Origin of the sequence: Dolichospermum sp. UHCC 0260, assembly GCF_009711985.1 — a bacterium.
In the GTDB taxonomy this organism is placed as follows: Bacteria; Cyanobacteriota; Cyanobacteriia; order Cyanobacteriales; family Nostocaceae; genus Dolichospermum; species Dolichospermum lemmermannii.
Genome location: NZ_VIKZ01000001.1, coordinates 1 through 56,429 on the forward strand (window position 1 = coordinate 1; position 56,429 = coordinate 56,429).

Here is a 56,429-nt window from a genome sequence, read left to right on the forward strand (position 1 = left end):
GAATCTGAAAATTTAGAATAAGCTTATTTACAGAAGAAATAGGCGCACCAGCGAAAACTAGAAAATAAAGAGGAGGAAGAAGGTAACCGTTCAGGGGGGTAGAAGAGCGATAGCGTAAGCGCTGCTGCAAGCAGTTCGTTAAAAATTACCTCCAAAATGTGATAAATTAAGTGACATGGAACTAAATCGCGTCAATCACTTAGAACAGATACCTCCAGAAGATTGGGGTAAGACTCCAGCCAGCGTCAAGAAACTGGTGGAGGAAATGGCGCAGGAAATAGAACAACAGTCAAAGAAACTAACGGAAGTCCTAACAGTTCAAGAACAGCTATTAGAAAAGATAAATAGGAGTTCCGTTAACTCATCATCACCACCATCAAGTGACCCACCGGGATTTGGAAAAAAGCCTGTCAAACAAAAAAGCAGCAAAAAAAGAGGGGGTCAAGCAGGTCATAAAGGAAATAGCCGAGACTTATACCCAATCGAAGAATGTAGGGAAGTCATAGAACATCATCCCGAAGAATGTGTAAATTGTGGAGCTACCCTGACGGGAGTTGATACAAACCCCTATCGTCACCAGATAGTAGAAATTCCACCCATCAGTCCCATAGTGATAGAGCATCGTCTACATCAATTGACCTGTAAAGGATGTGGCACAAAGACCCGTGGGACATTACCAGAAGACGTGAATCCAAGTGGTTACCGAGTCAGAGTTGTAGCTCTAGTGGCACTGCTAAGTGGAGTCTATCGCCACAGTCACAGAATGGTACAAAGTGCGATGGCAGAAGTGTTTGGAATTTCAATATCGTTGGCAACAGTCAACAAACTCAGACTAGAAGCAAGTAACGCAGTGGCAAGTTGTGTAGATGAAGCCAAAGAATATATCCAAAATGCCCAAGTTGTTGGAGCAGATGAAACCAGCTTTAATCAAGGAAACATTGACGGGTTTAATCCTGAACAGAGAAAAGCTTGGCTATGGGTTGCAGTCACACCTCTGGTAACATTTTTTGAAATTGCTCTGACTCGTTGCACCCAAGGGGCAAAGAATTTATTGGGTGAAAACTTCAGGGGCATTTTGAACTCCGACCGTCATGGTGCTTACAACTGGGTCAGCTTGGAACGTCGGCAATTATGTTGGGCGCATCTGCGACGGGAATTTATCAAAATCTCGGAACGAACTGGAGTATCGGCAGAATTGGGAACTGCACTGGTCAAACAGCAGGAGAAGTTGTTTGAACTTTGGCATCGAGTTAGAGATGGTACTTTAAGTCGGAGTAGGAAATACATTTTTAACAAAACTATTTTCTTAAATTCTCTCTGCGTCCTCTGTGCCTCTGCGGTTCGTTTTCCAAAATTAGATTAAATTACTCAATTACCGTGAAAACAGATACAATCTTCTATAGCTTATTTCAAGCATTTCCTAGCATCTTCTTTGAATTAATTAACCAACCTCCCACAGAAGCGGGTACGTATGAATTCACATCTCGTGAAGTCAAACAACTGGCTTTTCGTTTAGAAGCAAATTCAGGCTTTACAAAAAGAGCAATCTCAGGAATAAGGGAATTCTCTCGTTCCCATGCTCTGCGTGGGAATGCAGTTGAGAGGCTCTGCCTCTATTATAGGAGGTAGAACCTCTAAGATGGCATTCCCAGTCTGGAGACTGGGAACGAGAGAATAATGCTCTTTATCGGCACCCTCAACAGGTCTAGAATTAAAATTAACTTTGTTCTCTTATTTTACCCAATCCGTGACTACTACACCCCTCTCTCCGAATTTCTCACAAACTGCTTCAGTCCCCGATATTCTAGGACGTTTTGGCCGCTTTGGTGGTAAGTACGTTCCAGAAACCCTGATGCCGGCGTTAGCTGAACTAGAAACAGCATATCAGCAATATCGCAATGAACCTGGTTTTCAAGCCGAATTACAAGGTTTATTAAAAGATTATGTCGGACGAGCTACACCTTTATACTTTGCCGAACGCCTTACCGCTAATTATGCTCGTCCTGATGGTACAGGGGCGCAAATTTACTTAAAGCGGGAAGATTTAAATCATACTGGCGCACATAAAATTAATAATGCTCTCGGTCAGGTGTTATTAGCTAAACGCATGGGTAAAAAGCGGATTATTGCCGAAACCGGTGCAGGACAACATGGCGTAGCTACAGCCACGGTTTGCGCTCGGTTTGGTTTGGAATGTATTATTTACATGGGTGTTCACGACATGGAACGCCAATCTTTAAACGTCTTCAGAATGCGGCTGATGGGTGCGGAAGTTCGTCCAGTGTCTGCGGGTACGGGAACGCTGAAAGATGCCACTTCTGAAGCCATCCGGGACTGGGTAACGAATGTAGAAACTACCCATTACATCCTCGGTTCTGTGGCTGGTCCCCATCCTTATCCGATGATGGTTCGGGATTTTCACGCGGTGATTGGTGAAGAAACTCGCGTTCAAGCTCTGGAAAAATGGGGACGTTTACCTGATATCCTGGTGGCTTGTGTGGGTGGTGGTTCTAATGCTATGGGACTATTTCACGAATTTGTCAAAGAACCATCTGTGCGGTTAATTGGAGTAGAAGCTGCTGGTGAAGGTGTGAATACTGGCAAACACGCGGCCACTCTCACAAAAGGCCAGGTTGGTGTATTGCATGGTTCTATGAGTTATCTTTTACAAGATGATGATGGTCAAGTTATTGAACCCCATTCCATTAGTGCTGGTTTAGATTATCCTGGTGTGGGACCTGAACACAGTTATATGAAAGATATTGGCCGGGCTGAATATTACAGTGTGACGGACGCTGAGGCTTTGGACGCATTCCAACGACTATCGAAGTTAGAGGGAATTATACCAGCTTTGGAAACTTCTCATGCGATCGCTTACTTAGAAACTCTCTGTCCTCAACTTGCTGGTAGCCCCAAGGTGATCATTAACTGTTCTGGACGAGGTGACAAGGATGTACAAACAGCCGCTAAGTTCCTAATTCACTAAATTCTTGTAAAAAACACTTGCTTGCTAATAAATAGTATCCATGACATCTATCATTGGATACTGTTTATTAGTAATCATTTTGATTAATAATGTAGTGTAAATAACATCTACCAGTTTGATAGTCAGGGGTACTATAGCGGTATGCACTTGAGTAAAATTCTAATTTTAGAGAGGCTTATATCCAAAGGGGTGTCAAACTGTCAGCTAAATTCTGGACAAACCTACCCTTTCCTACTCTTTTTTGGGTAGGTTTTCTCTCGCCATACGTTCTATGACATCACTGATGCTTGATGCTTTTATATCTATTTGTTTTTGCTCAAGCCATTGAATAGCTGTTTGAGTCAAAGTCATTGTGAATCGTCTTTTTTCTTCTGCGTAAATTTTCTTTCTAGCCATGTTGTTATTTTTAAATACTTCATATATAATATGAGTGTAACAACATTTGAAAGGTCGAGTCAAATGCAATTAGTAGAAAAACACCTAATCAGTAAACAACATAAATTTTGGAAAGAATGTGATTATTTGGCTTTGCAATCTAAGCATCTTTACAATGCTGCTACTTATATTCAACGTCAATACTTCTTTGAAACTAATACGTATTACAACTCAATTGATATTTACCATCAAACCAAGAATATAGAAGCTTACCGATATCTTCCAACTAAGGTTAGTAAACAAATCGTACGGAGAGTTTCAGAGGCTTGGAAAGGTTGGTTAGCCGCATTAAAGGATTGGGCAAAACATCAGGGTAAATATCTTGGCCAACCGAAAATGCCCAGGTATAAGCATAAAGAGCGTGGTAGAAATATTGTAATCTATCCAATAGATGCAATATCAAAACCAGCGTTAACTAAAGGTATTGTGAGACTATCTCAGTCTAATATCCAAATACCTACTATTGCTGGTAATGTAGATCAAGTAAGGATTGTACCTAAGCTAAACTATTATGTTATTGAAGTAGTTTACACAGTAGATGAGCCTGTTAAATCAACCGATAAATACAGTGCTGGTATAGACCTTGGTCTAAATAATTTGATGGCTATAACTTCCAATCATTCCGGTATTAAACCGTTATTGATTAATGGTAGACCATTGAAAAGTATTAACCAATTCTTCAATAAAAGAGTAGCTAAAGCGCAATCAGTAGAAGCATGGAGACAAGTTAAAGAATTAAATAGTAAGCGTGACAGACGGGTTGATAATTATCTCCATACTGTTTCCCGTAGAGTAATTGATTGGTGTCAGTTAAATGATATTAGTCAATTAATCATTGGCAATAATTTAGGATGGAAGCAAGACATTAATATTGGGAAAAAGAACAACCAGCAATTTACCAAAATCCCTCATGCTAAATTAATCAGTTTATTGTCTTACAAGGCTAAGTTAGCAGGTATCGAAGTTGTAATTACTGAAGAAAGTTACACATCCATTGCTAGTGCTTTAGATGGTGACAATCTGCCTGTTTACCAGGATAAATCAGATAGTAAACCTACTTTTAGCGGTAAACGGATTAAAAGAGGTTTATATAAAACTTCCAGTGGTAAAATAATCAATGCTGATACCAATGGAAGCATGAATATAGCTAGAAAAGTAATCCCAAACTTTATGAATGGGATAGAGGGATTGCCGTTTATCCCTGTAGTCTTAGGTCTTTGGTCTAAGATTGCAAACGTAGTTGTCTAGTATTGTCTATCCTTAGGTAGCTTTGTCCAGATTTCTATGAGCGGTTTACTCCTGAATGCTGGAAGCTGCTATATCTAGACTGATTTAAATTGTGAAAATTTGATGATCTTTTAGTTCATAATTAGCAAATAGTATCCTGGTAAGTATTCTGATAATCAGAAGATAGGGTATATATTCAATAAATCCATACATTACTTAACTTAAACCTCTATGTTACGACAAACTGCTTTTGGCATTGCTTTAAGTACGCTTGTCCTTGCTAGTGGCTATATGACTGCTGCGAATCCAGATAATAGTTCTGCTAAACAAACTGGCCGATATCAGCATTCATCACTTGTGACAAGTCAAGCAAAAATATCTAATCTTACTTTTCAAACTACTAATTTAGAACTAGCTGTTTTTACTCAAATTAATCAATATCGGGCGAAACGGGGGCTAAAAAAATTAAATTTAAACGGAAAGATCAGTCAGCAAGCCAGAATTCACAGTCAAAATATGGCTAGTGGTAAAGTTCCTTTTAGTCATCAAGGATTTGAACAGCGGGTAATGACTATTCCTCTTAAATACAGTAGTGCGGCTGAAAATGTAGCTTATAATACGGGATATAGTAACCCTGCCAATGAGGCGGTTTCTGGCTGGTTAAAAAGCCCTGGTCATCTGAAAAATCTTCAGGGTAAATATAATTTAACTGGGGTTGGTGTGGCTGCTAATGAACAAGGAGAAGTTTATTTAACGCAAATATTTTTAAACACTAATACCAGCGGACAAAATTAAGAATTATGCCCTTTGTGATGAAGGGGCATAAATCAATTTTTTAATTTTTAATTTAGCATTTTTAATGAGGCGTTAGCGAGAGTCCTGTTGTCTGGCAAAATGAAGATAATTTATATTTGATAAGTTCATGACATTACCAGATTTTCAAGTTGGCGATGGCGATTTAAATGATGCAACTCTTTCTGAGTATTTAAAATCCCCAGCTATCGCTGTTGATACAGAAACAATGGGACTTTTACTTCAGCGCGATCGCTTGTGTCTGATTCAACTCTGTAACCCAGAAGGACAAGTTACTGCTATTCGGATTTCTAGGGGACAAACAGTAGCACCAAATTTGCAAATTCTCATGGAAGCAACCCATATTGTTAAAGTTTTTCACTTTGCTAGGTTTGATGTTGCCACTTTACGGCAGAATTTAGATATTGTTGTGCAACCGATTTTTTGTACTAAAATTGCTAGTAAGTTAGCCCGGACTTATACAAATCGTCACGGACTAAAAGATGTGGTTTTAGAATTAGAAAAGGTGGAGTTAGATAAAAGTTCCCAATGTTCTGATTGGGGTAATGCTAGTAATTTATCTGATGCACAATTAAGTTATGCGGCTAATGATGTCCGTTATTTGTTAAGTGTCCGAGAAAAGCTCACAGCTATGTTACAACGGGAAGAACGTTGGCAAGTTGCCCAAGAATGTTTTCAAGTTTTATCAACAATTGTTAGTTTAGATTTATTACAATTCAAGGACTTATTTGAACATTGAAATATCTAAATTTATAATTTGATTTGGAGTTAATTGACTTTTGGGCTGGGAATTAGCCAGCCTATTGTTTACTTAGAATTTACTAAAGTTAGTAATTGCTTCTGTGATTTTATCCGCAACCTCATCTACAATTATGACTCCCAACTCCCCCAGAAGCGCGGGTACGAATACTCAAACTGTTGGTTTCCACTTCCTTCGCACCAACCACGGCCATGACAGGGATTTTATCCTTTTTGGCGTTGCGAATCAACTTACCCAAGCATTACTGTGTTTAATCATTTATTTAAACTCCTATAAATCTTTTTCTACATCCAATATCCTTTTTCCGTAAATCACAGAGTTTATGGAAAATAACGATAAAATTCCCGACGGTGTAGAACGCGCATCACTTCTATTACATCTCCATTAACTTCTATGCCAACACGATAATCATTAATGCGAATGCGATAACGACCACTATAACCTCGCATAGCTTTAATATCAGGAATCTCTTCCAAAGAATTGATGTTTTCTAGAGTTGTAAATGCAATTACGTAGATGCGTTGGTATGATTCTGAACTCTTCAATTGTTTCAGGTCTTTTAAAAAAGCCTGACGGTATTGGACTTCCAAGATTATTCTTCCTCAAGATAAGCTAAGGCTTTACTACGATTTAGTAATGGGGTATTCATAGATTCATTCATAGCTTTGTTCATACAATAGTCTTCTACTGCTTCAGCAAGTTCATCCAAGGAAGCATCTTGTGTAGGTAGTAATTGTCTCCAGATGTCAATAGGAATTACCACTGCAATAGTATTTCCTTCTGTGTTGGTCAGATATTCAAGGTTTAGCATTTGTTACTCCAAAATTCATTCTACAAGGTTGGGTTTGAGTTTGTGGTACTGGGTTTCACAAACCTAAACTAATTTTATCCTTATACTTCCCTTCTTCTGTTGACAAAGTAGTTTTCCAGTTTTTAATTTGTTTATTTGCTTTCTTAATGTCCGATTGGTATCTACTCTCATTTGTACTCGTATCAATATGTTTGCACTCCACGGCTATGGGAATAGGATGTCCATGTATATCTATTTTAAAATCAGCCAAACCCTCATCTTCAGTTGCAGTTAATTGAAAACCTTGCTTACTTAAAAACCAAGCTCCAAAAGAAAGTTCTGTCATTAAGCTTGAAAAAGCATCTGTTTTTTCATTCTTTAACTGAGATTCTATGTTCTGTTTAACCTTTAAATCACCATAGTTTGCAAAATCTCCTAGTGAAAAATGGGTAGTATTCCCTCCACTAATTTTTGCAAAAATATAGTTATCAAGCAATATGGAAGTAAGTTCAGCTAGAATATCACTATTTTCAGGAAATTTAATAATTCCACCTTGTTCAATCATTTGTTGGCAAATTCGATACTTATTTACTGCTGGATGATTTGGCTGTCTTTGACATAGTTTTAGCCAATCTTCTTTAGCAAAAAGCTCTTTAATTAACCTTTGTTGAGAAGTAAAATGCTGAAGAGAATCTGACATATCATAGAATTGCACCATATATAGGATTCCTATTTGACTGGATTATAAGTTTACATTAGTTAATGCTTGATACAGCGGTTTCCGCTCTTATGAGGTACAAAGTTGAATCATGAAACTCTTGTAGTGCGGGCATACTATGGCTAACGCCACGCTGCGCTATCGACAAGCTCAGTACAAGTCTTGCCCGCTAGATATGTACCTCATAACACCGGGAAGTGCTGTATCTGAATTTTGCGGGTTGGATATTAACCAAACTAGACTTTTATAAAAGTTGTGGAAGACCAAACTACTTGATAAGCCATTTATTCAACCGTTCTTCTACTGCTAATTGTGAAATAGTTCCCTCTCTATCAGATACTTCTAAACCACGACTAACTTTTTCAATTACATATATTACATATAAATGATATTGAATATCTTCAATTGAACAATCATCTGGAAGTTGCTGTAAAAGAGATTGAACCTGATTTTTTGTGGTACTCATAATTTGATTTTGAGTTAATTTACTTTTGGGCTGGGAATGACCCAGCCTATTGTTTACTTAGAATTTACTAAAGTTAGTAATTGCTTCTGTGATTTTATCCACAACCTCATCTACAATTATGACTCCCAACTCCCCAGAAGCGCGGGTACGAATACTCAAACTGTTGGTTTCGACTTCCTTCGCACCAACCACCGCCATGACAGGGATTTTATCCTTTTCGGCGTTGCGAATCAACTTACCCAAGCGATCGCCACTGGTATCCACTTCTGCCCTAATACCCAACGCCACCATCTTAGCAGCCACCTCTTTGGTAAAATCTAACTGAAGATCACCGACAGGTAATAACCTGATTTGTACAGGTGCTAACCACAGAGGAAAATCACCCGCGTACTCTTCAATTAAAATTCCAATTAATCGTTCCAAAGAACCAAAGGGCGCGCGGTGAAGCATTACCGGACGTTGACGCGAACCATCTTCCGCCACATATTCTAAATCAAACCGTTCTGGTAAATTATAATCTACCTGCACAGTTCCCAATTGCCATTCCCGTTCTAAAGCATCACTGAAGATAAAATCCAGCTTGGGTCCATAAAAAGCCGCTTCCCCAATTCCTTCAAAATGCTCCATTCCCAATTGTTGCACAGCGCGACGAATTGCCCCCTCCGCTTTATCCCAAGCTTCATCAGAACCGATATACTTATCACTAGCTGGGTCACGGAAACTCAATCTAGCTTTAAAATTCTTCAATTGCAGACTTTTGAAAACGCTCAAAATCAAATCTACAACATTGAGAAATTCACTGTCTAGCTGTTCGGGAGTGACAAACAAATGAGAATCATCAACGGTAAAACCGCGTACCCTGGTTAAACCACCCAATTCTCCCGACTGTTCATAACGGTAAACTGTACCAAATTCTGCCAAGCGCATCGGTAATTCCCGATAAGAGCGCAATTCACTCTTGTATATTTGGATGTGGAAGGGGCAGTTCATCGGTTTGAGGACAAAACCCTGTTCTATGGCTCTTGCTTCCTCATCTTCAGCCATTAAAGGAAACATATCTTCCTTGTATTTCTGCCAGTGTCCTGATGTTTTAAATAAATCAACTCTGGCAATATGGGGAGTAACTACAGGTAAATAACCCCGTTTTAATTGTTCTTTTTTGAGGAAGTCTTCTAAAATCGTTCTTAACAAAGTCCCTTTGGGAGTCCACAAAGGTAAACCAGGACCAACTAAATCGGAAAAGATAAATAATCCCAGTTCTTTACCCAGTTTACGATGATCACGGCGCAGGGCTTCTTCTTTGCGGCGTTTATACTCTGCTAGTTGTTCGGGAGTTTCCCAAGCTGTGGCATAAATACGCTGTAATTGAGCTTTGTTTTCATCTCCGCGCCAATAAGCACCAGCAACGCTTTCTAATTCTATAGCTTTGGGATTAATTTCGCTGGTATTTTCGAGGTGAGGTCCAGCGCACAAATCCCACCATTGCTCTCCCAAATGGTAAATTGTGATGGGTTCTTGTTTGATATCTCCGAGAATTTCCAGTTTATAGGGTTCGTTAATGGCTTCAATGCGGCTTTGTGCTTCTTCGCGGCTGACTTCTTCCCGAATTAATGGTAATTTGCGATTAATAATCTTCACCATTTCTTTTTGAATGGTCTTTAAATCCTTATCGCTAAAGGGTTCTGGACTATCAAAGTCATAATAAAACCCATTTTCAATCCAAGGACCAATTGTGACTTGCACCTTGGGAAACAGCTTTTGTACTGCCATAGCCATGATATGGGAAGCTGTGTGACGAATCTTTTTTAGTGTTTCTGATTCGCTGGTTCGGGGTAAATAGATTTTTTCGACTGGTTGGGTTTCTTGATTTGGGGACATTGGCTATTAAACTTTTGACGAAGTGTTAAAAATAGAGTTGACGAAAAATATCTTTACAAAATAAATAATAGTCCACTGGCTATGGTTTTTCCTAATTTAGCCCAACTACAGGCTGCTGGTAAAAGCCATACAAGACAAAATTAAATTCAATCGAGTTGTCAGAGAACAGGGAACAGGGAACAGGGAATAGAAAAATTTTCTTCTTTCTTCTTTCTTCTTTCTTCTTTCTTCTTTCTTCTTTCTTCTTTCTTCTTTCTTCTTTCCTCCTGACTCCTGACTCCTGACTCCTGACTCCTGACTCCTGACTCGGTGACTCGGTGACTCCTGACTTCTTCCTTTAGAGGTATCCAGGTTTACTCCCAAGGAGCTTTACAAAACTATTGCCAAATTTATATAATCATGCTTCAGATACCAAGTTACATATTTTTTAAGTTTTTTTATGTAAAAAGTTATGAACTGATTGTTAAGGATCGTAAATAACGTTAATATAAATAGACAATTAAGAAATATGATTCTCATATATGGGGGACTCAAATCTACCAAACGCTGATTTACTAAAATCAGTCTTAGAACCGCTGTTAGAGGATTTTCAAGATTGGTTTGAGCGATATCGTCAAATTCTGGAAAATGAGAAAATCCAATTCATGAGTGAACAAGAGCAATTTGACTTACTAAAACGAGTTAAAAATGCACAAAATGAACTCAAAACGGCAAGAATGTTGTTTAAGGCAACTGATCAACAAGTCGGACTTGATATGGCAACGGTAATGCCTTGGCATCAATTAGTTACAGAATGTTGGAGTGTGGGAATGCGTTTAGGTCAGTCAAAGGAATAATCAACCTGTTGGCAAAATCTGAATCCAGTGGAAATTGTAAAAATATTAGACAATTCTTAACATTCTTTTCATAAAAAAATAATGTGCCTCGTGTTACCTTAATATCAATATAAGGATTGCACCATATAACATAAGCACATAAGTAAAGAATCTTACATTCTTTCCTACCGTAAATTATTTATTTGCGGAGTTTTAGGTTTTACATAGATAACATTTTTACCCTTTGCTGTTCTGGAGGAAAATTCAATGCTACACCTACTTTATATTTTAGCTTTCACCGTTTTGGCATTTATGGCTGTTGGTAATTTAATTCGCAATCTGATCATGTTCAGTTTTGACAGAGAACGAACTTATTCTAATAATCAATCATCACCAGGTGGCTTTGGTTATTATGCAGCTAGAAGGCAGTATGTCCCCCATCCTGAATTGTTAGATAGTGCAGGTAATATGATTAAAGAACCGCTGTTGGTCATGCGTTCAATTAATGTTGAAGATGCACGGGAACAGTTAGATGCTCTTTATGAATCCTCTCCTAGTCAAAAAATTGATCGCTCAGAAGGAGCATAATTGATAATTTGCAAAATTTTGAACTATATAGAGGTTTGGTAATACTAAACCTCTATAATTGTAGGGGCAACCCCTGTGGTTGCCTAGCCAATGTGGTTCAGCGGAGTCAGGAATTCAAAAAGCAGAAAGAATAATCTCAAACTTAAAAAAGTTGTCGAGTCTCCAATTCCTAATTTTCTAATTTAGATTCCAAAGCTTTTTTTTGCATTGTTTTGAAAATATTGTAAAACCCATTAGCGCGGGAAGGTGTCAAACTTACATTTAAGCCAGTTTCTTGAATAAAATCAGGAGTAAGTTGGATTATTTCTGTAGGTGTTGATCCATTTAATCCTTCTATTAATAATGCTAACAAGCCCTTAGTTAATTGGGAATCAGAATCACCCTGAAATATGACTTTACCGTCTTCTAATGATGCCGTAACATACACTTGAGAAACACAACCGGGAACTTTATTTTCTGGGAGTTTACCAGATTCAGGAAACTCTTGTAGCTTTTGAGCATACCAAATTAACTGCTCATAGCGTCGTTTTGGTTCTGTAGCGCGTTGAAAGCGGTGGACAATTTTATTTAGTGCAGGTGGTAAGGAATCAAGAGTTGAGGACATGATCAATCCAGGAAATAATTACTCTTATCTTAGCAATTACCAGCCCTTCTAGATACCATTTGGATCACAACAAATATCAAAAATTGCTATTAAGTATAGCACTTGTTCATATTGTCAAATGAAAACAAATGTTAAAATTTGCTACAAAGTAAGCAATGATATAGATTTTTATTAATCAATATTTAGATGATATTGACAAGCATCCGCAAATATCAGGAGTAAATTAGATGTTGACTTCAAGCTTACTAGCTACAGCTACCGCATCTCTAGAATGGAGTCCTAATATTAGCATAATTATGATTGTTGCCAATATTTTCGCTATTGCTGTAGGCAAATTTACGATTGAGCATCCTCATGCTAAACCAGAATTACCAGCACCTCAATTTTTCGGTGGTTTTGGTTTACCTGCGGTACTAGCAACTACTTCCTTTGGGCATATTTTAGGAGCAGGTATCATTTTAGGGCTACACAGTATTGGTAAAATCTAAATTTTACTGATTAAAAATTAGGGAGAGGAATTTATTTTTCTTCTCCCTTTTTTTATAAGGAAGAACGCCGAAAACCCTTGAAAATGTGGCTGACTCAGGAAGCCACATTTGGGCTTTAGACAAGGGATGAAGGCTAGAGGCTTTCCTTTATCCTGCATTGACGTTAATTTGAAAATTTGAAATAATTTCAAATTTTAACTTACCTTTGGGGGTTAAAGTCCCCTGCTTCTACAAGCAGCGGGTTTTGCGTCGGGGTAAAATCCCCGTTGCAAAACGTAATTCTAAATTCTAAATTCTGCATTCTTTTAATCCATATTCGTGATAGAATTAAATTGTCACTAAAGACATAAAAAGCTACCGAGGGACTCTCGGAAAGTTACGCTTGTCAGATATGATTTCGCCCGCCAGGGCAAACGAAATCAGGGCAAGAACCCAAATATTTAAGGAACCCTGCCTGAAACTGGGATAACTGAGGGATATAGACTGAAACTCTCTATAGAATCTCCGCGTCTTTAGACCGGAGAGTGTCAAGCTATAGAAATTAACTTTGCCTAGGCAGGAGTTAAAATAGGCGATTATGGTTTGTCTAAAGCATTTGATTTAGCCGGTTTAAGTGGACAAACTTTAAACAGGCGTTGTTAGATTGTATGTAAACCATCAAATAAAGAAGTTGTCAGTAACCCAGCCCTAAAGGGACTGAGTTTCCCGCTTACCGCGTGATCTTATGAGTACATTATCAAAAATACAAGAATTACCATCTCAATTGATTACACCAGAAAATTTTCAACCTTATGGACAGGTAATATATGCAAGTAAAGATGGGAAAAATTTTGATCAAGAAGATGCCCAGTTAAATTTACAAAATGGTATTCCTCATTTTTATATTATGCGGTTGCAGAAAAACGGACGGAAATTTCACCAAATTACTCGTCATGTCAAATGTACTCAATGTTTAGGTTCATTGGATAGTAAAGACTGGTTAATGGCAGTTTGTCCAGCTAATAATGATACGAATGCACCTGGGTTATCAGAACTTGCAGCTTTTCGGATTCCCGGAAATTGTTTTATTAAATTAGATATGGGAACTTGGCACGCAGGCCCATATTTTGATCATGATTTTGTAGATTTTTACAATTTAGAATTGAGTGATACAAATGTGGTAGATCATTTCACTCATAATTTTCTCAAAAGTCATAATTTAGCCTTTGAGATGATTTAAAATAAGATCCCCGACTTCTTAAACAAGTCAGGGATCTGGATATTTTGGATATGTGTCTATATCCATGAAGTTTGAATAATTCTTTTTAGTGAAGTTTCCTTGACTAATTCAGCAGCTTGGTTAACTTCTAACCATTTTCTTTCCCTTGCGGTAGCTTCTGGCCAATCTTCTAATACTGTTTCCACAGGTAATAAAAATAAATTTACTTGATAGGTATTCCCCCGTTTTCGATATTTATAATTACCTAACTCTTCAGTTGTGACTCTACCGACAACTCCGGCTTCTTCCCATGCCTCCTTCGCTGCTGAATCATGGGGACTCATACCTTTACAAAGTCCCCCTTTAGGAATTACCCAACCTTGACGGCTACGAGTAGTAATTAATAAAACTTCAACTTTTCCATCGTTGATTCGATAGGGAATAACTCCAGATTGTTGAAAAACTTTGTTGATTTTGCGAGTCATGGTGGTAGATTCCTTCTGAATGAGTATTTTTGATTTCCAATGTGTATTTGTTAATAATGTGCCACTAAGGCAACTTTCAAAATCATTAATCTGATTTTGAGTAATCTTAACTATAAATTCAACAACTTTCCTGAAAAATCCGGAGTATGATTTACCTCACGGTACTTACTTTTATGATTTCATGATCCAAAATACGTTAAAATTCAAGCAGAGTAAGCATTTTCTACTTAAATATCCTCATGCTAGAAACTCTAGAAACCCAAATTTATCAACTTGAGCAATTTGCCAACACCCTTGTTGCGAACCAACTCACCCACCTGAGTTTCGTGAGCATTGCCATTATTTTTGCGGCTGGCTTGCTGACCAGCCTTACGCCCTGTATGCTGTCTATGCTGCCCATTACCATTGGCTATATTGGCGGTTATGAAGCTAAAACTCGCTTACAAGCAGCAGCCCAATCAACTTGGTTTGCGTTGGGATTAGCAACTACATTAGCAGGAATGGGCATCGTCGCAGGTTTAGTTGGTAAAGTCTATGGACAGATAGGAATTGGTTTACCAATTATTGTCAGTATTATCGCTATTATTATGGGACTGAACTTATTAGAAGCATTACCCATCCAATTTCCTTCTTTGAATGAAACAAATTGGATTTCTCAAGACTTACCTCCCGGAGTCCGTTCATACTCTATCGGCTTAACATTTGGGTTAGTGGCTTCCCCCTGTAGCACACCAGTTTTAGCTAGTCTATTAGGTTGGGTTGCTAATACTCAAGATTTAGTTTTAGGTGCGGTTTTACTACTTGCTTATACAGCCGGATATGTAACTCCATTAATTTTAGCAGGTACGTTTACTGCTGCCATTAAAAAACTATTAGAATTGCGCCGTTGGTCTGGTTGGATAAATCCTATTAGCGGTGTATTATTAGTAGGCTTTGGTGTTTTTTCTTTACTTTCTCGGATTCCTATTGGTAGTTTCTAAGCAATGACTTCAGATCAGACAACATCCACAGAATTAAGTTGGTGGTTAATACCGGGGCGTTTTATCCGTCGGGAAGTTTTGCCTGTATTAACTGATTTACGTTTGGCAATTATTCTATTGTTAATTATTGCCTTATTTAGTGTGAGTGGTACGGTAATCGAACAGGGGCAATTGCCTGATTTTTACCAATCTAATTATCCAGAACATCCTGCTTTATTTGGTTTCCTTTCTTGGAAAGTTATTCAAGTAGTTGGGTTAGATCATGTATATAGAACTTGGTGGTTTTTGAGTTTATTAGTTTTATTTGGAACTAGTTTAACGGCTTGTACTTTTACTCGTCAATTACCAGCCCTCAAAGCTGCTCAAAAGTGGAAATATTACGAAGAACCTCGCAACTTCACAAAATTAGCTTTAAGTGCTGAATTGGAGGGTGTTTCTTTGCCATCAATTACGCCAATTTTGCAGCAAAAAAGTTATCGAATTTTTCAGGAAAAAGATAATATTCTTTATGCCCGCAAAGGTATAATTGGTAAATTGGGACCAATTATTGTCCACATTGGGATTGTCGCTATTTTGCTGGGGGGAATTTGGGGAGCAATGACGGGATTTATGGCTCAAGAAATGATTTCTAGTGGCGATACATTCCAGGTAAAAAATATTGTTGATGCTGGTGCTTGGTCTTCTCAAGATGTGTTGAAAGATTGGTCTGTGCGTGTCAATCGCTTTTGGATTGATTACACACCGACGGGAGGAATTGACCAATTTTATTCAGATATGTCTGTGCTGAATAATGAGGGCAAAGAAGTTAACCATGAGAAGATTTATGTTAACAAACCGCTGCGTTATCATGGTGTGGTTTTCTATCAAACAGATTGGGGAATTTCCAGCGTTCGGGTGAGATTAAATAAAAGCCCAATTTTCCAATTACCAATGGCACAATTAGACACCAAAGGTAAGGGTAGACTTTGGGGAACTTGGATTCCGACTAAACCAGATTTAAGTGAAGGTGTTTCCCTATTAGCCAAAGATTTGCAAGGCATGGTATTAATTTATGATGCTCAAGGTAAGTTAATAAATACTGTGCGGGCAGGAATGTCTATCCCTGTAAATGGGGTAAATTTGCAAATTTTTGATGTCATGGGTAGCACGGGTTTACAAATCAAATTTGATCCTGGTATTCCTATTGTTTATACTGGTTTTGCTTTATTAATGTTAGGTGTGGTGATGAGTTATTTTTCCCATTCTCAAATTTGGGCTTTACAAACAGGCGAAACTTTATATATTGGTGGAAAAACTAACCGCGCTCAAGTTGCATTTGAACAAGAAGTTTTGGAAATTTTAGACCAACTTAGTGCCGTCAAAAAGCCCTAAATTTAAGATCTCCGACTTCTTAGAGAAGTCGGAGATATAAGATTTAATTAAGCTGTGGTGAGCATTTCTGACCGCATTTGTGCAATTAATTTATCTAAATTACCTGTATTTAACCGATAACTTAAAGGGTGAACAATTAACCGGGCTGTACTTTCATACAAAGTCGCAATCTCAATTAAACCATTTTCCTTTAAAGTCTTTCCCGTCGAAACTATATCAACAATTGCTTCTGACATTCCCGTAATTGGACCTAATTCCACAGAACCATACAAAGGGACAATTTCTATCGGTAAATCCAAACCTTGGAAATATTCTCGCGCACAATTTACATATTTAGAAGCAACTCGACCATGGGCCGGTAAATCTAACGGGGATTTGTAGGAACTAGCCGCTTTTACAGCTACAGACATTCGACAATATCCAAATTTCAAATCCACTAATTGGGCAACTTGGGGCTGTTTTTCTCTGAGAACATCGTAGCCGACAATTCCCAATTGTGCTTGACCATATTCTACATAAACAGGCACATCTTGCGCTCGCACTAATAAGGCTTTCGCTTGTCCACTAGCATCAGTAATTTGTAATTGGCGGTTTCCTGATTCTAAGAAAGCACTAAAATCTAATCCTACAGATTGTAATATGCGGAGACTAGGTTCAAGTAGTCCCCCTTTTGGTATTGCAACAGTTAACATTCTTTTTTTTGGTATTCTTAATGTGTTTGCAGTTCACTATATTGAGAATATATCTATATTGCCATTAGCAACAGAATGAAAATTTTATTAGTTGATGATGAAGTTGAGCTAACTGACCCTTTAAGTCGTCTCTTGACCCGTGAAGGTTATAGTGTTGATGCTACTTATGATGGGACAAGTGGCAGTAATTTGGCAGAAATAGGCAGTTATGATTTACTGATTTTAGATTGGATGTTACCGGGAAAAACAGGGTTAGATATTTGTCAGGAATTACGCCGTCAAGGTAAAACAACTCCTGTACTATTTCTCACGGCAAAAGATACCCTAGATGACCGTGTACAAGGTTTGGACGCGGGCGCTGATGATTATTTAGTCAAACCTTTTGAATTGCGGGAATTACTGGCAAGAGTCCGGGCTTTGTTACGTCGTACTGGTACAGAATCTTATAGTAGCACCACAGGAAAGCTAGTTGTAGCCGATTTGGAACTTGATATAGAAAATCAAATAGCTTATCGTCATGGGAGAATCATAGAACTCTCTCAAAAAGAAAGTCAGTTGTTACAATACTTCATGGAAAATGCTGGAAAATTACTGACGCATGGTCAAATTTTGCAGCATTTATGGCAAAATGAGGAACAACCTAATAGTAATGTGATTGCGGCTTTAATTCGTCTGTTGCGTCGCAAGGTAGAAGGAGTGGGTAAAACACCAATGATTCATACTGTTTATGGTAAAGGTTATCGTTTTGGTTCGACTGGAATTGAATAAACCAGGACATAAATGATCACAATTTAATTCTGATTGATATACTAAATCTATCCAGAAATATGAACTACTAACTCTCTCATATTATTCTGTTGACGATGTTCCCAAACATAGATTCCTTGCCATGTTCCTAATACCAAATGACCACGATTAATGGGAATTTGTTCGGAGGTATGGGTTAAAACTGTACGGATATGTCCTGGCATATCGTCTGGTCCTTCAGCATCATGAATGTAATGGTTTCCTTCTGGGACTATTTTGGCCATGAAATTAGCTAAATCAACTAATACATCAGGATCAGCATTTTCTTGAATTACTAAACTAGCTGAGGTGTGACGTAAAAATAAACTACAAAGCCCAGTTTCTATACCAGATTCAGCAACAATAGCTTCAATTTTGGCGGTAATATTGTGAAATGATTTTCCATGGGTGGAAACTCTTAATAGTTTTTGGTAGTGGGTCATAATCCTCATGGTGTAATATCCCCGACTAATTTTTCAATGATATCAATAAATAATGAATCAATGGTAGAAGTAGGGGATCTGAATACTTACAAATAATCTATCACAGCTTTAGCTATTGTTTCATTGCCATTTTTATCAATGATTTTAGTTTGCTTCGGTGGTTGGGGTGACTGATAAAGAAAATCCCAATCTCCTTGAAAAAATTCCGGTACTGTGAGAATTTGATGATGATTGTAATTAGTAATTCCTGCTAACATAAAAGCAGCTTCGGCAAAATCATCACGAGGTATAGTTACCACTGGTACATCTAAAAGGGTGGCTTCTGAAAATGTCCCATAACCAGGTTTAGAAATAATTCTGCCACAAATTGGCATAAAATCTACAGGACGGTATTGACGATTTGTAACTTTAATTAAGTTAGGTAAATCTGGGGCTGAAGCATCAAAAGTAATAAATTGCCAATCGGGAAATTTGTTGATATTTGTATAGGGAATTGCTTGTAAACCTAAACCCCCAAATGTTAGTAAAATTGTTTTTTCTGGAGGTGTACTTATTCCCCAATTGGTGCGTAATTTATCAATAGAAAAATGGGGAAAACCACCAGTTAAGCCTACATCTGTAATGTTGGTAAATGCTGACATAGGTTCATGGAAAGGAAGACGAAATAAAAGGTCGCATTTTCCATACCAATCACTAATCCAATCAGCCATTTCTGTAAATTCTCCTCCCCAATCTCGATAGATAAAATCCCAACCAAAATTACTAATCATCCAACAGGGGATATTTGTAGCTTCAGCAAATCCGGCAGCGAGAAAAGGAATATCTGCCAAAATGAGATTAACGCGATTTTGACGAATAAAATTAACTTCTGAAGCAATTAAGGATTTGTGATTTTTTTTAATTTCTCGTAGTTTTTCCAAAGTTGCTGATTTATCCATTGTCAAACTATCAACTTGAACAACACCTAAATCAAACGCCCGTGGACGTAAAATGAAATCACCTTCTATATAAGATTCTAGTAACCAGCGAGGTGCAGTAGTAACTAGAATTAATAACGCTTCAGGACATAACTTTTGGATAGTGTTAGCTATGGAAGCTGTGCGGGTAGCATGACCAAAACCGTGATTGGTAATTGCTATATATATAATTGGTCGTTCCATGATTTCAAAAGAAAAAGGTTAAAAAGTATTCGTGTAGGTTAGGTTGATGCAAGAAAACCCAACATTAAAAATCATTTGTTTTGTTGGGTTTTCCCCAAAGCTATTACTCCGCGTTCACGCAGTGTCCCGCAGGGATACGTTCACGTTTCACAACCCAACCTACTTGATATTGCTGCTATTAATTGGTCAATTTCCGACTCTAAAGTTAGATAATGAACACTCACCCGAATGCAATTAGGATTGGCAATTGTTCGTGTTAAGATATTTTCAGACTCTAGAGATTGCACCAATTTAAAACTAGGTTGATTAGTTACTTGAAAAGAAACCAATCCACTTTCTGGAGGTGAATTTTTTAAACATTTGACATTGGGTAAAGAGTTTAATTTTTGCCAGAGATAATTACTATTTTGGCAAATTTGCTCATATCGTTCCTGTGCTGTTCCCCATTGTTCATGAATTGTAATTGCTTGCTTTAAACCCACATATAATGAAGTTGGTAAAGTGGATACTTCATATCTGCGTCCATCTGGTTGCCAACCCGTCGGTTGGGCTTGATTATTAGTAATTATCCCACTCAAACCAATAAAGGTAGGGTGCAAACTTTCCCTCGTTTCAGGACGCACATATAAACCACCCACACCCGCAGGACCACATAACCATTTGTGACCAGTAAAGGCATAAAAATCTACACCCAAAGCAGTTAAATCTAAAGGAATCACACCCACTGATTGAGCCGCATCTATCAATAACAGCGAATTATTACTTCTGCATACTTCGACAATCTTATCAATAGGTAAAACTTGACCAGTATTCCACAAAACATGACTTAAAACTACTAAGCGAGTTTTGGGACGGAGATTTTCAGCAATAATACTGATAGGATCACCTTCATTTAAAGTAGCCATTAAGGGACAAGTGGTAACTTCTACTCCAAACCTGCGGGCAATTTCCTGGGCTGTAGCAATTACTCCAGGGTGTTCGCAGTCGGAAAGAAGCAGATGATCACCTGCGTGCCAATCAATCCCCCACATCGCAATATTACAACCTATCGTGACATTACCTGTGAGAGTAATTGTGTTACTTGGTACATTTAATGTAGATGCAATAGCTTCCCGACTGGCTTGTATTTGCGGTGCGATCCAAGCATAAGCATCACTCCCAAAAGGACCTATACTTTGAATATGTGCCTGAGATTGGGTGATAGCATCCATAACCATTTGCGGCATTGGACCCTGTCCTCCGTAGTTAAAATAAAGCTTATTACTTAAAGCGGGAAATTGTGAGCGATGATGATGTAGGTTATTCATAAAATAGGTTTGCGGTTTTTGATCTAATCTATTGATATATACTTTTATCAACAATTAATCAACATTAACTTTTACATCAAAAACTATGAATTGGTGGCAACGACTCAACAAAAACCCTCTAGCACGAACTGGGGCAATTGTCCTCTTCTCTTTGTATTTAGCAGTAATTGGTGCTGATTTCATCGCTCCTTATAACCCTTATGATTCACAAACCAATGGTTCACTACTCCCACCGACTCAGATTCATTGGGTATCTCAATCAGGGCAGTTTATTGGACCCCACGTATATCCTACAACACAAGGCGATACTAACTTAGAAACTGGGGAAAGAAAAATAATTATAGATCAGACAAAACCTTCACCATTACGATTATTTGTGACTGGGACAAAATATCAATTATTTAATTTGAGTATTTCCCTACCTCCAAAATGGCAGGAAGTCACAATTATTCCGGGTATTTCTTTAAATTGGCATTTGTTTGGCGTTATTGGTGACGCAAAATTGAATATTTTGGGAACAGATGAACAAGGACGCGACCAATTTAGTCGCTTGTTACATGGTGGTCGAATTAGTATGTTTATTGGTATTTTCGGGATTATCATTACCTATCCATTGGCATTGCTTATTGGTGGTATTTCCGGCTATTTTGGCGGAATAATTGATAGTATCATCATGCGTTTAGCAGAAGTCTTGATGACCTTTCCGAGTATTTATTTATTAGTAGCATTATCAAGTATTTTGAGTCCAAAATTAACCAGCACTCAGCGATTTTTACTAATTATTTTGATTACTTCTGTAATTAGTTGGGCAGGTTTAGCGAGGATAATTCGCGGACAGGTATTATCAATCAAAGAACTCGAATTTGTGCAAGCAGCAAAGGTAATGGGTGGTAATCCTATTTATATTATTGTTCGTCATGTTTTACCACAAACTGCAACTTACATTATTATTTCTGCTACTTTAACAATTCCTAGTTTTATTGGAGCAGAAGCAGTATTAAGTTTAATTGGTTTAGGTATTCAACAACCAGATCCTTCCTGGGGAAATATGCTTTCTTTAGCTAGTAATGCTTCTATTTTAGTGTTACAACCTTGGCTAATTCTACCACCAGCAATTCTAATTATTATCACCGTTTTATCATTCAATGTATTAGGTGATGGTTTGAGAGATGCTCTTGACCCTCGTAGTGTGCAAAGATGATTATGAGTGGGTTAAGCGACAGCGCAACCCAACAAATGTTTTAATAATTTATGTTTAATAATGTTGGGTTTCCTTGCGTCAACCCAACCTACATAACTAATACCTAATTCTCGGATCTACATAAGCATTGAGAATATCAATTAAAATACTTGCACTCACCACAATTGCTCCAAAAAATACTAACACACCCTGAACTGTAGGATAATCTCGGTCGGAAATAGCTTGATATAAACGATTTGCTAACCCTGGCCAGGAAAATGTCACCTCTGTTAAAATTGCTCCACCTAATAAGGAAGCAAATGTTAATCCTAATACTGTAATTACAGGAATTAAGGCATTCTTTAAAGCATGGGAAACTAAAATCTTATTTTCAGAAATTCCCCGCGCTCTAGCCGCTTCTATATAATCAGCTTTTAAAGTTTGTTTTAAATTAACTCTGACAATGCGTTCAAAAATACCACTTAATAAAATTCCCAAAGTTAAACTTGGTAAAGCTAAATGATGTAAAGCTGTAAAAAATTGACTTAAATTCCCACTTAATAAACTATCAATTGTATATAAACCAGTAATATTTGTAGGTGCAGGAAGATTAGGAGGAAACCGATTAGAATTAGGAAACCAACCCAATTGAACTGAGAAAACTAATTGTAATAACATACCTGCCCAAAACATCGGTAGTGCATAGGTAATAATCCCGAATAACCGCCCCCCAATATCAAAAGCAGTTCCCGGACGAGAAGCGGAAATAGTTCCCACTAAAACGCCAACAATCAGCGCCACAGCCATACTCGCAAATGCTAATTCTACGGTTGCTGGAAAATATTGACCAATTATTTCACCTACATTTTGCCCGCGACTGGTTAAAGAAGTTCCTAAATCAAATTGCAGTAATTTACCTAAATAATTGAGATATTGTAACCAAATTGGTAAGTCCAAACCAAGTTGTTTTCTTAATTCTTCTTTCGCACTTTCTGGCGCTCTTCCTCCTAAAATAGCATCTGCGGGATCTCCTGGCGTAGCCCTAAGTAAAAGAAAAACAATGGTGATAATAGTGAATAGTTGCAATGGTGCAAATAGCAACCGGGAAAAAATGTAATACTGTAATGCTTTAGAACGAGACATATTTATTAATTAAAAATTTAAAATTCACAAAAACCTCGTTCCTTGTCTCTGACAAGGAATGCAGCCTTGAGGCTCTGCCTCATCTAATTAACAAGAGGCAGAGCCTCTAAATGGCATTCCCAGCCGGAGTCTGGGAACGAGAGAATGGCATTCCCAGCCGGAGTCTGGGAACGAGGAAGAACCGGAGTCTGGAAGGAATTACCAATACCTACTTTTTAATTGTTTTGTAAATTAGGTTTTGGGTAGGATCAAGATTGACATTGGCTACGCCTTTTTGAGCAAATACAAAATCTTTGCTTTGCCATAAAGGGATGTAGGGAACATCAGTTAATACTTGGGTTTGAATGTCGGCAAATATTTTTTTCCGGGCTTCAGGATTTTGTTCTTTGCGTTGTTGATCTATGAGTTTATTCATAGCTTCACTATAATAGAATGACCCCTGAGTTTGACTACCACCGGTTTCGCAACCTTTAGTAACTGAACCTTGTTCACAGGCTAAAAATGGCTGCACGTAGTTGTCTGGATCTAAAAAGTCTGGATACCAATTAGTTAAGGTGCTGGGATATAAACCTTTGGAAATTTCTTTATAGAAAGTTGCACCTTCTACGGTTTTAACTTCAAATTGCAAAATACCATCCATTTTAGTATCAGCCAGGGATTTTAAGGTTTGTGCAACTAAACTGCGAGTCATTGAACTTGCAGGATACCAGATTTGCACTTTTGCCGGATTTTCTTGGGAAAAACCAGCAGCGACTAAGGATTTTTTGGCTTCTGCAAATTTACCATCACCATATTTATCTTTAAACAATGGCTGGGAAACATTGAAAGTTGTGGGAATCATGCTATAAAGAGGATCAGCCTGTGATAATAATACCCGATCATTTAATAATTTACGATCAACTAATGATGCGATCGCTTGTCTTACCTCTACTTGATCTAAAGGTTTTTGATTGCGATTTAAAGTCAGATAAGTAACTACACTACCTTGAGCAGATATAGCTTGCCAATCTCCCTTTTTTGCACTTGCTTCTAAACTCTGAATTTGATCTGGTTGTAAGGATAGATAAGCCACATCTATCGCACCAGTTTTAAAGGCATTAAATAAGTTGACTGGACTGGTTTGAATTTGGACATTGACACCTTTGTTTTCTGGTTTTGTTCCCCAATATTTATCAAATACATCAAACTTTAAGGAATCAGTTCCATATTTGGCTAATTTATAAGCACCAGTTCCTACAAAAATATTTGGTTTAAATTTTCCCGCCCCAATTTCATAGGATTTTGGTGAAACCGCACAGACTCCAGAAAATGCTAACAATGAAGGAAAAGCTGCAAAGGGTTTCTTCAGTTTAATTGTTAACTCATACTCTCCTGTGGCTTTAATTGAAGCTACGGTATCGGAAAGTAGGAAGGATGGTTTACCTTTGTTTTCGATAAAGCGTTGCAGACTAAACTCCATTGCTTTGGCATTGAAGGGAGTATCATCATGAAATACTACTCCTTGGCGAATAGGAATAGTATAAGTTAAACCATCTGCACTCACTTTTGGTAATGCTGTGGCCAATTGTGGTTTAATTTCTGTACTACCTGGTTCGTAAGTGTACAGGCGATCGCTCATATTAAATACTAAACTCAAAGATCCCAATTCATACGCATCAGCAGGATCAAGAGTTCTTGGCTTTTCCGTTGTCCCTACGGTAATCCGACCATCACCCGCAGGAGCATTTATAGCATTAGGCTGTGGTGCATTTGTTTGCTGTTTAGGAGTACAACTAACAACCAATAATAGACAAAGACAGAACAAAGATAGGAGTTTTGTCATCCTACCCCATTGTTTAATTAGCAAGGAACACCAAGTGATCATTATTAAAATATTTTCAATCAACGGTCAGTCATTATAGCAGGGAAGAGGGAATATTGATCTTTTTCCCATAACTTAATTACATAACTCATAATATACTCAAATTTTTTAATAAGTTATGTATTTGAATTGGGTAATTTTCCTAAATCAAGATGGATTATTCTATTATTAGAAAAAACCCTGATCAAAACATTTAAAAAAATTATGGTTTTAACAGCTTCCACAATGTTGCCTCTAGGCACGAAAGCACCAGATTTTCATCTACCAGAAGTAGTATCTGGAAAAATAATTTCTCTTGATAATTTTGCCGATAAAAAAGCATTGTTAATCATGTTTATTTGTCGTCACTGCCCATTTGTTAAGCATATTCAACAAGAATTAGCCAGATTAGATCAAGATTACAATAATAGTGACTTAGGGATTATTGCCATTAGTGCTAATGATGCTAAAAATTATCCCAATGATGCCCCAGAATCATTAAAAGACATGGCTATAGAACTGGGGTTTGATTTTACCTTCTGTTACGACGAAACCCAAGAAACGGCAAAAGCATATACAGCAGCTTGTACACCAGATTTCTTTTTATTTGATAGCGATAGAAAACTCGTTTATCGTGGACAATTAGATGATAGTCGTCCTAGTAATAATCAACCTGTTACAGGTAAAGATCTAAGAGCAGCTATTACCGCAGTCTTAAATAATCAACCTGTAATAAGTGAACAAAAGCCCAGTATTGGTTGCAATATCAAATGGAAATCAGGTAATGATCCTAGTTATTAAGGGTAATTGGTGATTGGTAATTGGTAATTGGTAATTGGTAATTGGTGATTGGTAATTGGTAATTGGTGATTGGTGATTGGTAATTGGTAATTGGTGATTGGTAATTGGTGATTGGTGATTGGTAATTGGTGATTGGTGATTGGTAAAACTCTTACCTGTTCCCTGTTCCCTTTAATGCTGAATTTCCAAATTGAGAATATAACACCCTAATTGGATTTTTCCTGTCCACAATTCGTATTCTAAACGGAGATTCTCTGGAAAAGGATGCCCGCTAAGAGTAAAACTTTTGGTAAAATTACGCAAACGGATAGGTTGATGGGGTTGTAATGATTCATTTGGCAACCAGAAACGACTAATGCCATAAACACCTAATTCCCAAAAGTGACGGTAACTGACTTGTGCATTACCTTGCATTGTCATAATTAACCGCCGAGATGAAATTTCCAGCCATAAAATTCTGGGACTGCTAGGAGGAGAAAAATTGTTTTTAGTTGGGTGAATTGTATCTTCTGGATTGAAATAACTGCCTACCTCACAACTAATCAGAGGTGGTGCAGTTAATAGTAAATGAAATTTATCTGTATCCTTTTGAATTAAAGTTCCAGCAGTGTCAACCACAGACCAAATCGGTAAGTCCGTGGAAATCATTGATAAACATACGGGTTTGCGGTGGTGAGTTAGCATGAGAGTGTGAGGGATTAAAAATGAAGAGTAAAAGTTTAGCGATTTTCTAAATTGCCAGTTTTGCCTATTATTTAACGTTACGGCTGACGTTTTTGGTGAAAGCAACAAAACACAAGACATTTAAGCAAGATATCTAATAAATAGTAAAACCTGCTTCATCGTTAGCAAATATTTTGATTTGTTAATCTAAACCACTCAATATGGTATTACCTGTCACCTGCTATCTACCGAAAGAAGGATTATAGTTGCCAAAAAGCGGTAGGATACTAAATTGGAAGTGAATAGTGATAAACAAGTCGCTGTTTAGCTTTTATTCTATTCAAAAGTCATTGTATCCTAATGTCAGCTATTGTTATTAATTTAGAAACTCAAGCAAACTCTTCTGATCACTTAATTATTCAGCGCCCTGCCTCTGGATTGTCTTTGCAGGGACGTATCCGAATTCCTGGAGATAAGTCTATTTCTCATCGCGCTTTGATGTTGGGTGCGATCGCTGAAGGTGAAACTCAAATTCAAGGACTGCTGTTAGGTGAAGACCCCCGTAGCACTGCGGCTTGTTTTCGGGCTTTAGGTGCGGAAATTTCCGACTTAAACACAGAATTAGTCAAAGTCAAAGGCATCGGTTTAGGCAATTTTCAAGAGCCTATAAACGTCTTGGATGCGGGTAATTCTGGGACAACGATGCGGTTGATGTTGGGATTGTTAGCATCCCATCCAGGGCGATTTTTCACGGTGACTGGTGATAGTTCTTTGCGATCGCGTCCCATGTCTCGTGTTGTCAAGCCTTTGCAACAAATGGGGGCGCAAATTTGGGGACGTAAAGGAAATACCTTAGCGCCTCTAGCCATTCAAGGACAAGCCCTCCAACCCATTCATTATCATTCTCCCATTGCTTCGGCTCAAGTTAAATCCTGCATTCTCCTCGCGGGTTTAAACACCCAAGGACAAACCACCGTTACTGAACCCGCTTTATCACGGGATCACAGTGAACGAATGTTAAGGGCTTATGGAGCAGAATTAAGTATAGATCCAGACCGCAATAGCGTCACGATTACAGGTGGGGCGAAACTCTACGGACAAACTGTAATTGTGCCTGGTGATATCAGTTCAGCGGCTTTTTGGTTAGTGGCTGGGGCGATCGTTCCTGGTTCAGATTTGGTAGTGGAAAATGTCGGTGTGAATCCTACCCGTACTGGCATTTTAGAAGCATTAGAACTCATGGGGGCAGATATTCAACTAGAGAACCAACGGGAAGTTGCAGGAGAACCTGTGGCTGATATTCGCGTCCGTTCCGGTGGTTTAAAAAGCTGTACCATCGCTGGTGATATTATTCCCAGATTAATTGATGAAATTCCCATTTTGGCAGTTGCAGCGGCTTTTGCTGAGGGGACAACAATTATAAGAGATGCGGAGGAGTTAAGGGTCAAAGAGAGCGATCGCATTACCGTGATGGCACAACAACTCAATAAAATGGGGGCAAAAATCAGCGAACTACCCGACGGGATGGAAATCACCGGCGGTACTCCCTTAGTCGGTGCGGAAGTAGATAGCCATACAGATCATCGCATTGCCATGAGTTTAGCGATCGCAGCCCTTAACGCTACTGGTACAACTACCATTCACCGCGCTGAAGCTGCTGCTATTTCTTATCCCAACTTCACAAACACACTACGGGAAATTTGTCAATAATTTTTAGGGACAGGGAATAGAGGACTGGGGTATAATTAATAAACAACAAATATTCTTAATCAGCATTATGACTACAGTTGCCATTTTACCTATATCAAATGCCAGTGGTGAAAGGTCTTATCGTGCTATTGCTGGAGATAAACAGTCTGTTGGCAAAACTGCCGGTCAAGCTTTAGATGCTTTGACTACACAGTTAGGTGAAGTTGAATTTCGGGCATTATTAATTATTGATAACTTTCATCCTGATCAATTCTTCACTAGAGATCAACAAGAACGTTTATCCGAACTAATGACTATCTGGAGAATAGCACGAGATCAAGAACAGAAACTTCCGTCAGAAATACAAATTGAGTTAGATAATCTTGTTAATCTTGAACTCAATGCTGCTACTGCTAGAACCGCATCCTTAGCACAACAATGGAGTCAATGAATCAATTTTATCATCTTGTAGCAGATCGCGCCATAACTAATGAAATCTATAGATGAAATTCGTGAACAACTTAAGTCAGGAAATTTTGAATTTACTCGTCATGGATTAAAACGTTTAGTTGAAAGAAATATCAGTCGCTCGGAAATAATGGAAACAGGAGATAATGCAATTATTATTGAAGATTATCCAGATGATAAATACTCTCCTAGCTGTTTAATTTTGGGATTGACAATTAATAAACGTCCTTTACATTTACAGGTATCAAGACGAGAATCTGATATTTTAACTATTATTACTTTATATGATCCTGATCAAACTGAATGGATTGATTATTCCCAAAGGAGGTTATGATGGAAAGTTGTCATATTTGTGGTTCAGATAAATTTACTGAAGAATTAGTTAATGAAACTTTTGAAATCGAAGGTAAACTAATTTTAGTGGAGGGTATTCCAGCTAAGGTTTGTTCTCGTTGTGGAGAAATAACCTTTAGTAGTGAAACTGCTGAAAATATTCGTTTAATGTTGAATAGTAATCAAAAATCTCAGAGAAAAATTGAGATTGATGTTTTTGCTTTTTCTGCTTAACTGATAACTTGAATATTCTTGTATCATATGAAACTGAATCTGATTTCAATGATTATCTTTCTAATTTAGAAAATTATGAAGCTAGATTGGCTAAAGGAGAAATAAAATCATTTCGTTTCTTGTCTCCATGCTTCTTGACGAATGGACTCAGTAGTAATATTTCTATTTTCCCAGATTCCTGCCAAAGAAAAAAAATCTTGCTCATCATCAGATATATTTGTGTTATCTTCTATTACTTCTACAGAGTTAACAAAATCTAAAGCAGAAATAAGTTTTAATAGCATCTGTGCTTTTTCTTTATCAGCAATTTGAATGATTAGTTGTTGCATATTTGTTTTTTAGTATAAAACTATTGTAATTAGGCATCTCCGGTAATTAAATGTGCGTGGTTTGAAACCCTTGTAGAGACGTTCTATAGAACGTCTCTACATTCATTTTCGGAGATGTCTATTGTACAACTATTTTTGTTTAGTTTAGCGGAAATTATCAAAAATTATCAAATAATAAGCCAATGTTTGCGGTATTTGTTTAATTTGGCAATTTTAAATATCTGATGTATAATTTAGATATATCTTAGTGAAAATGACTCCATGTAATTAAATGCTATGGAAACAATAACCTTAAATTCTCATGTTGGTCAAGATGGAATATTACATTTAGATATTCCTGTAAATATTATTAATACTGATTTAACCATTACTATTATTTTAAAACCTAGTGATAATTTTCAACAGGACAATAAACAAAAGGGAAAAGGTTGGCCTGCTAATTTTTGTGAGGAAACTTCAGGATGTTTAAAAGATACTCCTTTAACTATAGATTCAGAATGTTGGGTTTCGTTTCCTCAACCCAACCTACAAAGACAGGGTTTTATTGTGGATTCATTTTAAATTGTTGTTCTTGAATAGAACGACAAGGACCAACTCTAGCCATATTAGCATTAGGAATAATACCGATTTTAGTACCATCTATGTCAAAACACTGTTTGACTCCACTAGGAGGTGTGGCTTTTAGTTCAAAACGATAATAACCATTACCATCATTAATTTGTCTAAATTGTTGTTCTTGAATAGGACGACAAGGACCAACTCTAGCCATATTAGCATTAGCAATAATGCCAATTTTAGTACCATCTATGTCAAAACACTGTTTAACTCCACTAGGAGGTGTGGCTTTTAGTTCAAAACGATAATAACCATTACCATCATCAATTTGTCTAAATTGTTGTTCTTGAATGGAACGACAAGGACCGACTCTAGCCATATTAGCATCAGCAATAATGCCAATTTTAGTACCATCTATGTCAAAACATTGTTTGACTCCACTAGGAGGTGTGGCTTTTAGCTCTAATTGGTAGAATCCTGAATTAATTGGTGGATTTGCTATACTTTTAATGCCAACCTACTTACATTAAACATGACAACAGAAACTCCACAAAAGTATCTGTTTTGTATTTTCTCATTTTTCTGTTGAGTCAACACATTTTTTGAGTTTTTTCATCGTAATTGAGGATAAACCTTTCAATGATTTTTAACTAAGTTTTCTATCAAAATAACCTCAGAACCAATAATTTCATACTTAGTCGTAAATATTTAACTGTATCTCTAACTTAATAGTAATCATTCCTATTTAGCTTCAACAAATTCTCTCAGCAGTTAGTTCTTATGTACTAAATACATCCGTTTCCTTGAGGTGTGACAGTTGTGGGTGCGGAATGTGGGATTTAAGCCAGGGATGTCGAAGTTTTATCAGGGAGTAAAATGTGGTAAAGGAGATGAATTAGGTTTATTTAGGGCTTGCTGTAATAAAATAGATCCCCGACTTCTCAAAGAAGTCGGGGATCTGAGTCTTACTTAATCACAAGTATTAAATTAAACAGCAGCTAATTCTGGACTCGGACGCTTACTGTTACGGATACTGGTAATCGCCTCAGCATAATCAGGAGCATTGAACACAGCCGAACCCGCTACAATAGCATTAGCTCCAGCTTCTAAAACTTGCCAAGTATTATTAGCTTTGAGTCCCCCGTCAACCTCAATCCAAGGATCTAAACCGCGTTCATCGCACATTTGACGCAACTTGCGGATTTTAGGAACTACGCTAGGAATAAAGCTTTGACCACCGAAACCGGGGTTAACGCTCATAATCAGCACTAAATCACACAATTCTAGGACATATTCAATTAACTCCAAAGGTGTACCCGGATTGAGTACAACTCCAGCTTTCTTACCGAGTTCTCTGATTTGTCCCAAGGTACGGTGCAAGTGCGGAGATGCGTTATGTTCTGCATGGACAGAAATAATATCAGCACCAGCTTTAGCAAAACCTTCTACATACTTTTCTGGTTCCACAATCATCAAGTGGACATCCAGCGGTTTGGTTGTAACTGGACGAATCGCCTCCACAATCAGAGGACCTATTGTAATATTAGGGACAAAACGTCCATCCATTACATCAACGTGAATCCAATCTGCTCCCGCTTTGTCTACGGCGCGAATATCGTCACCCAGACGACTAAAATCTGCTGATAGGATAGATGGAGCGATAACTATAGGTTTTTGAGATGAATTTTGGGTCATGGCTAGTGGGTTTTAAGCGTCTTCGTCTGTAAGTATCGTAACAAAATATGGAGAAATTATTAAAAATTAATTCAAAACTCAAATTTTTCAGAAAACTTCCCCCTCTTCCCTCAAAATATGCACAAAAATTGGATACTTTTTTGGAGTTTAGGTTTTTCTGGCTTGACTTTACCAGTCTTTGCTGGTGTCAAGGTTGCCAATTTTTTAGGTGCTAACGGCATTGATGCGCTGAAACTACATCAAGCTCCTTATAATTTGACTGGGCGGAAAATTGCTATTGGTCAAGTCGAAATTGGTCGTCCGGGGATGTTTGGCTGGGATAAAGCCGTATCTAAAAATCGGTCTGTATCGCCATTTGCAGTGTTTTCACGCAATGTTCCCGCCAAGTCGAATGTTGGTGTTGATCCTCATGCCTATAATGTTTCTGGTGTCATGGTGAGTCAAGATAAGGCTTTTCCTGGTGTCGCACCAAATGCTCGATTATATTCTTCTGCTGTCGGATCTACAAAAAAAATCGGTCAACCAGAGGAATGTTTATCAACACAACACATTGCATTACAAAATGGTGGTGATGTGCGGACGATTAATTTTAGTTTTGGTGAACCTCTGGAACGTGATCCCCGACCAGAAGCTATGTTAGATGGTAATGCTTTACTAACATTATGTATTGACTGGTCTAGCCGGGTTCATGATGTTGTATATTCAATTGCTGGCAATCAAGGCAAAGGCGGGATTCCCATTCCTACAGATAATTTTAACGCAATTAATGTGGCTTTTTCCTCAGAACGCGAGGGAATTTTTAATAAAGTTCACGTTTCTAATTTGGCGAGTATTAATCAAGGTATAGAAAATCGTTTAGCTGGGAAAGAATTTAATATTGGGGGGAGAAGTGCAATTAATATAGTTGCTCCTGGGACTAATATTCCTTTACTTAATCCTGATGGTAAGTTAAATAAATCTACAGGTACGAGTTTTGCCGCCCCACAAGTTACGGCTACGGTGGCATTATTACAGGAATTTGTGGATAGACAATTACGAACTAAACAACCAAATTGGACTATTGATGCTCGTCGTCATCAAGTCATGAAAGCAATATTACTCAATTCGGCGGACAAAATAAAGGACAGTGGTGATGGTTTACGGTTGGGAATGACGAGGACTTTAATTGATAAACAAAATCAAGATTGGTTAGCAACGGACGCTTATAAAAATCCTAAAATTCCCCTAGATGCTCAAATGGGAGCAGGTCATTTAAATGCCTTTCGAGCCTATCAACAATTGAATGGTGGTGAATGGAAACCTAATGCAACTGTTCCGCCTATTGGTTGGGATTATGGTATTGTTAATGCTAATTCTTCTAGGGAATATGCTCTACAAAAAGGTTTGAAACAAAATAGTTTTGTGGCTATTACTTTAATTTGGGATCGTTGGGTGGAGTTAAATGATAAAAATAATAATCAGGAATATGATATAGGGGAAACATTTATAGATAAAGGATTAAATAATCTTGATGTTTATTTAGTTAAGGAAAATGGGAAAAATAATGAAGTTGTGGTTTGTGATTCTGTGAGTGAGGTTGATAGTGTGGAACATATTTTTTGTCCAGTTCCTACTAGTGGGAATTATAAAATTCGGGTGCAATTTAAGAAGCAGGTAAATGAATCTACTCAACCTTATGCTTTGGCCTGGTGGACTGTAGGTGAAAAGTGATATAAGTAGTCGGGCAAAATTAATTGAACATTTTAAAAATCCCTAAACCAATTAATTTTGTAGGGGGACAACCCCCTGTGGTTGCCCCAAATACCGGGGTAGGCACGGGGGCGCTACCCCTACATTAAATCCAAATCTTTTATGCTTTAAATATGCTGTAAAAACTCAACTTCTGGTAATAAAGGATCATTAACAATGCCTACACCAGCAAAACTCCAACGTTTGATCAAACTACCTATTTGGGAACTAGCAAGAGATTCTACAGTCAACCGGCTGGCTAAATCAGCAGCATGAGTATTGAGATAACTCAAAGCCTCGAAATCTTCTTTAAATAATAATAAATATCCTGATGTAGCATCATCAACACGGGCTGTGAGATATTTACCATCTGTTCTTGAACGAATAATATAATAAACCATTTGACAACTAACAACTAACAACTAACCACTGACCACTGAAAACTGACAACTAACTAATTCAAATCTTCTAACTTAATTCGAGGATCTGCTGCTTTTAAAATTAAGTCAGCAATTAAATTACCAATAATCAATAATACTGCACTCATTACTAAACTCGCCATTACCAAATATTGGTCTTTAGCTAAAACAGCTTGTAAAGTTAACTTTCCTAAACCCGGCCAGTTAAAGAAATTCTCCGTAATAAATGCACCACCTAACAAACCTGCTAATTCAAAACCCAATAAAGTAATTAACGGATTAATAGCATTTCGCAAAGCATGAACATAAATCACCCGATTTTCTGGAAGTCCTTTAGCGCGAGCAGTTTGAATATAATCTTGGCGTAAAACATCCAATAATTGACCACGCATAATTCGTTGCAAACCCGCAAAACTGGTAATACTTAAAGCAATTAGTGGTAAAACTGAATGCCAAGCGATATCAAGAATTTTACCTAACCATGTCAGGTCTGCATGATTAATACTGGTCATATTACCCACCGGAAAAAGTGGAGTAGTCAGTTGAGCAAAGAATAGTAGAAATAAGACAGTAATAAAACTGGGAATACCTTGACCAGCATAACTGACTATCTGTAAAACTTGGTCAGTTCGGCGATTTTGTTTCACAGCAGCGAGAATACCTAAAGGAATGGCGATCGCCCATGTGATAATTAAAGAAGCGATCGCTAATAACAACGTGGCTGGAACTCGTTCCCATAGCAGCGATGATACAGAACGTTGATAAACAAAACTTGTACCAAAATCACCCCTTGTCAAAATTTGCTTTAACCAAAATCCAAACTGTTGTGGCCAAGATTTATCTAAACCAAATTGTCGCCTAATTTCTTCAATCCGTTCTGGTGAAATTTTCGGATTTTGCCGCAGGGTATCTACATAATCTCCCGGAGACAGCTTCATAATAAAAAATGACAAAGCAGACGCTAAAAAAATTGTCAAGAGCGCCTGTAAAAGCCGTTTTATCACATAAATAAAAGTTTCATCCGTAACTCGCCTAATTAGCCAGTCTCGACTTATATCCAAGGAAATTTTTGTATTTGTCATTAGTCATTAGTCAGTTGTCAATTATGTTTTCTAATATTGAACCAGCGAGATAATAGGGACATCAGGTAAATATTTCCGTCCTTGCAAATCCATTAGTTCGATGATAAACCCAAACCCTATCAGTTCACAGTCAATCTTTTGTACCAACTTAGCTGTTGCACTGGCAGTGCCACCAGTAGCAATCAAATCATCCACAATTAAAACTTTGCTACCTGGCACTAAAGCATCTTGATGTACTTCTAATGTATCTGTACCATACTCTAGTTGATATTCAATTGAGTGAACCGCTGCCGGTAATTTCCCTTTTTTCCGAACAGGAATAAAACCAGCACCTAATTTATAAGCAACAGGCGCACCAAAAATGAACCCTCTTGACTCCATACCAATAATATAATCTACTTGAAGTTCAATTTCAGAACATTTTTGTGCTAAAAAATCAATAGTATAACGCAATCCGTCCGGGTCGCTTAATAGAGTAGTGACATCTCGAAATAAAATTCCCGGCTTAGGAAAATCCGGTATATCACGAATCAGAGATTTTAAATCCATATTATTTACGTAAGTAGTTAGTGGTCAATGAAGAAACAAAGGGCAAGAAGCGAAAATTTTCCTAATCTCTGCCAAATCCTACCCTATAATGTCATTGACGATCACCAAGAATTTGAAAATTTAATGTATATGCAAATATTTGGGTAGAAAAACTAAGTAATGTATATAATTGAACTGCCATATCGCGCCAGCAATTAGCGGTGGACGGATAAGTAAATCAGTTTATTGGAAACGTATAAGGTATTTGATAGAATGAACGTCTCTGCTAGTGTCACATCTTTAAACATCCCAAAAGCTCAGGGAATGCCCATGATTTTGGATACTTTACCAGATCCAGCGATCGCTGGTCAGGTATGTCCAGCCAGAACTAGATTGCAAATAGATTTGATGTTACTAGCCATTGAAGCCTTAGAAATAGGCGGTTCTGAAGCCATTTTGTCCTTTGCTGAAGAATTAGACCTCCAAGGGATCATCAAAAATCGGGTAAACTTATGGCGGATGCGAGCATCTAACCCCATGCGGAGAGCGCATAGTCGCCGGCCTTTAGATATTTTAGAAGCCAAAGCGTTAGTAGTTATTGCCTGCTACATTTCTCGACGCTTAACAGTTGTGATCCGCCAACTACTAACCATATATCAACAATTGGCTGAGAAGCAGATTCCCCCAGAACAAAATTTAAGATTAGCTAATTACCTAGAAAGGTTTAGAGCGCATTTTAAAAGTCGGATGAATTCCCGTCGTTCCGGTGTCCTAGCATTAACTTCTAATGAAAAATTAGATGAACTAGCTATAGACTTATTAGGAAAATTACTATTTTGTACAGGTACAGCGGGAATGCAACGGTACTGGATTTCTCTTTTTGACGGTGAGGTAGAATAAATAGAAGTCAGTAACTCAGGGCTAAAGCCACTGAGCTTGTAAGAGTAATCAAGCAAGCTGTACTGACCAGACCACCCTGAGCGTAGTCGTTCGCGAAGCGTCCCGTAGGGTAGGGTAGCCGTTATTTGAGTCAAGACACCGGAGAATGCGACGCCCCTTCGGGGTTCAGCAGTCGCTCATGGGGGAAACCCCCAAGACCGCGCTGCTTCACTAGTTTTCCGCTCTGTCGTTTGTAATTAAACAGTTTTAAAGTCACTGAAACAGTGTTGCAAGCCTAAAAAGCTCAGATAACAAGGTCAAAGCGAACATCACCTGAGCAATCAGAGAGGCAGAAATGTCAAATTACACATTAGTTCTCGACACAAACAAACAACCTTTAAGCCCTTGTCATCCCTCGGTAGCAAGGAAATTATTAGATTCTGGAAAAGCTGCTTTATTTAGGAGGTATCCCTTTACTATCATCTTAAACAAGTCATGCTCAGATGTTGTTAACCAAGCGATAGAACTCAAAATAGACCCTGGTTCAAAAACTACGGGCATAGCATTGGTTCAGGGAGAGAAAATCATTTTTGGTGCAGAACTTTCTCATCGAGGAAGTGCAATTAAAGCTTCCCTAGAATCCCGTCGCTCACTCCGCAGGGGGAGACGAAACCGCCATACTCGCTATCGTCAAGCCAGATTCTTGAATAGAACTAGGACAGAAAATTGGTTAGCTCCAAGTTTGCAGCATCGAGTTGAGACTACCTTAACTTGGGTTAACAAACTCATTAAGTTTATTCCCATCACAAGGATATCTCAAGAGCTTGTCAGGTTTGACTTGCAACAAATAGACAATCCAGAAATATCAGGTATTGAATATCAGCAAGGCACTTTGTCCGGGTACGAAGTCCGTGAGTATCTACTTGAGAAATGGCAGAGAAAATGTGCTTACTGTGGGATTGAGAATGTTCCCTTGCAAGTTGAGCATATTCATCCTCAAGCCAGAGGTGGCACTAATCGGATTTCTAATCTTTGTCTTGCTTGCGAGAAGTGCAATATCAAAAAGGCACTCAGGATATTAAAGACTTCCTGGCTAAGAAACCGGATCTTCTCAAATGTATTCTGGCACAAGCAAAACGACCTTTAAAAGATGCGGCGGCTGTGAACTCTACCCGTTGGGCATTGTTTAGCCGACTTCAAGAAACTGGTTTACCCGTTTTCACTGGTTCTGGTGGTCAAACTAAGTTCAACCGAACTAGATTAAACTTTCCTAAAACTCATTGGCTAGATGCTGCTTGTGTTGGACAAATTGGAGAATTGGAAATTTTAACGAACAAGCCTTTGCTAATCAAAGCAACAGGGCATGGAACTCGTCAAATGTGTCGGACTGACAAGTTTGGTTTTCCATCTCGATATGTGCCGAGAATTAAATTTGTCAAAGGTTTTCAGACCGGTGATATTGTGAAAGCAATTGTTACTACTGGGAAGAAAATCGGTAAATATATTGGTCGTGTTGCAGTTAGAGCAACAGGTTCTTTCAATATTTCTGCATCAAAATTAGTTCAGGGTATTAGTTATAAATACTGCAAAATCATTCACCGCAAAGATGGCTATGATTACGCATTTTAAGATTGACGGGGATTAAAATCCCTTGAGTCGCGGCTGGTGAGCCATGTCGATAGCGTAGCGTGGCGTTAGCCATACTATCCCTCTGGTCCCTAAAGGGACTGAGTTTCCCACTTCCCACGAGGTTTTATGAATATCCAACGTAAATATAGTTTGCCTAATTGTACCCTGCTCCTAGAGGGGTTAAGTGACATGACACAGACTGCTAACTTTCAAGAACTGCGTCCCCAACTATCTATATTAGTGAATGCAGAATGCTATATATCTAGTTATACTCAACCCATTGTTGGTGGCAGGGAATTTTTTGAAAGCTTAGTTAGAGCAGTCAGCGCCTACGCCCAAGAAGTTTTAAGCAATATCCCCAACCCTCAAGTTCAGAATCATAATTCAGAGTTAGTTGAATTACAAAAAATTAACAGCAACAGCCACAGATTAACTGTTCACACTGAAATCACAGGAGACATGGGGGGAAACACCAGCGAAGGACAACCCATTCAAATTGTCCTGAACACAGTCCAATTATTTGATTTAGTTGAAGCCGTAGATCAGTTTTTTGCTGACAGCCAGACTTTACCAGAATTATCCCTAGAACTACACCCAGTTAATCGCAGTTATAGTGGTTCAAATCAAACCTTACTCAAACAGGCAATCCCGGCTACCATGGGCGTATCCAGTCTAGCCGTAGCTGCATTGGCTTTTAGCTTAATTCCTGCACCTCAAGTCAGTCCACCTCAAGTCAACCCAGAGGTTGAGTCCAGCACTTCTATTCCCACGCCCACAGTAGCAGTAACCCCTACAACTACACCCACAACTACACCCACAACATCAGCAACCCCTACCGCAGTTCAAGATTTAGAAACACTTTTAAAGACAGTTCCAGAAATAAAAGATCCATCTCAATTACGGGCATTAAATCGCCAAGTTTATAACCAAATTCATCCAGCTTGGGTAAATCGCTCAGAATTGCCAGAGGATTTAGTCTATCGTTTAGGTGTCGCCGCCGATGGTAGTATCGTTGGTTATAAAGCAGTCAATCAGAAAGCTAGTGACGCAATAGATAAAACACCACTACCTAAACTGCTCCATAATCCTGCTAATCGCGTCCCGAATGAACCTATTGCTCAATTCAAAGTCGTATTTACCCAAAAAAGGTTTTTAGAAATTAGTCCCTGGCTAGGATACGCCAAAACACCAGAAGTAACTGGCAAAAAAATTACTGACACCAGTAAAATCAAAGATCTAAATCAAAAGCTGTATAGTACAATTCGTCAAAATTGGAGTGTGACTCCCACCTTTGCCAGCAACTTGAAATATCGAGTAGCGGTGAATAAAGAAGGTGTGATTGCTGACTATGAACCACTCAACCAAGTTGCTTTTGACTACTTCCGGGAGACACCTTTACCCCAGATGTTCCAATCAGTTTATGGCTCAAATGTAGCTGCACCCGATAATAAAGAAGCACTAGCTCATTTTCGAGTAGTCTTTACCCCTAAAGGTAAATTAGAAGTCAAACCTTGGAAAGGATATAAGTAATTAAAAATGCAAAATTAAAAATTAAAAAAGAAGAATCCAATTTTTTAATTTTTAATTATTAATTTTTAATTATTTAGTAATTTTCCCCATATAATTACCCCAAAGTTGTGCCGCTTGGGCGCTGCTGCCAGATGTAGGGGAATTATTATCATTTCCTAGCCAAATGCCGGTGACAAGTTGACGACTGGGAATAAAACCAATGAACCAGAGATCAACATTATTATTCGTTGTCCCGGTTTTACCTGCTTCCCCTAAACCAATAGCGGCGCTACGACCTGTACCATTAGTAATTACTCCCCGCATCAAAGTAGTCATTTGATTGGCAACTTCTTTTTTGATAACTCGTTTGTTACCATTTGGATCGGTATCGAAAGAGTAAATTACCCGACAGGTTTGTAGATCTTTAAGATCCTTACAATCACTACTGTCTCGAATTTTACTAATAGCATGAGGAGGATTCCACACTCCACGATTGCTAATTGCTCCAAATGCCCCGGTCATTTCTAAAACATTAACGACACTTTGACCTAATATCAAGCCTGGAACTGCCTCCAGATCAGATTTCACACCCAACCGCTGCGCCATATCTACTACTTTATTCAAGCCAATTTCTTTTGCTACCCGCAAAGCAATGGGGTTTTCTGAAAGTGCCAAGCCAGTTGCTATATCTAAACTACCACCAGCGCCAGACCGGCAGGGTCTATAAGTAAAACCTTGCCAAGTTAAAGGACTACAAGAATAACTTCTATATGGGGAAATCCCTTTTTCCATGGCCGCAGTGTAAGCAAAAATTTTAAACGTAGAACCTGGCTGACGTTGGGCTTGCACAGAGCGATTGAACTGGCTTTTTCTGTAATCAGTCCCTCCTACCATCGCGACAATACCCCCAGTTTTCGCGTTGAGAGTCACCATTCCCCCTTGGGAAAAACCAAAATTCGAGCCGTCTTTGGTGATGGAATTTTTTAACTCTGTTTCCGCTTTGGCTTGGATAGCTGGATCAAGTTGGGTTTCAATGATATAGTTACCTTCTCTTGCTGCTGCCGGACCTAGTCTTAATGTCAGTTCTTGAAAGACGTAATCATAAAAATAGGGCGCAATGGTTTTGGCTTGTCTTTCACAAACTTTAGGGCTAATTTGGACGGTAGAACGACGGGCGCGGTTGGCTTCTTCTTGGGTGATTTTACCCATTTCCAGCAGTCGCTTAATGACTCGATTCCGATAATCGGCTGCTCCGAGTTTCCGCGGACCACTGCCACAAAAATCAAAGGCATTGGGAGCAGGTAAAATCCCTACTAAGGTTGCTGCTTCGGCCAGAGTTAATTCTTTGGCTGATTTGTTGAAATAATATTTAGCTGCATCTTCAAAACCGGAAGTATCTGCGCCTAAAAAGACTCGATTTAAGTAAGTTAGTAAAATATCATCTTTACTGTAAAAAGTTTCTAACTTGAGGGAGACGACAGCTTCTTTTACTTTCCGTCCTAAAGAGTCTTGACTACCTACATATTCACGGAATAAACTCCGAGCTACTTGCTGGGTAACTGTACTTGCTCCCTGTTGGACATCGCCGCTACGACTGTTAATCAGTACGGCTCGCAACACACCCAAGGGATCTACCCCAAAGTGCCAATAATAACGACTGTCCTCGGAAGCTACAACAGCAGAGGCCAAATATGGTCCAAAGTCAGATATTTTTTTCAGGTCTGTGTGAGCGATATTTCGCGGCTCACGCAGTGGGGTTGAGCCATCACGGGCATAAACAACCACAGGGGCTTTAGTCGCTGTAGGTAAGGGTCTGACAGAAAATTTCATCCATTCTACACCTATGGACAAGGCAATCAAAACTGTAACACCACCGATCCCATAGGCTGTCCAAGTAGCAGCTTTTACATACCAATCTGGTGGGTCTATGTATTGCACACTCACAGAAGCAGCTAGTTGAGGGGGTCCCAAGGTAATAACATCACCATGACGCAGTTCTAGAGCATTTATCCGCCTTTTGCCCAGATAAATACCGTTGGTGGAGTTTTCATCCTTGATGGTGAAAGCGGAAGTGTTTTGGGTGGAATCCCGCGAGAGTGAGAGGTGAATTGCGCTGACAACTTGGTTACGGACGACGAAATCACAAGATTTAGAACTACGTCCGAGAATATGGCGATCGCCTAACAGATTATGTTCTTCCCTTGTATTTGCCCCGGCATCATGTACTAACAGTTTTGGTACTTTAGCGTTGGGTTTGAGCTTTATGGAAGAACTTACTCTAGCTTGAATAGTACTTACTGCTTGAGTCACTTGACCAAGTAGAGTTGTTGGTTTTTGAGGAGGTTGGGGGGAACTCATAAAAAATTTTAATTACTTGGTGTTTGTTGCCATGAAGCAATTAACAGACAGACAATGCCAATACTAATAAAAGAATCAGCCAAATTAAATACGGCAAAATTAATTAATCGAAAATCGAGAAAATCAACGACGTACCCTAAGGCAAATCTATCAATACCATTGCCCATTGCTCCTCCTAAAATCAAACCATAACCCAATTGCTCCCAAAAACTTAACAATGGTCCCGATAATGCAATGGTCATTAATACTAAACTTACACCTAAAGATAGCCACCGTAACCACTCTACCTTGCCACTTAATAAACTAAAAGCTGCACCTGTATTAGTAACATAAGTGAAATGAAATATCCCCCGGAGTAAGGGCAGTGTTTGTCCTGGGTTAAAGGTTTGCACTACCCAGTATTTTGTCAATTGGTCTAATAAAAATGCTATCAAAGCAGCAATCCAGAAGAAGCGATTTTTTATCCGCATAATAAATTTGTCAGTTGTTCTTTGTTAGTTGTCAGTTGTTCTTCTTTGCTACTGACCAATGACCAATAACCAATGACCAATGACCAATGGCCAATGACTAATAAAACATTATATGTCGTAGCAGATAAGCTACTATGGTGACAGCACAAACAACTACTAGTTGCCCTGGTAGTGCAAAGCAGGAGTATTTGAGGATAGCTTGAATTAGGGATAAATTTTCTGTTCCTTTCCAAGGCAGAATATAACTAATAATTAAATAAGCAATACCGCAGATGTGAACAGTGAATAAGCCACAAAAACAACTAAAAGCCAGAGTTTCTAGCCGAGGTCTAGCTTTAAAGGCTAAATAACCACAAATCCAAGCTCCGGGAATAAAACCCAACAAATAGCCAAACTGAGATAGCTTAACATAACCGATACCGCCGCCTTCGGCAAATACTGGCAGTAAGGTTAATCCCATGACTAAATAGGCAATTTGCGAGAGCGCACCAGCATTTTGACCTCCTAAACAGCCTACTAACAGCACTGCACCAATTTGATAGCTGACACCTAATGAAAAGGTCCCAATTCCGTGCTGACTCCAGTTCCAAGGTGCGGTAATACCATAGGCTTCTAGAAAAGTACCACCCATTGTGAGGAGCAAGCCTATCATAGACCATAGCAGTTGATTTGACGCAGCAAACATTTATTAGGTGCAAGGGTTAATTAACGGTAGACGAAAAGCTAAAAATTACAACTACAAAACTATATTGGCATTTTTTTGATAAACAATAAGGTGTATCTCTAGAGTAACCCAAGAAAATAGATAAAATATAATCCTACACTAATCCTATTCGGTACAGTGTAGGATTATGCTAACTTTTAACCAACAGAAATTATCTGTGGTTGAGTTGCTACCTTTTTCATAGCTGTGAAAACTTCTTGTCTAGCCCATTTATCAGCATTTAAAATGTCATCTAAAGAGGGATTTTGTGTGTTATCATTTTGATGGCGATCGCAGACAAATTCAATACAGCGAGCAATATCCAAATAGTGAATTTTCTCTTCTAAAAATAACGCCACAGCTTGTTCATTAGCCGCATTCAACACCGCCGGCATAGAACCACCAGCCTTACCCGCAGCATAAGCCAAACCCATACAAGGATATTTGTGATGATCTGGTTCACGGAAAGTTAAATCACCAGATTTAACTAAATTCAATCTTTCCCAATTAGTGTAAATTCGCTCCGGCCAAGATAAAGCATAAAGCAAAGGTAAACGCATATCTGGCCAACCAAGTTGAGCTAAAACAGACGTATCTTGTAATTCTATTAACGAGTGAATAATACTTTGAGGATGAATGACAATTTCGATGTTATCGTAATCTACTCCAAATAAATAATGAGCTTCAATTACTTCTAAACCCTTATTCATCAAAGTTGCCGAATCTACCGTGATTTTTCGCCCCATTGACCAGTTAGGATGTTTAATAGCATCAGCAACCTTTACCTCTGGTAACTTTTCCACAGGCCAATCTCGAAAAGCACCACCGGAAGCAGTAAGTAATATTTTCCGTAAACCATCTTTAGGAACACCTTGCAAACATTGAAAAATAGCAGAATGTTCGGAATCTGCTGGTAATAGTTTCACCCCGTGTTTTTTCACCAAAGGTAACACCACAGGAGCGCCAGCAATGATAGTTTCTTTATTGGCTAAAGCAATATCTTTCCCCGCTTCAATAGCTGCAATGGTCGGTAATAAGCCAGCACAACCAACAATACCAGTAACTACTGTTTGAGAATCGCCATAACGAGCAACTTCTATGACTCCCGCTTCCCCAGCCAGTAAAATGGGCTGAGGATTTAAGTCTTTAATGGCTTCTTTGAGTTCCGGTAACTTTTCAGCAGCAGAAATGGCGGCAATTTGGGGACGAAACTGGCGAATTTGCGCCGCGAATAGCTCCACATTCCGTCCAGCGGACAATCCAACGATGCGGAATTTATCGGGGTGTTCAGAGACGATATCTAAGGTTTGCGTCCCAATTGAGCCAGTAGAACCCAGTAAAGTAATAGCTTTCACAATTTTTTAAGCATTAACAGATAATTTCAACTATAAATGGCTTGGGACTCGTTGATAAGAGCAATTCCGACAATCAATTAACTCCAATCAAAACTTTTGCTATTTTGGCCATAAATGCGTAACATTACATAAACTACCCCATCTTACTTCGTTGAAGATGGGGTTTCTACATCCCCATCAGTAAGTTGAGATTTTTGACGTGGGGTACATCAAATGTTCCAAAAAAGTATAGAAGAACTAATGCGATTTAGCCGCTATCGTTTGAAGGATTACATCAAAGGGCAAAGAGCTATGGAGCTTGCCTTATCTACCTTCTAGCTATCTTGTCCTCCTGTCAGGGAAATTGTAGAGGCTATCAAATTGGTGGATCTTACAGTTCCTCAACAGTCTATTTAGTTTGAATGCTCAAAAAGTTAGTTTGAATGGGAACTAGCTTTATACCAAATAGATTTTCCTACACCAATTTCCAGTATGCTAGATATGAAACCAGAAACCCAACTAACCAGATTTATGGAAAACCAGATTTATGGGGAAAAAGATTGTTACTAGGACTTACGCACTGTACAAATTAACCATGATGTGCATGAACGAAAATCCGTCGTTTCAGGCTTTTGGCGATTAACAATCCCCTGTTTTACCAGAAACATCAACCCCAAATGGCAATAACGGGGGGCAAATAGATTCTGTTGAGGATGGCACACCAGCTATGGTAACACCAGAACCAGCAGAGGAAGTTGTTAACAACGCGTTACAGAGCGCGTTTGTTGGGAATGGCACACAGCTAGATCCAGTTTCAGGAGAACCACTGCTTCAAGGTAGTAATAATGGGTAGATAAGTGGCTCTGTTGATAATTTAATACCGGATACTGAAATACCAGAACCTGCACTCCTAAGTGTTAATTATGGGCAAGAAAATACCTTTGTTGACAATTCTACTGCTGATGAGGACTTAAGAATCGAGGAACTCAAGCGGGTAACAAATTCGTCTATATCTCGACTCAACTCGGTCTAAAATCCAACCAGTAAGCTAAATACTGAATTAACTCATGAACTTAACACGAACAGAACAGTATGACTTTCTCCCTCGTTTCTACCGTCTTGCGATCGCTAATATTCTTTCAAACCTGATGATTCCTCTAGCGGGTTTAATCAGTGTAGCTTTTTTGGGTCATCTGCAAGAAATTGATGCCTTAGCAGGGGTTTGCATAGCTAATATCTTGTTTAACCTCGTCTATTTGATTCTTGAGTTCTTACGTATGGGAACCACTGGGTTAACCGCTCAAGCTGTGGGAGCAGATGATCAAGAGGCTGCACTGCTAGTGGGACTACGCAATGGCTTAATCGCCTTGGGATTAGGTATCGTACTGTTAATTTTGCAGTATCCTTTGCGAGAGGTAGGTTTTTCGCTCTTGAGTGCTGATATTGATGTTAAAGCTGCCGGCATTGACTATTTCAATGCTCGCATTTGGGGAGCGCCTGCTGTTTTACTGAACTTCGTTCTCATTGGTTGGTTACTGGGACGAGAGGAGAATAGTAAGGTTGTGGTACTTTCAGTTATTGGCAATGCAGCCAATATAATTTTAAACTACTTATTTATTATTCAATGGGGTTGGAATAGTGTAGGGGCTGGAGTATCTCAAGCATCTAGCCAATACTTAATGTTGTTTATCGGCATCCTCTTAGCTAGTCGGAAAGTTCAGTGGCAAGAAATCCGCGCAGTTAGCCCACAAATCATGGATTTTTCAGAGTTGAAAACTATGTTGGCTCTCAATAGAGATATCTTGATTAGAACTATAAGTGAGATGTCTGTCTTTACTATTTTTAGTAATCTGAGTGCCATGATGGGAACGATACTCTTTACCCAAAATTCTTTATTAGGACAGATAACACATCTAAATGTTTACTTAACTAACGGAATGGGATTTGCTACCGAAACCTTAAGCGGAAACTTGAAAGGTAAAGATTCAAAAGAGAAATTGTTACCCTTGCTGAAAGTTTCAGTTGCCAGCAGCTTATTGATAGGACTCACTGTAGCTACAATTTGTGTTTTCTTTCCCCAGGCTGTCTTTGGCATATTAACCAACCATACGGAAATTACTGAACATATTGATACCTATATTTGGTGTTTATGCTTCATACTTATATTCAATTCTGTTGCCTCAATGCTGGAAGGATATTTCTTAGGATTAGCAGAAGGGAAAATTGTTCGTAATGTCAGTTTGATCTCTGCTACTTTGGGATTTATCCCATCAGCTATAGCAGCTTGGTATTTTCACAACAACTATCTTTTGTGGCTATCCATTATATTATTTATGTTTGCCAAAATGGTGACAATGCTAGTGTATTTACCAAAATCTTTGAGTAGTGATACTGAAGTTAATGCAGTTTCTCTGACAACTGTTGAAAATTAAATCGGCTTAAAGAGGGAAGTGAGTTATACCAATTTTATGTAAGGCTGCACAGAATCATGAAATCCATTAATTCATCCGTATTTATCTGCATACCCTATGGCTGATGCCTCCGGCACGCTACCGCGAACGCCACGCAAGCTACGGGAAGCCGCTAACGCGGTTACATCTGCGTTTATCTGCGGTCAATTATTCTTGAAATCTTATTCTATGCAGTTTCATCTTAATTTGGTATTAGTGAGTTAATTACCACTTGCTGTCCTTCTTTTTGACCTTTGATGAAAACATTAAAGAATAAAGATTATTTTTCTAATTTTAGTTCTTGATCATATAATAATTAAAGTTTATTAAATTAGAGTTAAAATGAGAGAAGCGCCAGGGGCTGACATAATTATTCTCAACAGTCAGCAGCAAGTTTTACTTGTACTTCGAGATAATAAAAGCTCTATTCCTTTTCCTAACACTTGGGCATTCCTGGGAGGATATATAGAGAAAAATGAATCTGCAGAAGCAGCTATTCGCCGAGAATTAGTTGAAGAAATGGAACTGGAATTAGGCGAAATTAAATTCTTTAAGTCTTATTTTTGGCAAGAATGTGATGAACACATTTTTTGGACTCGGCTGGATTTAGATATTTCTCAAATAACCCTACACGAAGGACAAAAATTAGCCTATTTTAGTCGAGAGGAAATTAATCAGCTTGAATTTGCCTCTCACTATGATCAAATTCTGGCTGAGTTTTTTGATTTCTTAGCAATTAGTTTAAAATTAAGTATTGGTTAAAGCTAATGAAAAATTCAATTGCAGAAAATTTAAAGAATACACTACCAACAAATATCGCTCAGGGATTGGAAAGTGCTTTAGCTTATTTACCTGGAGGTAAAACAGCAACAATAGAAAAACCCCAATCAGAAGGATTATTTAATCATATCTTATTGATTACAACAGCCACAGATCGCTGCGTTTTTCGTGCCAGACGGGATATTTCCACTGAAGCTGGTGATGCTTATATGCAGTATATGTATGAAGCCACTGGCTTTATCCAAAATGGCGGTTCTTTTAAACTCAGAAATATTGGAGATGAAGTTGATTTTATCAAACGGGCATTAGCTGTCGGCTTACCAGTTCCTAAATTAATCCATGCAGATCAAGATTGGATGCTGATTGAATATGTAACAGGGAAAACTTTGTTGGAATTTCTAGAAACTGGAGAAGTCAAATTTTTGCCGAAGGTTCTACAAGAAATGAATTTAGCTCACAGACAGGGAATTATTTATGCTGATCGCTGGACTGGGAATGAAATGATTGATACCCAGGGAAATGTGCGAATGATTGATTTTGATATTGAATGGTTTTATCAAGGAGGTAATGATGGTACTCTGGAAGCATTAGAAATGGCATGGACTATTTTTAATGCCATGAGAGTAACTAGCAAACGAGATGAATTATTAACAATAGTAGAAACGGAAGTTTTACCATCATTAAAAGCATGGGGTTATGAAATCTCCAAAATGAAACAATTTATTGAAGGTTTATGCAAGTTTTATCTTGACCCCAATAAGCCCGGTAATCAATGGTCTTTACCAAAAAGTTTGTATGTGGCAATGGCTAAACCAGCGAATCGCTTGATTGCGATGTTTACTGAAGCTGATTAAGGGACTTCCAATTAAAAAAATACCCAAAAATTTCTTGTGGTGCGGGACGAATTGCCCGCTAATCATCAAGGACGGGCAGGATGACCATCCCACAAAATTGGGTAATTTATTTTTTGGTGTTCCCTAATCGCAGAATAATGCGTGGCATAATTCACCAACCAGCTACGCAACTGCGTATATGGCGGCTGAGTGGCGTAAATAATTAAATTGCTATCAATCAGCATTGTCTCTCCCGAATAAATTGCGATCTTGACGTTGTTCACGCTGCCAAACAACTGGATCAGCAATTTCTGCAAAAGGATTTAACGCCACCGCCTGCGTCAATGCTTGCGCCAAACCTTCGCGCCTTGCTTGGTTTGAAGTGATAGGCGTTTTTTCTCGTGCTTTTTGTTCTAAGTAAACAGCATAATTCAGTAACTCCGCTTGCGATGATATCGGTAGAGCGGCAGCATGGTGTTGAATTTGTTGCAAAATAGGGTTCATAGCTAGTATGTTAATTTTGTGTGTTTTGGAGCGATTTCCTGGGAAATTATTGGTGTTACCGTAGTTTACACCGAAAGCATCTGTTCCAGGCACTTTCTCATAAAAATATGCGACACATTTTGTGCATGAAGTCTTATGGGATAAGGGATTCAGAATTAACACACTACTATAGGACTCCCTGGTAATTGATCAAATTGAATGGGTGGAATCTGCTGCTGATCAAATTTATCAGAGAGTGCTTTTCGGGTGCTTTGCTTAATTCGAGAATGGTTCTGTAAGTTGAGACTTAATAGCCAAAATCCTTCTTCAATTAATCCTCTATGTACTTCATCAAAGGTATTTTCTCCTTCATAAAAAGCGACAACACCGGGTTCTACATTGATCGCTAACATACGATCTCTTGTAGAAGGATTTATACTTAAAAACAGGTCTTTTCCCAACCTTAACGTTACACATTATCTGTAGGGTTAAACGGCCTGTTCCCTCCCTACAGATGATTGTTTGGGGTAAGTTTTACCGGAAATTAATTTCTTTCATTACTTTCACGTTATAGTAACGAGTATCTGTGAGAGAATTGGGAATCTGATTAGCTTTAAATGCTGAAGCTAAATCTTCGATCGCTTCCTTTATAGTATGTGCAGGGACAAATCCCAGTTCTTGCTTAATTTTTTCTGAAGAAATATGGTATGAACGCAGATCGTCGGTGGGTGTAGTCATAATTTCTACAGATTCTCCCACTACTTGACGGGTCATCTCGGCAATTTCCATCAAGGTATGATTTTCATAGCCAGCGTTAAATATTTTACCGTCAATCGCTTCATCTGACCATTGTAGAGATTTTAGATACAGATCGGTCATATCTTCAATATGGATATTGGGACGTTTTTGCTGACCACCAAAAACTGTAATTTTACCATTATTAATTGCGTGGTTAGTGAGAATATTCACCACTAAATCTAGTCGCTGACGGGGGGAATAACCGCAGACTGTAGCAGGACGCAAAACTAAGGTAACAAAACCTGGTTCTCGTTTACTCAATAAGACTTCTTCGCATAAAGCCTTATAACGAGAATAGTCTGTTAAAGGCATTAAGGGTAAGTCTTCTGTGACATTTTCTATTTCTTTGATGCCGTAAACACTGGAGGAAGAAGCATAAATAAACCGCTTCACTCCGGCATCTTTGGCAACGTCTACTAAGTCAAAAAAGGCATCATAATTAATCGAACGGCCTAAGTCTGGATCTAATTCAAAGCTGGGATCGTTGGAAATACAAGCTAAATGAATGACAGCATCACATCCTGGCATGATTTTTTCTAGAAGTTGGCGATCGCGGATATCGCCTTCAATCTCTTCTAAATGAGGATGATCTTTAACGGCATTTAATACATCTTTGCCATAAAGATACAAGTCTATTACCTTAACTCCATATCCAGCTTGCAGAAGTTTAGGAACTAAAATAGCTCCTACATAACCAGCACCACCGGTCACTAAAACTTGTTGAATTGGATTCATTGATTTACTCCTTAATTATCTTTTAAAATGTGGAAATTGTTTTAGCAAACTTTAATAAGCGTCCCTTGTCTACAGGCTTTTCATTTCCTAAAACATTGGCAGCGATCGCTCCGGCCAAATTTCCTAAAAATGATCCTAACTGCACAGGCAAATCTAACTTAGCACTCAAACTGGCTAGGGCAAAAAAGGCATCTCCAGCCCCGGTGGTATCTTTGACTTGTTGTGTCATGGCCGGAGTAATTTCCATCTCTCCATGAGTATTAATTCCCAAAGAACCAGCAGATCCTAAAGTTAACCAACCTTGTTGCGCCCCTAAATGATATTGCAACCGTTTTAGTAACTCTTCTCGATTACCATAACGATTAGAAAATGCCAGACGAATTTCCTGTTCATCTACACAAAATGTATCGGCTCGCTTATATTTACTAATTAGGTTATAACCGTAATTAGCACTATTAGTTTGACAGTTTAAGGCTAAAAATGGTGCTTGTGATTGAATTAATTCAATTGCTTCAGCATCAATTAATCCATGACCATAATCCGCCAAAACCACTAAATCGCAGTTTTTTAACAGTTTTTCCCAAGCATCTAAAAGTTTTTCTCGTTCTTGGGGTGCTAGTCCTTCTTCGTCTATGGAATTAATCGCAAATAATTGGGTATAACCCTTGGTTTTCCCTTGTTGTTCAATATAACGACACTTTGGTGGCAAAATTTTTATTTGTGACTGATTTAGATCAGACTTTAGTTGGTGATGATCTAGCTTTAAAGAAGTTAAATCAGTGGTTAAGTAAACAGCGCCGCATTGACGGTACAGTTATCTGTTACACCACAGGGCGATCTCTCCCGCTCTATCAACAACTGATCGCCCAAAAAGAACTCTTAGAACCTGATATACTCGTCTTGGCAACGGGTACAGAAATTTACTACCCAGGCAGTGAAACCCCCGATTCTGAGTGGACAAACAAAATCTCCCTGGGTTGGGATAGAGAACAAGTAATAGAAATAACCAGCCGATTTCCTTGCCTAGTCCCCCAATCTCCCTTAGAACAAACGGACTTTAAGGTTAGTTATTATACTAATACTAAAGGATTATCAGTAACACTTCCGCGATTAAAAGCTATTTGGCAAAATCATGGTTTAGCAGTACAAATGATAGATAACTTTGGGGGTGCATTTTTAGATATCTTACCAGCATTAGCAAATAAAGCTGCATCTGCTCTTTTTCTGCAACAACGGTTAGGTTTTACTAATGAACAAACTCTTATTTGCGGAGATTCAGGTAATGATCTATCTATGTTTGAAAATATGCTTTGTCCCGCTATTATCGTTGGTAATGCCCAACCAAAAATATTAGATTGGCATGAAAATTCCCCACCAGGGAATCGCTATCTGGCAAAAAGTCACTTTGCAAATGGCATTTTAGAAGGATTAAAATATTTTGAATTTTACAGAGAATAATTGATATGAAAACCATTGTTTATCAATCCTATCGGGGAAATGAAACACCAAATTGGCTGGAAACTTGTATGCAAACAGTCAAAGATTGGGCAGAATTAAAAGGCTTTGACTACCGAAGAGTAGACAACTTTTTTGACTATGTTCCCGATTGGTATATAGATAAATCTCAAGGTAAAATTAACGTTATTGCTGATTTAGCTAGATTAGAAATAGCGAAAAAATTTTTAGAACAGGGATATGAGCAAACTATTTGGATGGATGCTGATGTAGTAGTTTTTGATCCCGATAATTTAAACATTGAAACGACAGAAGAATATTTAGTTTGTCGTGAAGTTTGGTTGGATACAGAAGATGATCAAAATTTGGGTGAGGGAACTTTATTTTGTACTGAAAAAGTCACTAATTCCTTAGTTTATTTTACTCAAAAAAATAGTTTTTTGGACTTTTATATATATGCGACTAAATCAATCTTGAAAAATCAGACCGGAAGGTTATCCAGATTAGCAGTTAGTACGAAATTTTTAAGCAGACTTTATGAGATTATGGAATTACCTCTTTTTCCAAATATGGGGCTTTTTAGTCCTATTCTAATGCACGCAATTGTAGAAGATAAAACTGAGATTATCGAGTTATATACAAAAGCCTTGAAATCTCCTATTTATGCGGCTAACTTGTGTTTATCTTTTAGAAATCAATCTCATAAAGGCATCATGGTGACAGATAAACTATTTGAACAATTGATTGATAAATTGTTACAAAATAAAGGAGAAATGATTAACCGATATTCTTCTCCATAATTAAATTCTCATTCCTCATTGGTAAAACACGAGGAATGTAAGAGGATGTTTGAAAAGTTTTGGGCGAATATAATTCACTACTACACAAGCAAAGTCCACCTGCGTGGACTAATGAAAAATCGAGGGTTTCAAACCCACCTCCGTGGGTTTTGTCTGTGTGCAAGATGAACCGCGACTTCTAGTCGCCAGGATTAGTATGAATTAAGACTTTTCAAACACCCTCTAAGCTATAATCAGCAAACCACAATATTTTTTTGTAAGAGGTAAGGTTGTCACAAAATGAAGAAAAGCCCAAATATCGCATTTTATACTTGTTGTAACTCTGTGTCTTTTTCTAAGGTACAACTCTTTTTGAGATCTGCTAAAAAACAAAATATAGACGTTAAGGTGCTAGGTGAAGGTCTCGAATGGTCAGCCAATTCTCTAAGACTTCCTTTGATTTTGAAGGAACTAAAGGATGTGAAAGATGACACAATAGTTCTTGTTACTGATGCTTTTGATGTTCTGTATGTACAGAATGCTAACAGTATATATGAAAAATTTATTCAAGGTGGTTATAAGATATTATTTGCAGCAGAGAAATGGTACTCTCATCAGTACGAAGAATACAAAGATTTTTACGATAGCATTAAAGTTCCCTATGATTATAAATATCTGAACGCAGGGACTTTCATGGGATACAAAAAATATGTCTGTGAGATGATTGATAATATTCTTTCTTATCCGAATTTTCATGAAAACGGTAGTGATCAAAGATTGTATGGAAAATACTGTTTTGAAAATCCTGAAACAGTAACCTTAGATTATTGCTGTGATATTTTTTGGTGTACAGCAGGGGAATGGGAAATTTTACCAGAACTGTATGACATACACAATGGATTTGTCTTAAACAAATTAACTGGCACATATCCTGCAATAATTCACATACCATACTCTAAAAAGTATTATAATGTTCTGCTCAGGTTGGCAGAAGATCTGGGTGATGTTGTATCGCGGTAAAGAATAATCAACAACAATGATGAGGTTAATGTTTCAGAGATCATGACAAGTTTCTATACGAAGATTAATACACCTGATTGGGTTAAAAACGCCGTTTTTTATCAAATATTTCCTGATCGCTTTTCTCGAAGTATTCCCACTGAACAAAAGTGGTTACTTAATATACCCTTAGAAGACTGGAATACTACTCCTACATTTCATGGTTATAAAGGCGGAAATCTTTGGGGAATAATTGAAAAACTAGATTATTTACAAGATTTAGGTATTAATGCAATTTACCTTAATCCTATTTTTACATCTGCCAGTAATCATCGTTATCATACTCTTGATTATTATCAAATTGATCCCTTATTAGGCGGTGAAGAAGCATTTACCAATCTCCTTAAAGAAGCTCATCATCGTAAGATTAAACTTATCTTAGATGGAACTTTTAATCATGCTAGTAGAGGCTTTTATTTTTTCAATGATATTCTCGAAAATGGACAAAATTCTCCTTGGTTAGATTGGTTTAAAATTACAGGTTGGCCTATCTCACCTTATGATAATTCTCGTCCTGCTAATTATGCTTCATGGTGTGATCTTCGTGCTTTACCCGAATTTAACACTAATAATTTAGGAGTGCGCGAATATATTATGCGTATAGGTGAATATTGGATTAAACGTGGTGCAGATGGTTGGCGTTTAGATTCGGCAGATTACATCAAAACTCCTGGATTTTGGCAAGAATTTCGGGAAAGAATCAAAGCAATTAATCCTGAAGCCTATATTGTGGGAGAAATTCCTATGAATGCAACTGAGTGGTTAGATGGCACACAATTTGATGGCGTGTCAAGTTTACCCTTTCTTAATGCTACCACTGCCTTTATTGTCGGCGATCGCCAGGTAAAAGGTCATTTTGCTGAATATGCACCACCACCACCTGCGGATGCGGCTAAATATGGGGAGGAAATTAATCAATTACTGCAACTTTATCCTTGGGAAATTCAACTAACTCAACTTAATGGTATTAATAATCATGATACAGCTAGGTTAATTGATGTAGCTGGAGGCGATCGCCCCAGTTTATATTTATCAACATTACTATTATTGACTTTTCCCGGCGCACCTTGCATATATTACGGCGATGAAGTCGGTTTAAACGGTGGTTATGATCCAGAATGTCGTAAAGGATTTCCTGATAAAAAACAGTGGGATCAAGATATTCTTGAATATCATCGTCAATTAATTAAACTCCGTCTTTCTCATCCAGCATTAAGAATAGGTGAATATCATACCTTGTCCGCTCAAGGACAAGTTTATATTTTCGCTAGAAGGTTAGAAACAGAAATTTTATTAATTGCGGTAAATGCTGGTAATGAAATAGCAATGGCGAGTATTCAACCATCATGGCAAAATCAACTCAAACAAACATTATTTACATATCATTCCAGTCAAGAAAACTGGACTAAAGAAGCCGAATTTATTAACTTTAAACTTCCACCCCGTAGCGGATTAATTATTGGTTAATTAAGTCATGAAATATCAACAATCACTACTTTTAGCAACTGATTTAGACGGCACTTTTTTAGGTGGTTCTCAACAACAACAATCTGAATTTTATCAATATATTGAAAAACAACGCGATCGCCTACTTTTAGTATATGTCACCGGCAGAGAACTGGACTGGATCAGCAACTTATTAATAGAAAATCCTCATATTCCTAAACCTGACTATATCATTGGTGATGTGGGAACAACTATTGTACATGGTGAAACATTTGAGCCAATTTATCCTGTACAATATTGGATAATTAAACAATGGAATAATGCTAACGAAAAAATTAAAACCCTATTAGCAAATGAACCAGGATTAAAACTACAGGCAGTCAATCCTAAGTATCGTGTATCTTACTATTATGATTCTGAAAAATTGCAACCTAACACCATCCAAAAAGTAATTAATGCCGGATTTGATTGCATTATCTCATCTTATAATAATATCTATTTTTATTTTGATGTCATGCCCAAAGGAGTTTCTAAAGGACCAACTCTCTTGAAATTTTTGGAGGAAATAAAGTTTAATGCAGATGAAACTATAGCTTGTGGAGATACTCTCAATGATTTATCCCTATTTGAAACAGGATTAAAGGGAATTGCTGTGGGAAATTCTCATCCCAACTTAGTTGATAAAATTCAGACAATGGATAATGTTTACCATAGTCCTTATCCTGGTGTGATGGGTATTTGGGATGGTTTGAAATTTTACGGCAAGGATTAAATGTCAAATATATAGGACTCCTATTTGATTTTTGATGGCTTGCGTGGCGTAGCCATACAAAACTCGGTACACCTTAATATTCTGGAATCCTCTTGCCCTCCTACGCAGGAAAATTCAAGAATCAAACCGGATTCCTATATCAAACATTAATTATATTATAGCAATCCTCAATAAAATGTGAACATCTCTTCTTGTCCTTCTTGTCCTACCTCTGTGTCTGGAGTGGTATGGCTAACGCCACGCTTCGCTATCGTTAAAAAACCAGTTCATAACTCAATAC

At 38.1% G+C, this 56,429-nt stretch carries 61 protein-coding genes and 3 pseudogenes; 33 read left to right on the forward strand and 31 right to left on the reverse strand.

Annotated features, from left to right (window positions below):
• The first annotated feature begins 175 nt into the window (after nt 1–175).
• From FJR08_RS00005 to trpB, 3 genes and pseudogenes are all read left to right on the forward strand, one after another.
• Nucleotides 176–1,363: an IS66 family transposase gene (locus FJR08_RS00005; RefSeq protein ID WP_168631759.1), complete on the forward strand. Its 1,188-nt coding sequence runs from the start codon at nt 176–178 to the stop codon at nt 1,361–1,363.
• Nucleotides 1,364–1,377: 14 nt separating this feature from the next.
• Nucleotides 1,378–1,518: pseudogene (locus FJR08_RS00010) on the forward strand (DUF2887 domain-containing protein); the annotation flags it as partial.
• A 229-nt stretch (nt 1,519–1,747) separates the two neighbouring features.
• Complete coding sequence (trpB, locus tag FJR08_RS00015) at nt 1,748–2,986, forward strand: tryptophan synthase subunit beta (protein WP_168631760.1); 1,239 nt, start codon at nt 1,748–1,750, stop codon at nt 2,984–2,986.
• A 231-nt stretch (nt 2,987–3,217) separates the two neighbouring features.
• Here the strand turns inward: trpB and FJR08_RS00020 are convergent, their stop codons facing one another.
• Nucleotides 3,218–3,382 (reverse strand): hypothetical protein, encoded by a 165-nt coding sequence (locus FJR08_RS00020; protein WP_168631761.1) that lies wholly within the window; start codon nt 3,380–3,382, stop codon nt 3,218–3,220.
• 63 nt (nt 3,383–3,445) lie between these two features.
• Between FJR08_RS00020 and FJR08_RS00025 the strand changes: the two genes are divergently transcribed.
• The 3 genes from FJR08_RS00025 (at nt 3,446) to FJR08_RS00035 (ending at nt 6,200) form a co-directional block, all read left to right on the forward strand.
• Entirely contained in the window at nt 3,446–4,669 is a 1,224-nt protein-coding gene (locus FJR08_RS00025; RefSeq protein WP_168631762.1) for an RNA-guided endonuclease TnpB family protein, read from the forward strand.
• A gap of 210 nt (nt 4,670–4,879) precedes the next feature.
• Complete coding sequence (locus FJR08_RS00030; RefSeq protein WP_168631763.1) at nt 4,880–5,443, forward strand: CAP domain-containing protein; 564 nt, start codon at nt 4,880–4,882, stop codon at nt 5,441–5,443.
• A gap of 127 nt (nt 5,444–5,570) precedes the next feature.
• Complete coding sequence (locus FJR08_RS00035) at nt 5,571–6,200, forward strand: ribonuclease D (RefSeq protein WP_168631764.1); 630 nt, start codon at nt 5,571–5,573, stop codon at nt 6,198–6,200.
• Between the two features lie 72 nt (nt 6,201–6,272).
• Here FJR08_RS00035 and FJR08_RS00040 read toward each other — a convergent pair.
• From FJR08_RS00040 to FJR08_RS00070, 7 genes and pseudogenes are all read right to left on the reverse strand, one after another.
• Nucleotides 6,273–6,459 (reverse strand): annotated as a pseudogene (locus FJR08_RS00040) (His/Gly/Thr/Pro-type tRNA ligase C-terminal domain-containing protein); the annotation flags it as partial.
• Between the two features lie 82 nt (nt 6,460–6,541).
• Complete coding sequence (locus FJR08_RS00045) at nt 6,542–6,811, reverse strand: type II toxin-antitoxin system RelE/ParE family toxin (protein ID WP_168631765.1); 270 nt, start codon at nt 6,809–6,811, stop codon at nt 6,542–6,544.
• A gap of 2 nt (nt 6,812–6,813) precedes the next feature.
• Nucleotides 6,814–7,032 carry a hypothetical protein gene (locus tag FJR08_RS00050; RefSeq protein ID WP_168631766.1) on the reverse strand — a complete coding sequence of 73 codons (219 nt, stop codon included), beginning with the start codon at nt 7,030–7,032 and terminating at the stop codon, nt 6,814–6,816.
• Nucleotides 7,033–7,087: 55 nt separating this feature from the next.
• Entirely contained in the window at nt 7,088–7,711 is a 624-nt protein-coding gene (locus tag FJR08_RS00055; protein WP_217357465.1) for a hypothetical protein, read from the reverse strand.
• 286 nt (nt 7,712–7,997) lie between these two features.
• Nucleotides 7,998–8,195: a hypothetical protein gene (locus FJR08_RS00060; protein ID WP_168631768.1), complete on the reverse strand. Its 198-nt coding sequence runs from the start codon at nt 8,193–8,195 to the stop codon at nt 7,998–8,000.
• A 57-nt stretch (nt 8,196–8,252) separates the two neighbouring features.
• Nucleotides 8,253–10,073 (reverse strand): threonine--tRNA ligase, encoded by a 1,821-nt coding sequence (gene thrS, locus FJR08_RS00065; protein WP_168631769.1) that lies wholly within the window; start codon nt 10,071–10,073, stop codon nt 8,253–8,255.
• Between the two features lie 105 nt (nt 10,074–10,178).
• The gene (locus tag FJR08_RS00070) at nt 10,179–10,436 is read right to left on the reverse strand and encodes a hypothetical protein (RefSeq protein ID WP_168631770.1); all 258 of its coding nucleotides are present in this window, start codon (nt 10,434–10,436) and stop codon (nt 10,179–10,181) included.
• 158 nt (nt 10,437–10,594) lie between these two features.
• Between FJR08_RS00070 and FJR08_RS00075 the strand changes: the two genes are divergently transcribed.
• Nucleotides 10,595–10,909, forward strand: coding sequence for a DUF2605 domain-containing protein (locus tag FJR08_RS00075; RefSeq protein ID WP_015078178.1), 315 nt, complete (start codon nt 10,595–10,597; stop codon nt 10,907–10,909).
• A 246-nt stretch (nt 10,910–11,155) separates the two neighbouring features.
• On the forward strand, nt 11,156–11,476 hold the full coding sequence (locus tag FJR08_RS00080) for a DUF2973 domain-containing protein (protein WP_015078177.1): 321 nt from the start codon (nt 11,156–11,158) through the stop codon (nt 11,474–11,476).
• Nucleotides 11,477–11,645: 169 nt separating this feature from the next.
• Here FJR08_RS00080 and FJR08_RS00085 read toward each other — a convergent pair whose 3' ends face one another.
• Nucleotides 11,646–12,080, reverse strand: a complete 435-nt coding sequence (locus FJR08_RS00085) for a SufE family protein (RefSeq protein WP_168631771.1) — start codon at nt 12,078–12,080, stop codon at nt 11,646–11,648.
• A 227-nt stretch (nt 12,081–12,307) separates the two neighbouring features.
• Here FJR08_RS00085 and psaK point away from each other — a divergent pair, with 227 nt between their 5' ends.
• Complete coding sequence (gene psaK, locus FJR08_RS00090) at nt 12,308–12,568, forward strand: photosystem I reaction center subunit PsaK (protein WP_015078175.1); 261 nt, start codon at nt 12,308–12,310, stop codon at nt 12,566–12,568.
• 724 nt (nt 12,569–13,292) lie between these two features.
• Nucleotides 13,293–13,787, forward strand: a complete 495-nt coding sequence (locus FJR08_RS00095) for an ureidoglycolate lyase (RefSeq protein ID WP_015078174.1) — start codon at nt 13,293–13,295, stop codon at nt 13,785–13,787.
• A gap of 56 nt (nt 13,788–13,843) precedes the next feature.
• On the opposite strand, the gene FJR08_RS00100 is transcribed toward FJR08_RS00095, so the two are convergent.
• Nucleotides 13,844–14,251 carry an NUDIX hydrolase gene (locus tag FJR08_RS00100; protein WP_015078173.1) on the reverse strand — a complete coding sequence of 136 codons (408 nt, stop codon included), beginning with the start codon at nt 14,249–14,251 and terminating at the stop codon, nt 13,844–13,846.
• Nucleotides 14,252–14,490: 239 nt separating this feature from the next.
• Between FJR08_RS00100 and FJR08_RS00105 the strand changes: the two genes are divergently transcribed.
• Both FJR08_RS00105 and FJR08_RS00110 read left to right on the forward strand, forming a co-directional pair.
• The gene (locus tag FJR08_RS00105) at nt 14,491–15,231 is read left to right on the forward strand and encodes a cytochrome c biogenesis protein CcdA (protein ID WP_015078172.1); all 741 of its coding nucleotides are present in this window, start codon (nt 14,491–14,493) and stop codon (nt 15,229–15,231) included.
• Between the two features lie 3 nt (nt 15,232–15,234).
• Nucleotides 15,235–16,602 (forward strand): cytochrome c biogenesis protein, encoded by a 1,368-nt coding sequence (locus tag FJR08_RS00110; protein ID WP_168631772.1) that lies wholly within the window; start codon nt 15,235–15,237, stop codon nt 16,600–16,602.
• Between the two features lie 47 nt (nt 16,603–16,649).
• Here FJR08_RS00110 and hisG read toward each other — a convergent pair whose 3' ends face one another.
• Complete coding sequence (gene hisG, locus FJR08_RS00115; protein WP_015078170.1) at nt 16,650–17,294, reverse strand: ATP phosphoribosyltransferase; 645 nt, start codon at nt 17,292–17,294, stop codon at nt 16,650–16,652.
• A 75-nt stretch (nt 17,295–17,369) separates the two neighbouring features.
• Here hisG and rppA point away from each other — a divergent pair, with 75 nt between their 5' ends.
• Nucleotides 17,370–18,062: a two-component system response regulator RppA gene (gene rppA, locus FJR08_RS00120; RefSeq protein WP_015078169.1), complete on the forward strand. Its 693-nt coding sequence runs from the start codon at nt 17,370–17,372 to the stop codon at nt 18,060–18,062.
• Between the two features lie 47 nt (nt 18,063–18,109).
• On the opposite strand, the gene FJR08_RS00125 is transcribed toward rppA, so the two are convergent.
• The 3 genes from FJR08_RS00125 to FJR08_RS00135 all read right to left on the reverse strand — a co-directional run bounded on the left by FJR08_RS00125 (nt 18,110) and on the right by FJR08_RS00135 (nt 20,990).
• Nucleotides 18,110–18,523 (reverse strand): secondary thiamine-phosphate synthase enzyme YjbQ, encoded by a 414-nt coding sequence (locus tag FJR08_RS00125; RefSeq protein WP_168631773.1) that lies wholly within the window; start codon nt 18,521–18,523, stop codon nt 18,110–18,112.
• 86 nt (nt 18,524–18,609) lie between these two features.
• Nucleotides 18,610–19,683 (reverse strand): glycosyl transferase, encoded by a 1,074-nt coding sequence (locus FJR08_RS00130; protein ID WP_168631774.1) that lies wholly within the window; start codon nt 19,681–19,683, stop codon nt 18,610–18,612.
• Between the two features lie 140 nt (nt 19,684–19,823).
• Entirely contained in the window at nt 19,824–20,990 is a 1,167-nt protein-coding gene (locus tag FJR08_RS00135) for an aminotransferase class V-fold PLP-dependent enzyme (RefSeq protein WP_168631775.1), read from the reverse strand.
• Between the two features lie 85 nt (nt 20,991–21,075).
• Between FJR08_RS00135 and FJR08_RS00140 the strand changes: the two genes are divergently transcribed.
• Nucleotides 21,076–22,191: an ABC transporter permease gene (locus FJR08_RS00140; RefSeq protein WP_015078165.1), complete on the forward strand. Its 1,116-nt coding sequence runs from the start codon at nt 21,076–21,078 to the stop codon at nt 22,189–22,191.
• 96 nt (nt 22,192–22,287) lie between these two features.
• Here FJR08_RS00140 and FJR08_RS00145 read toward each other — a convergent pair whose 3' ends face one another.
• Together FJR08_RS00145 and FJR08_RS00150 are read right to left on the reverse strand one after the other, a co-directional pair.
• Entirely contained in the window at nt 22,288–23,313 is a 1,026-nt protein-coding gene (locus FJR08_RS00145) for an ABC transporter permease (protein ID WP_168631776.1), read from the reverse strand.
• Nucleotides 23,314–23,521: 208 nt separating this feature from the next.
• Nucleotides 23,522–25,177 carry an ABC transporter substrate-binding protein gene (locus tag FJR08_RS00150; protein ID WP_254435652.1) on the reverse strand — a complete coding sequence of 552 codons (1,656 nt, stop codon included), beginning with the start codon at nt 25,175–25,177 and terminating at the stop codon, nt 23,522–23,524.
• Nucleotides 25,178–25,378: 201 nt separating this feature from the next.
• On the opposite strand from FJR08_RS00150, the gene FJR08_RS00155 reads away from it, so the two are divergent.
• Complete coding sequence (locus tag FJR08_RS00155) at nt 25,379–25,954, forward strand: thioredoxin family protein (protein ID WP_015078162.1); 576 nt, start codon at nt 25,379–25,381, stop codon at nt 25,952–25,954.
• Between the two features lie 171 nt (nt 25,955–26,125).
• On the opposite strand, the gene FJR08_RS00165 is transcribed toward FJR08_RS00155, so the two are convergent.
• Entirely contained in the window at nt 26,126–26,638 is a 513-nt protein-coding gene (locus FJR08_RS00165) for a hypothetical protein (RefSeq protein ID WP_168631777.1), read from the reverse strand.
• Nucleotides 26,639–26,977: 339 nt separating this feature from the next.
• Between FJR08_RS00165 and aroA the strand changes: the two genes are divergently transcribed.
• From aroA to FJR08_RS00185, 4 genes are all read left to right on the forward strand, one after another.
• On the forward strand, nt 26,978–28,327 hold the full coding sequence (aroA, locus tag FJR08_RS00170; RefSeq protein WP_168631778.1) for a 3-phosphoshikimate 1-carboxyvinyltransferase: 1,350 nt from the start codon (nt 26,978–26,980) through the stop codon (nt 28,325–28,327).
• A gap of 67 nt (nt 28,328–28,394) precedes the next feature.
• Entirely contained in the window at nt 28,395–28,757 is a 363-nt protein-coding gene (locus FJR08_RS00175; protein WP_015078159.1) for a hypothetical protein, read from the forward strand.
• A 39-nt stretch (nt 28,758–28,796) separates the two neighbouring features.
• Complete coding sequence (locus FJR08_RS00180) at nt 28,797–29,108, forward strand: DUF4258 domain-containing protein (protein ID WP_168631779.1); 312 nt, start codon at nt 28,797–28,799, stop codon at nt 29,106–29,108.
• On the forward strand, nt 29,105–29,341 hold the full coding sequence (locus FJR08_RS00185) for a YgiT-type zinc finger protein (protein WP_235081918.1): 237 nt from the start codon (nt 29,105–29,107) through the stop codon (nt 29,339–29,341). The genes FJR08_RS00180 and FJR08_RS00185 overlap by 4 nt, the downstream gene beginning before the upstream one ends.
• Nucleotides 29,342–29,448: 107 nt before the next feature.
• Here the strand turns inward: FJR08_RS00185 and FJR08_RS00190 are convergent, their stop codons facing one another.
• Nucleotides 29,449–29,670 (reverse strand): hypothetical protein, encoded by a 222-nt coding sequence (locus FJR08_RS00190; protein ID WP_015078156.1) that lies wholly within the window; start codon nt 29,668–29,670, stop codon nt 29,449–29,451.
• 276 nt (nt 29,671–29,946) lie between these two features.
• On the opposite strand from FJR08_RS00190, the gene FJR08_RS00195 reads away from it, so the two are divergent.
• Complete coding sequence (locus tag FJR08_RS00195) at nt 29,947–30,231, forward strand: hypothetical protein (protein WP_168631780.1); 285 nt, start codon at nt 29,947–29,949, stop codon at nt 30,229–30,231.
• Here the strand turns inward: FJR08_RS00195 and FJR08_RS00200 are convergent.
• Nucleotides 30,212–30,604, reverse strand: coding sequence for an RICIN domain-containing protein (locus tag FJR08_RS00200; RefSeq protein WP_168631781.1), 393 nt, complete (start codon nt 30,602–30,604; stop codon nt 30,212–30,214). The two genes, FJR08_RS00195 and FJR08_RS00200, sit on opposite strands and share 20 nt — an antisense overlap.
• A gap of 608 nt (nt 30,605–31,212) precedes the next feature.
• The gene (gene rpe / locus FJR08_RS00205; RefSeq protein ID WP_168631782.1) at nt 31,213–31,920 is read right to left on the reverse strand and encodes a ribulose-phosphate 3-epimerase; all 708 of its coding nucleotides are present in this window, start codon (nt 31,918–31,920) and stop codon (nt 31,213–31,215) included.
• Between the two features lie 117 nt (nt 31,921–32,037).
• On the opposite strand from rpe, the gene FJR08_RS00210 reads away from it, so the two are divergent.
• On the forward strand, nt 32,038–33,630 hold the full coding sequence (locus FJR08_RS00210; protein ID WP_168631783.1) for a S8 family serine peptidase: 1,593 nt from the start codon (nt 32,038–32,040) through the stop codon (nt 33,628–33,630).
• Nucleotides 33,631–33,776: 146 nt separating this feature from the next.
• On the opposite strand, the gene FJR08_RS00215 is transcribed toward FJR08_RS00210, so the two are convergent.
• From FJR08_RS00215 to FJR08_RS00225, 3 genes are read right to left on the reverse strand one after another with little or no spacing between them, the layout of a single operon-like run.
• Entirely contained in the window at nt 33,777–34,049 is a 273-nt protein-coding gene (locus FJR08_RS00215) for a hypothetical protein (RefSeq protein ID WP_015078149.1), read from the reverse strand.
• A 53-nt stretch (nt 34,050–34,102) separates the two neighbouring features.
• Complete coding sequence (locus tag FJR08_RS00220) at nt 34,103–35,149, reverse strand: ABC transporter permease (protein WP_015078148.1); 1,047 nt, start codon at nt 35,147–35,149, stop codon at nt 34,103–34,105.
• A gap of 30 nt (nt 35,150–35,179) precedes the next feature.
• Nucleotides 35,180–35,698, reverse strand: coding sequence for an adenine phosphoribosyltransferase (locus tag FJR08_RS00225; RefSeq protein WP_148763504.1), 519 nt, complete (start codon nt 35,696–35,698; stop codon nt 35,180–35,182).
• Nucleotides 35,699–35,950: 252 nt separating this feature from the next.
• On the opposite strand from FJR08_RS00225, the gene FJR08_RS00230 reads away from it, so the two are divergent.
• The 3 genes and pseudogenes from FJR08_RS00230 to FJR08_RS00240 all read left to right on the forward strand — a co-directional run bounded on the left by FJR08_RS00230 (nt 35,951) and on the right by FJR08_RS00240 (nt 39,715).
• On the forward strand, nt 35,951–36,577 hold the full coding sequence (locus tag FJR08_RS00230) for a DUF3038 domain-containing protein (protein WP_015078145.1): 627 nt from the start codon (nt 35,951–35,953) through the stop codon (nt 36,575–36,577).
• A 334-nt stretch (nt 36,578–36,911) separates the two neighbouring features.
• A pseudogene (iscB, locus tag FJR08_RS00235) lies at nt 36,912–38,185 on the forward strand (RNA-guided endonuclease IscB).
• 126 nt (nt 38,186–38,311) lie between these two features.
• Nucleotides 38,312–39,715 carry a DUF4335 domain-containing protein gene (locus FJR08_RS00240; RefSeq protein WP_168631784.1) on the forward strand — a complete coding sequence of 468 codons (1,404 nt, stop codon included), beginning with the start codon at nt 38,312–38,314 and terminating at the stop codon, nt 39,713–39,715.
• Between the two features lie 69 nt (nt 39,716–39,784).
• Here the strand turns inward: FJR08_RS00240 and FJR08_RS00245 are convergent, their stop codons facing one another.
• The 4 genes from FJR08_RS00245 to FJR08_RS00260 all read right to left on the reverse strand — a co-directional run bounded on the left by FJR08_RS00245 (nt 39,785) and on the right by FJR08_RS00260 (nt 44,580).
• Nucleotides 39,785–42,052: a transglycosylase domain-containing protein gene (locus tag FJR08_RS00245; protein ID WP_168631785.1), complete on the reverse strand. Its 2,268-nt coding sequence runs from the start codon at nt 42,050–42,052 to the stop codon at nt 39,785–39,787.
• An 8-nt stretch (nt 42,053–42,060) separates the two neighbouring features.
• On the reverse strand, nt 42,061–42,522 hold the full coding sequence (gene lspA, locus FJR08_RS00250) for a signal peptidase II (RefSeq protein WP_015078141.1): 462 nt from the start codon (nt 42,520–42,522) through the stop codon (nt 42,061–42,063).
• A 97-nt stretch (nt 42,523–42,619) separates the two neighbouring features.
• A complete protein-coding gene (locus FJR08_RS00255) occupies nt 42,620–43,207 on the reverse strand; it encodes a biotin transporter BioY (RefSeq protein WP_015078140.1) in 588 nt (195 codons plus the stop codon).
• 176 nt (nt 43,208–43,383) lie between these two features.
• Complete coding sequence (locus FJR08_RS00260; RefSeq protein ID WP_015078139.1) at nt 43,384–44,580, reverse strand: 1-deoxy-D-xylulose-5-phosphate reductoisomerase; 1,197 nt, start codon at nt 44,578–44,580, stop codon at nt 43,384–43,386.
• A gap of 706 nt (nt 44,581–45,286) precedes the next feature.
• Here FJR08_RS00260 and FJR08_RS23890 point away from each other — a divergent pair.
• The 4 genes from FJR08_RS23890 (at nt 45,287) to FJR08_RS00275 (ending at nt 48,643) form a co-directional block, all read left to right on the forward strand.
• A complete protein-coding gene (locus FJR08_RS23890; RefSeq protein WP_256369513.1) occupies nt 45,287–45,412 on the forward strand; it encodes a hypothetical protein in 126 nt (41 codons plus the stop codon).
• 214 nt (nt 45,413–45,626) lie between these two features.
• Nucleotides 45,627–46,991: a guanitoxin biosynthesis MATE family efflux transporter GntT gene (gene gntT, locus FJR08_RS00265; protein ID WP_015078138.1), complete on the forward strand. Its 1,365-nt coding sequence runs from the start codon at nt 45,627–45,629 to the stop codon at nt 46,989–46,991.
• 360 nt (nt 46,992–47,351) lie between these two features.
• Entirely contained in the window at nt 47,352–47,771 is a 420-nt protein-coding gene (locus FJR08_RS00270; protein WP_015078137.1) for an NUDIX domain-containing protein, read from the forward strand.
• Nucleotides 47,772–47,776: 5 nt separating this feature from the next.
• Nucleotides 47,777–48,643, forward strand: coding sequence for a protein kinase (locus tag FJR08_RS00275; RefSeq protein ID WP_015078136.1), 867 nt, complete (start codon nt 47,777–47,779; stop codon nt 48,641–48,643).
• A 213-nt stretch (nt 48,644–48,856) separates the two neighbouring features.
• Here the strand turns inward: FJR08_RS00275 and FJR08_RS00280 are convergent, their stop codons facing one another.
• From FJR08_RS00280 to FJR08_RS00295, 4 genes are all read right to left on the reverse strand, one after another.
• On the reverse strand, nt 48,857–49,219 hold the full coding sequence (locus FJR08_RS00280; RefSeq protein ID WP_235081910.1) for a DUF2281 domain-containing protein: 363 nt from the start codon (nt 49,217–49,219) through the stop codon (nt 48,857–48,859).
• A 62-nt stretch (nt 49,220–49,281) separates the two neighbouring features.
• Nucleotides 49,282–49,518: a hypothetical protein gene (locus FJR08_RS00285; protein ID WP_015078134.1), complete on the reverse strand. Its 237-nt coding sequence runs from the start codon at nt 49,516–49,518 to the stop codon at nt 49,282–49,284.
• A 121-nt stretch (nt 49,519–49,639) separates the two neighbouring features.
• Nucleotides 49,640–50,638, reverse strand: a complete 999-nt coding sequence (locus FJR08_RS00290; RefSeq protein WP_015078133.1) for an NAD(P)-dependent oxidoreductase — start codon at nt 50,636–50,638, stop codon at nt 49,640–49,642.
• A 22-nt stretch (nt 50,639–50,660) separates the two neighbouring features.
• Complete coding sequence (locus tag FJR08_RS00295) at nt 50,661–51,347, reverse strand: PfkB family carbohydrate kinase (protein WP_254435653.1); 687 nt, start codon at nt 51,345–51,347, stop codon at nt 50,661–50,663.
• A gap of 11 nt (nt 51,348–51,358) precedes the next feature.
• Here FJR08_RS00295 and FJR08_RS00300 point away from each other — a divergent pair, with 11 nt between their 5' ends.
• The 5 genes from FJR08_RS00300 (at nt 51,359) to FJR08_RS00320 (ending at nt 56,149) form a co-directional block, all read left to right on the forward strand.
• The gene (locus FJR08_RS00300; protein ID WP_323294417.1) at nt 51,359–52,096 is read left to right on the forward strand and encodes a sucrose-phosphate phosphatase; all 738 of its coding nucleotides are present in this window, start codon (nt 51,359–51,361) and stop codon (nt 52,094–52,096) included.
• 5 nt (nt 52,097–52,101) lie between these two features.
• Nucleotides 52,102–52,893: a hypothetical protein gene (locus tag FJR08_RS00305; RefSeq protein ID WP_015078129.1), complete on the forward strand. Its 792-nt coding sequence runs from the start codon at nt 52,102–52,104 to the stop codon at nt 52,891–52,893.
• Nucleotides 52,894–53,172: 279 nt separating this feature from the next.
• Nucleotides 53,173–53,892: a glycosyltransferase domain-containing protein gene (locus FJR08_RS00310; protein WP_015078128.1), complete on the forward strand. Its 720-nt coding sequence runs from the start codon at nt 53,173–53,175 to the stop codon at nt 53,890–53,892.
• A 42-nt stretch (nt 53,893–53,934) separates the two neighbouring features.
• Nucleotides 53,935–55,398 (forward strand): glycoside hydrolase family 13 protein, encoded by a 1,464-nt coding sequence (locus FJR08_RS00315; protein ID WP_168631787.1) that lies wholly within the window; start codon nt 53,935–53,937, stop codon nt 55,396–55,398.
• A 7-nt stretch (nt 55,399–55,405) separates the two neighbouring features.
• Nucleotides 55,406–56,149 (forward strand): HAD-IIB family hydrolase, encoded by a 744-nt coding sequence (locus FJR08_RS00320; protein WP_015078126.1) that lies wholly within the window; start codon nt 55,406–55,408, stop codon nt 56,147–56,149.
• The last annotated feature ends 280 nt before the right edge of the window (nt 56,150–56,429 follow it).

What these genes read in the sequence shown, in the direction of transcription:
- FJR08_RS00310 (WP_015078128.1), top strand. Translation starts at nt 53,173, where the DNA reads ATGAAGAAAAGCCCAAATATCGCATTTTATACTTGTTGTAACTCTGTG.
- FJR08_RS00195 (WP_168631780.1), top strand. Translation starts at nt 29,947, where the DNA reads ATGGAAACAATAACCTTAAATTCTCATGTTGGTCAAGATGGAATATTA.
- FJR08_RS23890 (WP_256369513.1), top strand. Translation starts at nt 45,287, where the DNA reads ATGGTAACACCAGAACCAGCAGAGGAAGTTGTTAACAACGCGTTACAG.
- FJR08_RS00165 (WP_168631777.1), bottom strand. Translation starts at nt 26,638, where the DNA reads ATGCTAACTCACCACCGCAAACCCGTATGTTTATCAATGATTTCCACG.
- FJR08_RS00275 (WP_015078136.1), top strand. Translation starts at nt 47,777, where the DNA reads ATGAAAAATTCAATTGCAGAAAATTTAAAGAATACACTACCAACAAAT.
- FJR08_RS00105 (WP_015078172.1), top strand. Translation starts at nt 14,491, where the DNA reads ATGCTAGAAACTCTAGAAACCCAAATTTATCAACTTGAGCAATTTGCC.
- FJR08_RS00245 (WP_168631785.1), bottom strand. Translation starts at nt 42,052, where the DNA reads ATGAGTTCCCCCCAACCTCCTCAAAAACCAACAACTCTACTTGGTCAA.
- FJR08_RS00220 (WP_015078148.1), bottom strand. Translation starts at nt 35,149, where the DNA reads ATGACAAATACAAAAATTTCCTTGGATATAAGTCGAGACTGGCTAATT.
- FJR08_RS00030 (WP_168631763.1), top strand. Translation starts at nt 4,880, where the DNA reads ATGTTACGACAAACTGCTTTTGGCATTGCTTTAAGTACGCTTGTCCTT.
- psaK (WP_015078175.1), top strand. Translation starts at nt 12,308, where the DNA reads ATGTTGACTTCAAGCTTACTAGCTACAGCTACCGCATCTCTAGAATGG.
- FJR08_RS00200 (WP_168631781.1), bottom strand. Translation starts at nt 30,604, where the DNA reads ATGGCTAGAGTCGGTCCTTGTCGTTCCATTCAAGAACAACAATTTAGA.
- FJR08_RS00290 (WP_015078133.1), bottom strand. Translation starts at nt 50,638, where the DNA reads ATGAATCCAATTCAACAAGTTTTAGTGACCGGTGGTGCTGGTTATGTA.
- FJR08_RS00155 (WP_015078162.1), top strand. Translation starts at nt 25,379, where the DNA reads ATGGTTTTAACAGCTTCCACAATGTTGCCTCTAGGCACGAAAGCACCA.
- FJR08_RS00190 (WP_015078156.1), bottom strand. Translation starts at nt 29,670, where the DNA reads ATGCAACAACTAATCATTCAAATTGCTGATAAAGAAAAAGCACAGATG.
- FJR08_RS00185 (WP_235081918.1), top strand. Translation starts at nt 29,105, where the DNA reads ATGATGGAAAGTTGTCATATTTGTGGTTCAGATAAATTTACTGAAGAA.
- FJR08_RS00210 (WP_168631783.1), top strand. Translation starts at nt 32,038, where the DNA reads ATGCACAAAAATTGGATACTTTTTTGGAGTTTAGGTTTTTCTGGCTTG.
- FJR08_RS00100 (WP_015078173.1), bottom strand. Translation starts at nt 14,251, where the DNA reads ATGACTCGCAAAATCAACAAAGTTTTTCAACAATCTGGAGTTATTCCC.
- FJR08_RS00075 (WP_015078178.1), top strand. Translation starts at nt 10,595, where the DNA reads ATGGGGGACTCAAATCTACCAAACGCTGATTTACTAAAATCAGTCTTA.
- rppA (WP_015078169.1), top strand. Translation starts at nt 17,370, where the DNA reads ATGAAAATTTTATTAGTTGATGATGAAGTTGAGCTAACTGACCCTTTA.
- FJR08_RS00285 (WP_015078134.1), bottom strand. Translation starts at nt 49,518, where the DNA reads ATGTTAGCGATCAATGTAGAACCCGGTGTTGTCGCTTTTTATGAAGGA.
- FJR08_RS00215 (WP_015078149.1), bottom strand. Translation starts at nt 34,049, where the DNA reads ATGGTTTATTATATTATTCGTTCAAGAACAGATGGTAAATATCTCACA.
- FJR08_RS00085 (WP_168631771.1), bottom strand. Translation starts at nt 12,080, where the DNA reads ATGTCCTCAACTCTTGATTCCTTACCACCTGCACTAAATAAAATTGTC.
- FJR08_RS00130 (WP_168631774.1), bottom strand. Translation starts at nt 19,683, where the DNA reads ATGGAACGACCAATTATATATATAGCAATTACCAATCACGGTTTTGGT.
- FJR08_RS00305 (WP_015078129.1), top strand. Translation starts at nt 52,102, where the DNA reads ATGAAAACCATTGTTTATCAATCCTATCGGGGAAATGAAACACCAAAT.
- FJR08_RS00255 (WP_015078140.1), bottom strand. Translation starts at nt 43,207, where the DNA reads ATGTTTGCTGCGTCAAATCAACTGCTATGGTCTATGATAGGCTTGCTC.
- FJR08_RS00060 (WP_168631768.1), bottom strand. Translation starts at nt 8,195, where the DNA reads ATGAGTACCACAAAAAATCAGGTTCAATCTCTTTTACAGCAACTTCCA.
- FJR08_RS00020 (WP_168631761.1), bottom strand. Translation starts at nt 3,382, where the DNA reads ATGGCTAGAAAGAAAATTTACGCAGAAGAAAAAAGACGATTCACAATG.
- FJR08_RS00140 (WP_015078165.1), top strand. Translation starts at nt 21,076, where the DNA reads ATGAATTGGTGGCAACGACTCAACAAAAACCCTCTAGCACGAACTGGG.
- FJR08_RS00315 (WP_168631787.1), top strand. Translation starts at nt 53,935, where the DNA reads ATGACAAGTTTCTATACGAAGATTAATACACCTGATTGGGTTAAAAAC.
- FJR08_RS00145 (WP_168631776.1), bottom strand. Translation starts at nt 23,313, where the DNA reads ATGTCTCGTTCTAAAGCATTACAGTATTACATTTTTTCCCGGTTGCTA.
- FJR08_RS00150 (WP_254435652.1), bottom strand. Translation starts at nt 25,177, where the DNA reads ATGATCACTTGGTGTTCCTTGCTAATTAAACAATGGGGTAGGATGACA.
- FJR08_RS00240 (WP_168631784.1), top strand. Translation starts at nt 38,312, where the DNA reads ATGAATATCCAACGTAAATATAGTTTGCCTAATTGTACCCTGCTCCTA.
- FJR08_RS00225 (WP_148763504.1), bottom strand. Translation starts at nt 35,698, where the DNA reads ATGGATTTAAAATCTCTGATTCGTGATATACCGGATTTTCCTAAGCCG.
- FJR08_RS00270 (WP_015078137.1), top strand. Translation starts at nt 47,352, where the DNA reads ATGAGAGAAGCGCCAGGGGCTGACATAATTATTCTCAACAGTCAGCAG.
- FJR08_RS00175 (WP_015078159.1), top strand. Translation starts at nt 28,395, where the DNA reads ATGACTACAGTTGCCATTTTACCTATATCAAATGCCAGTGGTGAAAGG.
- FJR08_RS00025 (WP_168631762.1), top strand. Translation starts at nt 3,446, where the DNA reads ATGCAATTAGTAGAAAAACACCTAATCAGTAAACAACATAAATTTTGG.
- hisG (WP_015078170.1), bottom strand. Translation starts at nt 17,294, where the DNA reads ATGTTAACTGTTGCAATACCAAAAGGGGGACTACTTGAACCTAGTCTC.
- FJR08_RS00110 (WP_168631772.1), top strand. Translation starts at nt 15,235, where the DNA reads ATGACTTCAGATCAGACAACATCCACAGAATTAAGTTGGTGGTTAATA.
- FJR08_RS00180 (WP_168631779.1), top strand. Translation starts at nt 28,797, where the DNA reads ATGAAATCTATAGATGAAATTCGTGAACAACTTAAGTCAGGAAATTTT.
- lspA (WP_015078141.1), bottom strand. Translation starts at nt 42,522, where the DNA reads ATGCGGATAAAAAATCGCTTCTTCTGGATTGCTGCTTTGATAGCATTT.
- FJR08_RS00080 (WP_015078177.1), top strand. Translation starts at nt 11,156, where the DNA reads ATGCTACACCTACTTTATATTTTAGCTTTCACCGTTTTGGCATTTATG.
- gntT (WP_015078138.1), top strand. Translation starts at nt 45,627, where the DNA reads ATGAACTTAACACGAACAGAACAGTATGACTTTCTCCCTCGTTTCTAC.
- FJR08_RS00320 (WP_015078126.1), top strand. Translation starts at nt 55,406, where the DNA reads ATGAAATATCAACAATCACTACTTTTAGCAACTGATTTAGACGGCACT.
- FJR08_RS00035 (WP_168631764.1), top strand. Translation starts at nt 5,571, where the DNA reads ATGACATTACCAGATTTTCAAGTTGGCGATGGCGATTTAAATGATGCA.
- FJR08_RS00095 (WP_015078174.1), top strand. Translation starts at nt 13,293, where the DNA reads ATGAGTACATTATCAAAAATACAAGAATTACCATCTCAATTGATTACA.
- rpe (WP_168631782.1), bottom strand. Translation starts at nt 31,920, where the DNA reads ATGACCCAAAATTCATCTCAAAAACCTATAGTTATCGCTCCATCTATC.
- FJR08_RS00230 (WP_015078145.1), top strand. Translation starts at nt 35,951, where the DNA reads ATGAACGTCTCTGCTAGTGTCACATCTTTAAACATCCCAAAAGCTCAG.
- aroA (WP_168631778.1), top strand. Translation starts at nt 26,978, where the DNA reads ATGTCAGCTATTGTTATTAATTTAGAAACTCAAGCAAACTCTTCTGAT.
- FJR08_RS00050 (WP_168631766.1), bottom strand. Translation starts at nt 7,032, where the DNA reads ATGCTAAACCTTGAATATCTGACCAACACAGAAGGAAATACTATTGCA.
- FJR08_RS00055 (WP_217357465.1), bottom strand. Translation starts at nt 7,711, where the DNA reads ATGTCAGATTCTCTTCAGCATTTTACTTCTCAACAAAGGTTAATTAAA.
- FJR08_RS00125 (WP_168631773.1), bottom strand. Translation starts at nt 18,523, where the DNA reads ATGACCCACTACCAAAAACTATTAAGAGTTTCCACCCATGGAAAATCA.
- FJR08_RS00005 (WP_168631759.1), top strand. Translation starts at nt 176, where the DNA reads ATGGAACTAAATCGCGTCAATCACTTAGAACAGATACCTCCAGAAGAT.
- thrS (WP_168631769.1), bottom strand. Translation starts at nt 10,073, where the DNA reads ATGTCCCCAAATCAAGAAACCCAACCAGTCGAAAAAATCTATTTACCC.
- FJR08_RS00135 (WP_168631775.1), bottom strand. Translation starts at nt 20,990, where the DNA reads ATGAATAACCTACATCATCATCGCTCACAATTTCCCGCTTTAAGTAAT.